Genomic DNA, 56,014 nt, shown 5'->3' with positions numbered 1-56,014 from the left:
CCGGGTATGCCCGGCGGCGCACGGTGGCGCTGTTCGCCGGTGCCGGATGGGCCTCTGAATAGATGCCGACCAGGGCGATGCCCTGGGCCGGGTCGCCCGATGGGCTGAAAACGAGGCACTGTTCGCCGATGCTTGGTGGGTCCCAGTCCTGACTGGCGCCGGCGCGCAGGGCGACCCAGGCCAGCCAGTTGGTGGTCAGGTTGCCTGCGGTGATTCGGCAGCGCGCGGCGGCGTGGTCTACCTCGGCGACGGTGCCGAGGCGGATCAGGTTTTCGAGGCGGCGGGCCAGTTCGGTGGATGTGTCCATGCCTGAATGCTGCCCACCGCGCGCGCGGGCCGCACGGGGCGGGCCATGTAGCGGCGCGGGTTACAGACCGGCGAGGTGATCCATGAGGCGGCTGGCGATCATGGCGCGGTCCTCGCTGGTGAAGCCGAGCAGCTCGCGCTGGGCATAGCGGACATCGGGGGCGTCCTTGGTTGCCCGATCGCGCAGGCCTTCCTGGTGCACGCGGGCGATGCGGCCGGCACGGCCGAGGAAGCCGACGGCGATGGATGCCGCGGTGGTTTGCAGCTTGAGGTAGCGGGCCTGGCGCAGCTTGGTGAACATCTTCGACTTGATGCGCCCGCGCTTGGCGCGCAGCTGCTGGCGTGGCTTGCGGGGTGCGAAGGGGGTGCCGTCCGGGTTGCGTTGCGCCGCTACGCGCTGCTGCTGACTGCGGCGCAGGTCGCGGCCGATGTCGGTGGCCAGCTTGCGGCGTTCGCCGGGGCTGAGCTTGGCAAGCAGGGGCCCGGCCCAGTTCTCCAGCGCGTCGAGGTTGTCAGTCATAGCGGCGCGGCGGGTGCGGGCTGGCGATATCGATGCCGATTCGCTCGACGCTGTCCCATTCCGCTACCAACTCGCCCTTGGCGTACAGCTCCCAGTGGCCGCCGGGTTCGTAGGGCTCAAGCACGGGCTCGGGCGGGTGCTCGAGGTTCAGCTTGCCGTCCTGCTGCTTGACGATGACGCGCTCGGTCAGCGGCAGGGTGATGGACAGGTCGACCTTGCTGTTGTCGATGACATCGGCTTCGAACTTGATCGCATCCTTGCCCGTATTGAGGTTCTCCAGCAGCTCGCGCTGGTTTACCAGCGCCCAGGCCAGCAGGGGGATGGCCACCGCATCCGGCGAGCCGGCGAATTCCAGCAGGATGATGTTGAGCGTGTAGCTGTATTCGAACGACAGGCCGGTGGCTGCGGTGCTGCGGATGCTGCCGTTATCGATGAACACGGCCATGCGGTCCGGGTTGTGGCGCAGCTCGGGGATGGCGGCGAGCAGATGCGCGCGCAGCGACTCGGGTTTGTTCATCGCTTGGCCGCCTGCTGCACCTGGTGCTGGTAGACCATGTCGACCTGGGCGGCGCACTCGGCCCAGGCGGCCTCTAGCACGTCGGCGTCGTCGAGCAGCTCGCCGTTATTGCTGGGCGCTGCTGCCGGCAGGCTGCAGGGCACGACTGCTGGACAGCCAGTCGCGATAACTTGCTGCTCCGATGAGGGCGGGGCGCCGGCGCAGGCTGCGAGCAGCAGCAGGCAGCTGCTGATCAGCCCAAAGGCGAAGCTCTTCGTTTTCACGTTTCAGTTCCTTGATCTGCAGCTGCCGATCGGTGAGGGATTGGCGCAGCAGCGCCTGAGTGTTGCGCAGCGAGGCCTGCGCCTGGCGCTCGGCGTCGAGGGTGCTGGTCAGCACGCTGATGGCGGCGTCCTTGCGGGCTGTTCGTTCCTGGGCGGCGCTGGTGGCGGCATCCGCCAGGGCCAGGCGCAGGTGCTGGGTGTAGAGCAGGCCCGCGAGGACGCCGAGCAGCGCCAGGCCGTATAGCCACTGGCGCAGGGTGCTCACCGGCGGTACCAGCCGGCGGCGTTCATGTCGGCTTCGCTCAGCTGCTCGAGGTTGCCGCACAGCACCACGGCCTTGAGACCTGGCACGGAGAGCTGCAGGGCCTCGGCGAGCTCGGCGGCAGTCACCTGCGCCATGTTCTCCGGGGCGAGGAAGATGTCACCGTCCTGCGGGGACAGTTTGCGGAGCTTGTCGATATCGATCATGCGGCCTCCGGGGTGCAGCAGGTGGCGTGGCGGCGGTAGGCCTCTTCGAGCTTGCTGTCGTAGAGGTTGCGGGCGTAGTTGGGGCCGTTGTAGCCACGGGCAAAGGCCGCCCATTTGCGGGCTTTCAGCGCTTTGAGCAGGGCGGGCTCTGCCTCGATGAACCGCACGAAGGCTTCGAACTGCTGGTTCTCGTCCTGGCTCATCAGCCGCACGAACTCGTCGACGCTGGCGTAGCCGAGCCGCAGGGCGTGGTAGCCCATGATCTGAAACGCGCCCCAGCTGGCCGATTCCGGCGCGCACTGGGCGTCGATCTGCCGGGCGCTGGCCAGCCGCTGGTGTTCGGCTGCGCCGCCGGCGTAACCGCCTGGCCGGGTGTTGACCAGGGCGGGGAACTGGGCGGCGAGGCGATCGGCACGCGCCTGCAGGGCGCTGGCGTCGTCGCTCGGTGCGCGGGGCAGCGCGAGGCGCTGGTACATGACGTGGCGTTCGAAAAGGATCTTCGGCCGGCCCGGGGACAGGAACCCTTCGCCCTGGCTTTCCACTTCGTTGACGGCGTAGATCGCGGCCAGCTCGACGCCGAGGCGGGTGGCGGCGGCGACCAGCGTGGCATTGTGCAGCAGCGTGGAGCAGTCGGCGCCGGCGAGGGTGGCCAGCGTTTTCGGGCCGGCGATGCCATCGGCCACCAGGCCGGTGCGCAGCTGGTAGGCGCGCACGGCGGTTTCGGTGGTGTCGCCGTAGTCACCGTCGACGAAGAGTCCGGCGCCGGCGCCGGCGCGGGCGTTGAGACGTTGCTGCAGCAGGCGAACTTCGGCGTTGCGGTCGCCGTGGCGAAGGGTCGTCATGCTTGGTCCACCTTGTTCTTGAAGAAGCGGATGGCGAGGGCACGGGTGCCTTCTACGCCGAGCAGCCCAATGACGCCGCCGAAGAAGGGGCCGGTGCTGGCGGGGATGCCGAGCAGGCTGAGCCCGTGGCATGCGCCGAGGGCCAGCAGGCCGCAGAGCGGTGCCTCGAGCACCACGCGGCGAATGTCGCCGCCGCCGTAGATGATGCGCAGCCCGGCGATGCCGAAGGCGATCAGGCCGGCGTAGAGGGCGGGCCAGTTTTCCTGCAGCCAGGCTGCGAAATAGGCCCAGGTGTCCGGTTTGTCAGGCATGCGCATGTGTCCGTTGTCCGCAGTTGAGGGTCAGTCCCATAGGTTCACCACTTCGGTCTGCTCGGCCTGGGGCGCGGCGTCGGGCAGGGTGACGAGGAGGCCGATCGGCAGCACGGGGCCGTAGTCGGCCAGGCCGGGGTTGGCCTCGAGCACGGCTTCGGTTACCGCGGCGGTGCGGCCGTATACCCGCCAGCAGAGGGCATCCACGGTTTCGCCCTGGACGGTGCGGACGCTGGCCATCAGATCAGTTCCACGGTGTTGCGCGGGGTGCCGAGCAGGCTGCGGATGGCGTAGCGGGCGTCGCGGCGGTATTCGTCGATAGTGGGGCTCAGGGCCTCGGCGTTGCGGTCACCCTGGCCGGTGCTGTCGAAGCTGCGGTAGCGCTCCGCCAGCTCGGCGCCAGCGGCGCAGTAGATGGCGCGCAGGTAGGTGGCCACCAGCTCGCTCTGGCCGTTGATCTGGCCCGCGGGAACATCCGCAAGGCGCTCATGGCCGGAGGCCAGGTGGCGGAACTTGAGGCTGCGCAGGTCGCGGTTGGTCTCGAGCATGGCGCCGACGATGGACATTTCCAGCCGGGCATCGCTGACGCTGGCGTCGATGCGCAGGGCGGCGCGGACGGTTTCGCTGTCGACGTCGGGCCAGAAGCCGTCGTTGGTCAGGGTGATGGCGGGGCTGGTACCGACTGCAACGAAGCCGCTCATGCTCAGGACTCGGAATAGGTCGGCGGTGGCCGGGGCGTCACAACGAGGAAGGAGAGGACCTGTCGATCAGCTCCGGGCCGCCGGGGTTGCCGGGGACGGCTCGGTCAGCTGGCTTGGCCAGCAATTTTTTTCAGCAGGGCTTCGGCCGTTTTCAGGTCCGTTTTCCCGCCGCAGTTGTCGTGCAGCTCGATCGCGCGCCTGAACAGGTCAATGCCTGCCTGCACCTGGTCGGGCTTGCCCGGGTTCTCGACGGTGAGACCTGCGACGGTTGCCCGGGCGGTGGCCAGCACCAGCTTGGCGCGGGCCTGGTCGGGCATGTCTTCGGCGTCGGTAGCCAGGGCGGTGCGGTGCAACAGCTCGAGGTCGAAGGCTTGGTCGGCGCGCATGGCCTTGAGAGCGCCTTCGGCGATCTCTTCGGCGATCAGGCAACCGGTGGTGCGCTCGAAGCGATCGGGCATGACCAGCTTGTGCTGCAACACGTAGCTGGCGATGTCGAGGGCGCCGGCGTAGTCGCCGGTGTCGATGCGCCAGACCATCACGGTGGTGACGACTTCGTCCTGGGCGCCCAAGCCTGCGGAGAGCACGCCCTCGATGTAGGGGGCGTATTCGGGGAGCAGCTGTTCCTTGAGCTTGATCTTGCCTTCGGTGGACTGGATGCCCGACAGGCGCAGCCGATCCTGGGTTAGCTTGGCGAGCTGCTGCTCGTAGGCGTTGAGCCCTTCCATGGTTTGGTCCGGACCAGCTACTGCCGCCGCCGCGAGGGCGGCGGTGACACGCTGGAAGTGGCGGCGGCAGGGGTTGGTCATGGTGGCCGGCCTCAGCTGATTTCGATGTTTTCGGCGAGGCCAGCGCAGCCCAGGTCCTCGAGGACATACGCTTCGTTCACCGATTCGTAGTTCTCGATGCGGTCGCGCTTGGCGTTGTCCGTCACGGTGCGGCGGCGGGTGCCTTCCTGCCAGTAGATCGACAGGTTGTCCAGGCGAGTGACCAGCAGGCCGTTGGCCGGGAAATAGGGCACACGCACTGCCGGCAGATTGCCGATGCGCTTCTGGCTGGTGACGACATCCGCCGCGAGCATCTCGGACGGGTCCTGGTTCTTGTTGATAATCGGGAAGTACTTGTCGGCCAGGATTTTCCGGCCGCAGACCACGACCAGCGCCGGGTCTTCCTGATACCAGGGCTCGAGCAGCTCGCTGACCATGGCGAATACCAGGGCGTCGATGTTCTCGAAATCCTTGCCGCTGCCGATGGCGATTTTGTTGCTGCCGTCGACGACTTCCTTCATCACGCGCGCGGCGTTTTCGTTGCGCATTTTCTGCAGCCAGCCGATGTTCACATCCTGCAGCAACGGGTTGGTGACCGGGTTGGAGGTGGCCGCGCGGCTGGTACCGTTCCAGCCGATCATGATGCGGTTGAGCGCCATCAGCTTGATGATCGCGTCGCGGATGCGGTTCTGGAAGTCGGGGAATTTTGCCCAGGCATCCAGCTTCGCGTACTTCAGATGGGTGTCGAAGTTGGTCTGGGTGCAGACGTAGCCGCGGTCATCGAGGCCGCTCGGGTCGCGGGTTTCGCGGTCCTTGGTGTCGGTGTCGGTGGTGCCGGCAATGGTGCCATTGACGCCGAGGCCGATTTTCTCGCCCATCTGGTCGCTGACGCCGTACATGTTGATCATGCTGAGGAATTCGCTGGATTCCTGAATGCGGGTTTCCAGGGTCTGAGCCACGGCGGGTGCGGCTGCGAACTTGGTGGTGACGTCGGGCACGCCGTGCAGCTGGGCGAGCTGCTGCAGGTAGGCGTTGAACAGGGCGCGGGTTTCGTTACGCATGAGTTTCTCCGGTGTTCCTTGGCTGGGCTTGGTCCGTGGGGAGGATCAGCAGTCGGTGACGAGGCGGCCGTCACCGCCCGTGGCCGGGGGCCGGGACGAAAACTGCGGCTTGCTTGGGTTGTTCGGTGCGGTGGTCGCCTCCAGCGTCTTCAGCAGATCGGCGAACTGGCGGGCCAACTCTTCGTGCTTGGTCTGCAGGGCGACGCGTGCTTCGCGCTCCGCGCTGAAGGCCTCGCCTTGATCGGACACGTGTTCGGCGACCGCCTCGAGGGCCTCGGTCACCTCGGCGAACGAGGCGGCGTCCTTGCCTTCCTTGTCCTTGCTCTTGCCGAGGGCCTCGAGCACGCGGGCGAACAGGCCGGTGACCTTGTTCGCTTCGTCCTCGATCTCCTCGAATTCCAGCGAGGCTTCGATGGCCTCGGAAAACAGGTTGTCCGGGTTGGATTTGCGGCCCTTGAGCGGGTTGGCGTCCGGGTGCTGGGCGCTGAAGGTAAGCATCTCGGTACCCAGGCTGGCGGGGCTGTCGGTCACGGCGATGCCATCCAGGTAAGCGCGGCCGCTGTCAGCGAACTCGGGCCGGATCTCGATGCTGGTGAAGATCTTCTGGCGCGCCTTGTTCATGGCGACCAGGTCAGGGGTGGGGTCGATCTGGGCGAACAGGGCCAGCTTCTTCACGCCGGCGATTTCGACTTCTTCGGTTTTCAGCGCTACGACGTCGCCGTAGGCGCGGAAGGGGCTGTCCGGCAGGGTGCTGCGGTAGTGCTCGAGCCAGACGCGGGCGGCGTAGGTGTCGGCGCTGTAGGTCTCGGCAGCATCGACCAGCCACTGGCGTTCGATCTGGCGGCCATCGGTGGTGGCGCCTTCAACGGCGACGCGGAAAAACTTGGAGCGAAACTTCTTGGCAGGGGTGTCGGTTTTGCCGGCCATGCGTTGATTCCTCGGTGCTGTGCTGATGGCGTTAGCGTTGAGGGCATGTTCGGCAGGCCGCTGCCGACGGGCAACGAGCCGGCTTTGTAGAGCGCAGAGCTACAGAGCCCCGCGCTACAGGTGTTCGCGCGCGTGACGGCAGCATCGCCGCCATGACCGATACCGTTGAAATCCCGATCCGCGATAGCCGCCGCCAGGCCAAATTTCTGTACTGGATGGGCTGGCGCATCATCGAAATCGCCGAATTCCTGGGCGAGAAGGACCGCACCGTCCACAGCTGGAAGGCGCGCGACGAGTGGGACCGCTCGGACAACGTGGAGCGGATCGGCGGGGCGCTGGAAGCGCGTCTGGTGCAGTTGATCCTCAAGGACGCGAAGACGGGTGGGGACTTCAAGGAAATCGACCTGTTGCACCGCCAGCTGGAGCGGCAGGCACGCATCCAGCGCTTCCAGGGCGGCGGTACGGAGGCGGAACTCAACCCGAAGCTGGATGCGCGCAACGCCGGGCCGAAGAAGAAGCCCAGCCGCAACGAGTTCAGCGAAGAGGAAATCGAGCAACTTACCCAGGCGTTCATCGATGGGTGTTTCGGCTACCAGCTCGACTGGCACCGGGCGGGAAACCAGCGCACCAGGGCGATCCTGAAGAGCCGGCAGATTGGCGCCACGTTTTACTTCGCCCGCGAGGCGCTGCTCGACGCCCTGGTCACCGGGCGCAACCAGATTTTCCTGTCGGCTTCGAAAAACCAGGCCCACATCTTCAAGGCGTACATCCAGGCGTTTGCCCGCGAGGTGTGCGGCGTAGAGCTGACGGGCGACCCGATCGTGCTGGCCAACGGCGCCGAGCTGCACTTCCTGGGCACCAACGCGCGCACCGCCCAGGGCTACCACGGCAATTTCTATTTCGACGAATTCTTCTGGACGTTCAAGTTCAACGAGCTGAACAAAGTCGCCTCGGGCATGGCGATGCAGAAGCAATACCGCCGGACCTACTTTTCGACGCCCTCGAGCATGGCCCATGAGGCCTACACGTTCTGGACCGGGGAGCGCTTCAACAAGGGCAAGCCCGCGGCCCAGCGGATAAGCGTCGACACCTCACATGGCGCGCTGCAGCAGGGGCGGTTGTGCGAGGACAAGATCTGGCGGCAGATCGTGACGATCCTCGACGCCGAGGAGCGCGGCTGCGATCTGTTCGACATCGATGAGCTGCGGCAGGAATACGCGGCTGATGCCTTCCAGAACCTGCTGATGTGCCAGTTCGTCGACGACGGCGCCTCTATCTTCCCGCTCCAGATGCTGCAGCCGTGCATGGTGGACAGCTGGGTGGTGTGGGGAGAGGACTACAAGCCGTTCGCCTCGCGCCCGCTTGGCGATCGCCAGGTGTGGGTGGGCTACGACCCAGCCGAAACCGGCGATACCGCTGGCCTGGTGGTGGTGGCGCCGCCGGCGGTGCCGGGCGGGAAATTCCGCGTGCTCGAGCGCCACCAGTTCCGCGGGATGGATTTCGCAGCCCAGGCCGAAATGATTCGCCAGATCACGCGGCGCTACTGGGTGACGTACATCGGCATCGACGTGACCGGCATGGGCTCGGGCGTGGCGCAGTTGGTACGGCAGTTTTTCCCCGGTCTGACGACGTTCAGCTACTCGCCGGAGGTGAAGACCCGTTTGGTGATGAAGGCGTGGGACGTGCTGCACAAGGGCCGGCTGGAGTTCGACGCAGGCTGGACCGACTTCGCCCAGGCGCTGATGGCTATCCGCAAGACGGTGACGGCCAGCGGCCGCCAATTCACCTACACCGCCGGGCGCACCGATAACACCGGCCACGCTGATCTGGCGTGGGCGCTCTTCCACGCATTGCACAACGAGCCGCTGGAGGGCCAGACCGGCTCGAACACCGGTTTCATGGAGACGTTCTGATGAGTAAGAAAAGCCGCGGCAACAGGCATGTGGCGAGCGTGCCACGGCAGGAATTCATCCCAGCTAGCGAGCCGGCAGGCGGTATCGAGTCGTTCAGCTTCGGCGACCCGACGCCAGTGCTGGATGGGCGGGAAATCCTCGATTACATCGAGTGCTGGGCCAATGGGAAGTGGTACGAACCGCCGCTGTCTCTGGACGGGCTGGCGAAGAGCGTGCGGGCTTCGGTGCACCTGCAATCGGGCATCCAGTTCAAGCGCAATCAGCTGGAGAAGATGTTCATCCCGCACCGGTTGCTGAGCCGCCAGGCGTTCGGGCAGTTGGCGATGGACTGGCTGTCGTTCGGCAACGCCTACCTGGAGAAGCGCGACAACATGCTGCGCCAGGCCATCGGCCTGCAGCCGTCGCTGGCGAAGTACATGCGGCGCGGTGTGGATCTCGACACTTACTTCATGATCCGCGGCTGGCGGCAGGAACACGAATTCGCCCGCGGGACGGTGTGCCAGCTGCGCGAGACTGATATCAACCAGGAAATCTACGGGTTGCCCGAGTGGCTGTCGGCCCTGCAGAGCGCGCTGCTGAACGAGTCGGCCACGCTGTTCCGGCGCAAGTACTACCAGAACGGGAGCCACGCCGGGTTCATCCTCTACATCACCGACAACGCGCACAACGAGGACGACATCAACAACCTGCGCACCGCGCTGAAGAACAGCAAGGGCCCGGGCAACTTCAAGAACATGCTGGTGTACGCACCAGGTGGGAAGAAGGACGGCATGCAGTTGATCCCGGTGAGCGAGGTGTCGGCGAAAGACGAGTTCAACAACATCAAGAACATCAGCCGCGACGATCTGCTGGCCGCGCAGCGCATCCCGTTGCAGTGCCTGGCGGTGGTGCCGCAGAACGCTGGCGGCTTCGGCTCGGCGAGGGAGGCGACCGAGGTGTGGATGGCGAACGAGCTGGAGCCGCTGCAGTACCGCTTCGAACCGATCAATGAGTGGCTGGGGGAGGAGGTGATTCGGTTCAAGGAGTTCGAGCCCTCTGCCGGCAGCTAGCGCCGATCAGCGTCATCAGCAAGCCGCCTTCCCGGGCGGCTTTTTTGTGCCCGCGAGGAAGGATTTCGGCCGGTCAGCAGCACGAAAAAACCCATTAGAGCATGCCATATCGGGGGCATTTCGTCCAGGGGGAAAGCGGCTGCGAGCCAGCAACGGCGGGGGTTTCAGGCCAGCGGCGCGCCGGCTGATCGGGTCGATGTGGGGGCAGGGCCCGAGGGAAGGGCGGCCGCCCGCGGGGGCGTCGCCGGGCGCAAGGCGGACCCCACGGCGCGCCGTCGTCCCCCCGCCACGCCTGCGGGCTAAATAGGTCGCTTTCACTGCGCCCCTGCGGATGCCTCTCTGCGGCCCATGGTGGGGGCTGGCTGTGACTGGGCAGCATCGGAAATCCCTGCGGAACCCTGCAAAGGTGCCCATCACATCTGAGCGAACAGGGGCCTTCCCCGTCGTTTTCCAGAGGTGGCATTTGAAACAGGTAATTTTGGTAAGAGAGGTCTGAAACTTGTCTGAATCCCGCGTGGCTCTAAGGGCTCCGCGATTACCTCGGAAGGTAATTTGAGGTAAGGGGAAAGGTAATTTTTCTATAAGTGTATGTTTATAAAGGGTTTTTAAAATGGTGATTCTTACAGTCGGAAAGGTAAGCACCTAACCAAGAAATTACTATTTTATTACCTTTAAGAAACACTTGTAACCTATTGATAAATAGGGATTATCCATATCAGGCCGGCGTATCCTTACCAAAATTACCCTTTCCCCAGCCCTCAACATGAAACGCGCAAATAGCCCTAGCAGTGACGTTTTGGACCTGTCTCGCGCCCGAACGTGGGAACGCTCTGGGAACAGATAAGAGCTGCCAGGTTGGCCTGCACCCGCGTGTTTACTGGGCTGCAGGGCCACGCTGAGGCGTTCTGAGAGTTCGAGTCTCTCCGTCCGCACCATGTAGTCAATCTGTTATCCAGGCGGAAAGTTCTGACGTGGCCTGAATGGTCGCGACTTCGGAGTGCTTCGGGAGCAGGAACAAAAAGGCAGCTCCGAAGTGGGCTGCCTTTTTTGTTTTCAGGATGGGCGTGGCGTTTTGATCTGTGCGTTGCGGCCGCCCCGCTTGATCGGCTGCCAGGTGACAAGGATCTGCGTACCCGTATTTCCGGCTTTAGGTGCTCCCTGGCTAAATGTGCAGGTGCAACGTAGTATCCAGCGAAAAACTATTGGTTTGCCAGTCTATAAAACTCCTTCGAGAGATTTATTTTCTTGAATTCATGCTTGGTTATTTGCTGCGTGGCAATCTTCTTCTCCAGCGTGACGATAAAGTCTTCCACTCCATCCACTTCGGCAGTTGGTAGGTCGGTATATTTGTAATCCCACCAGGAGAGGGTCAGTAGTCTATCTATAATCTCGCTAGGGAAACGATAGCGGATGACCTTGGCCGGGACGCCCGCTACGATCGCGTAGGGTGGAACATTCTTTGTCACCACGGCGTTGCTCGCGATAATGGCGCCGTGCCCTATTGTAATACCGCCCTTCAGTACAACGTCTCCTCCAATCCACACGTCATGACCTACCTTGGGTGAAGGTGCAAACATCCCATCGAAGGGGGTTATTTCATAGTTTCCTGCATAACCGTCCAGTGATTTTTCTGCGAAAACCTTGAGGTACGTAAGTGGGCTGGTGGTGAAGCGATCTATCGGATGCTGGGACCCCATAATCGTAATGCCGGATGCGAGGCTACAATATCGTCCGATTTGCATGTCGGCAGGAAGCTTGCTGTTGGCGTAGGAGTGCGCACCTATCGTGCAAAAGCTCCGGTTGGGCATCGACGAATTGTTTTCAGTGGTCACTTCGCAGGCAATTTTGATTTTTTGCCCTTTTTCCAGCAGCCACCAATTTCTTGCGCGGTAGACGCCTGTAAATTTTTGCGGATGGTTGAGGTAAATGCGTTCGGCGATACAAAAGGCTTCGTGCTGCTTCGTCCATCTAAAACTGAATGGGTACTCCATTACTACCGTTCTCGCTCGTTCGATTTATTCGATTGTATTCATGCTGATACAAAAGGCCAGTGCTACCAATCGCCGAATGTCCGATAAACATAGGGAAGCCTTCACCGAAGTGAAGGGTCGAGTTGGGTAGTAATGGATACGAGCGAGCGCTCTATAAGGCGAGTAGCAAGGACAAAGGCGGCATCGCATGCGCCGCCTTTGCCCGCTAAGGCATACAAAACAAGAGTTCGAGCTACTTCTTCACAATCGCCTTTTGTCCGGCGCTCGTAGCTGGGGCTTCGATGATCATTTTGTAGATGGAGTCCGCCTGACGCTGAATCGAGCAGTCGGAGTTTTCGTCGCCCGATATCGCGCGCGCCTTGCCTGGCTCGCATGCCTGATAGTTGCTAGGAGCCGTTACGGAACTCGAACTTGCCCACGTCTGGAGCGCGGCTTCGCGCGATCCGTCAGTGGTTGTTCTGGCCATGAAGGTGTAGCCGCCTACGGCAAGGGCGATCACCAGAAATGTCAGGTTTATCTTGAAGAATACGGTTTTGATGTCCAATTGCTTCTCCTGTCAGCGCCTAGGGCGTTTCGTTAAAAGGCAATTGCAGGTGCCGCGCAGCAGTGCGCGGCGAATGTCTGGACCTCGTTTAGCGCCGCGCGTTCCATGCCTACGCCGAGATCCGACGGAATGAGTTGTTGTGCGTACTGACGCTAACGAGCCAGCTCTGGTGACGTTTGCCGCGAGGAGTCGATCTCGTTCTGGGTGTGAGCTCCCGACAGTCCTGCGACAAGGGCCTGGACATCCGATCCGCGGATCAATGCGGCGTTTTCCTTCAGGGCCTCCGCAGGCAGGTGCCACCACTGAAGTGCCTCGAGGCGCTCGATGTCCTCGGGTTCGAAGCGGTACTTGATGACTTTGGCCGGGACTCCGCCAACGATCGCGTAGGGTGGAACATCCTTGGTCACTACCGCGCCAGCGGCAATGATGGCGCCATTGCCAATCTTGACGCCGTCGAAGACCACGACGTTGGCACCGATCCACACGTCATGGCCGACATAGGTCCGCTTGAGTTCCTCGAAGTAATCCTTGTCGGAAAAACTCACGCCGCATTGCTTGAGGGTCGAATAGAACACCGGATGGGTGCTCAGCATGTCGACCGGGTGCGAGCCCAGGCCGCCCAGCCGCGTGCCGGGGCCAATGCTGCAGAAGGAGCCGATATCAATGTTCACGGCCTTGCAGCCCGCCAGATAGGTGTAGCGCCCGATGGTGGCGTCGTAAACGGTCGAGCCGCCCCACAGGCTGATGTATTCGCCGAACACGACATCGCTGGTAGCGAAGGAGCTGATGCTGGCGGAAAACCCTTTCACAGTGCGCGCCAGTTTTCGTTTACGAAAAATCCACTTCACCCAATCCAGTGCATTCATTCCTACGCTCCTTTCGCGTGTTCGGGGTTTGCAGCCACTCTGTTGCGTCTGGCGTAGAGGAGTCCCCAACTGAGGCCGATCACGGCGGCGACCACCGAGGCGAGTAACACGCCGAGTTTGGCCGCGTTCAGCAGGTTTTCATTATCGAACGCCAGGTTGGCGATGAAGATTGACATAGTGAAGCCAATCCCTGCGAGCAAACCGACGACACACACGCCTGGCCAGGTGACGTGCGGTGGAAGGCGGCACCACCCCAGGCGGACGACCAATACGCTGGCGGCGATCACACCGATCGGCTTGCCCACCACCAGGGCGAGAAAAACGCCGAGCAGGACCGTTTGCGAGCCATCGATGTCAAGGTTGACGCCGCCCAGCGTCACGCCGGCGTTCGCCAGTGCGAACAGCGGCATCACGCCGAACGCGACCCAGGGGTGCAGGGCATTCTGTACGCGCGAAACCGGAGGCATCAGCTCCCGCTGCGCGCGCTTGAGGTGCTTGAGTCGGGGTGCCAGGACCTCGGACTGAGGCTTGGCGGCCTCCGCGTGTTTGCGCAGATCACCGACAACCTCCACCACGGAGTCGATCGGGCGCTCCCGGCCGCGGCGCGGCAACACCGGCGTCATCAGGCCCAGGACGACGCCTGCCAGCGTGGGATGGGCGCCGGTCTGCAGCAGCCCGGTCCACAGCACGACGCCGGGAACGACGTAGGCGAAGGCATTGCTGATGCCCATTCGCTGAAGGGCCAGGACCATCAGCACACCGACCGCGGCGATCAGCAGGCCGGTATAATCGAGTCCGGCGCCATAAAAGGCGGCGATGATCAGCACCGCCACGATATCGTCGATGATTGCCAGTGCGAGCAGCAGTACGCGAATGTTGCTGGGGATCGCTCGGCCCAGCAATGCCAACACCCCCATGGCGAAGGCGATGTCGGTGGCGGTGGGCACCGCCCAGCCTTTCACGTGCACGGGGTCGGAGTTGAAGAGTGCATAGATGACCGCCGGGACGGTCACGCCGCCGAGTGCTGCCGCGATGGGTAGCGATGCCAAGCGGAGGTTGGCGAGCGCACCTTCATGTATCTCACGGCGGATCTCTACCCCGACCACCAGGAAGAACACCGTCATGAGGCCATCGTTGATCCAGAAGTGCAGCGACTGCGAGATCGAGTAGCTGCCCACGCTGATCGACACCGGGGTGTGCCAAAGGGCGTGGTAGCTGTCCGAAGCGGAGCTGTTCGCCCAGATCAGCGCCACCGCGGCTGCCGTGAGAAGCACGATTCCGCTGACGGCTTCGACATGCATGAATCGCTCGATAGCGGAAAAGGCGCGTTCGGCGAGAAGTTGCGCGCGGGGGAGGGGCGAGGGGGAAGAGTGGGGTTTCACGGGCGAGTGCTCTCCGCGTGGCGGCCCGACCAGCGCTGATTGACCTGCACCGCGCGGAGCGCGCGGTAACACCCTGGGCCAATCATACACAGGTCGGCGAGGCGAAAAAGCGCTTGAATCGAGGCGCAGCCGAGGGCGCCAACTTAAGGGGGCTTAGTGGGAGGGCTCTTTGAGGAAGTGGCTGATCCGCTCGACGAAGGCGTCCATGGCGAACGGCTTGGTCAGCACTTGCATGCCCGGGTCCAGTTGTCCGCTCACAATGACGGCATTTTCGGCGTAGCCGGTGATAAACAGGACCTTGAGATCGGGGCGTTGCTGGCGTGCGGCATCGGCTACCTGCCGGCCATTAAGGCCGCCGGGAAGCCCTACATCGGTGATGAGCAGATCGATGGGCGCTCCGCTCTGGATCACCGCCAGCCCGGATGGCCCGTCTTCAGCTTCCAGTACGCAGTAACCCTGTTCCTGCAGAATCTCGACGATCAGCATCCGCAGGATCGGCTCATCGTCGATCACCAGGATGGCTTCGCTTTGCCGGGCCTGGGTGGGCCTGGCGTAGGCTGGCTCTTCGATCTTTTCCGGTTGGCCATGGTGGCGCGGGAGATAAAGGCACAGGGTGGTGCCTTGGCCGGGTTCCGAAACGATCCTCACCTGTCCACCGGATTGACGGGCGAAGCCATAAACCATCGAAAGCCCGAGGCCGGTTCCCTGGCCGGTCGGCTTGGTCGTGAAGAACGGATCGAAGGCGCGTTCGATAACCTCCGCCGCCATCCCGCTGCCGGTGTCGATCACGCAAAGCGACACGTACTCGCCTGGAGCCAGGCCGCGCTCGCCCGCCTCGCCGAGGTCCAAGGAATGGTTGTTCGTCTCGATGGTCAGCGTGCCGCCATCCGGCATCGCGTCGCGCGCGTTGATGCAGAAGTTGAGCAGCGAGTTTTCGAGCTGATTGGTGTCGGCGAATGCGGTCCAGAGCGTCTCGTTGCTGACTACTTCGACCTGGATTTTCGGCCCCATGGTGCGCCGGATCAGCTCTTCCATTCCGCTGACCAGTCCGTTGATGTCGGTCGGCCTGGGGTCCAGCGTCTGTCGCCGGGAAAACGCCAGCAGGCGATGGGTGAGGGCGGCGGCACGCTGGGTGGCGTTCTTTCCAGCGGCTATGTAGCGTCCGAGTTCGTCGATACGGCCCTGCTGGACACGGGTTTCGAGCATCTCCAGGCTCCCGGCGATCCCGCCGAGCAGGTTGTTGAAGTCATGCGCCAGCCCACCCGTGAGTTGCCCGACGGCTTCCATCTTCTGGCTATGGCGGAGCAGTTCCTCGGTGTGCTGGAGCGCCTGCGCCTGTAGCTTTTCCGCAGTGAAGTCGCGGCCGACCGCATTGATAAGCCCGTCGCCTGGAACGGCCGTCCAGTTGATCCAGCGATAGCTGCCATCACGATGGCGCAGGCGGCTCTCGAACCGTTTCATCGGCGTGCCCTCGCGCAGCGCTGCCACCGCGTTCTTCCAGTCGCCCAGATCGTCCCCGTGCACCAGGTCGAGCAGGTAATTGCCTACCAGCTGTTTCTCCTCCCAGCCGAGAAGGCTGCTCCAGGCGGGGTTAATCGAGGCGATGATGCCGTCGAGGCGCGCCACCAGGATCAGGTCCGTGGACAGCTGCCAGAGACGGTTACGATCGGCGGTGCGCAAGGCGATCTCGCTTTCCAGCGATGCGGCCAGGGAGTGCAGATCGCGCTCGACGACGAAGCGCTGGGTGGTTTCCACCACGGTATCGATAACGCCGACGATGGCGCCGTGTTCGTCCTGTACGGGGCTGTAGCAGAAGGTGAAGTAGGCGTGTTCGAGGTAGCCGTGCCGGTGGATTGGCGTCGGGTAGTCCTCGATGTAGGTCGCTTCGCCGCAGAGCGCGCGTTCTATGATCGGGCCTAGCGTGTCCCAGGCTTCGCTCCATATCTCGGCAAATGAGCGACCCAGGGGTTGCGGCTTGTCACCCAGGATCGGGCGGAACGCGTCGTTGTAGATAGCCGTGAGGGACTTGCCCCAGAGAAGGCACTTGGGGAACTTGGAGTTCAGCACCGTTTGCACGGTTACCCGCAGCGCGGCGGGCCACTCGCTGATCGGCCCCAGCGGCGTAGCGGCCCAATCGTGCGCACGTACCTCGTCGCCCATTTGCCCGCCGTCTTGGAGAAAGCAATGCTGGGAGGTGTGGTTTGGCATTGTGATGTTCCGTCAGGAGCGAGAGGTGGCGAAGCGCTGAGCTGGCCCAATGATATGCCGTCGCCGCGCCGCTGTGGTGACTGCGCCGCATCGCAGCGAAAAATTCGCTGCGGCAGTTCCTAATAGATGTGTCGTGAAATGCGGACGGGTGACTTCTGCCCTTCGAGCCACTAGAATGCATGCCCTTGATTCTGGGGTCGGAATGCCCGGCCATGTCTGTGCAACGAGGAATATCCATGCAAGTTTCTGTTGAAAGCACCTCCGCTCTGGAGCGCCGCATGACCATTGGCGTGCCTGCCGAGCGCATCGAGACCGAAGTCAACAAGCGTCTGCAGCAGACTGCCAGTCGTGCCAAGGTCGCCGGCTTCCGTCCCGGCAAGGTGCCGATGAGCGTCATCCGTCAGCGCTATGAATCGGCTGCACGGCAGGAAGCGCTGGGCGACCTGATCCAGTCGACTTTCTATGAGGCGATCGTCGAGCAGAAGCTGAACCCTGCCGGTGCGCCGGCCGTCGAGCCTAAAGTGTTCGAGAAGGGCAAGGATCTCGAGTACGTCGCCACCTTCGAAATCTTCCCGGAGTTCCAGGTCGCCAGCTTCGACAACGTCGAAATCGAGCGCCTGCAGGCCGACGTGGCGGACAGCGATGTCGACAACATGCTGGACATCCTGCGTAAGCAGAACACCAGCTTCGAGAACGTCGACCGCGCCGCCGAAAATGGCGATCAGCTGAACATCGACTTTGTTGGCAAGCTGGACGGCGAAGCCTTCGCTGGCGGCTCGGCAAAGGGCACCGCGCTGGTTCTCGGCTCCGGCCGTATGATCCCGGGTTTCGAAGACGCTCTGGTTGGCGTCAAGGCCGGTGAAGAACGCGTCATCACCCCGACCTTCCCGGCGGATTACCAGAACCTCGATCTCGCCGGTAAAACCGCCGAGTTCACCGTAACCGTAAACAGCGTCGCTGCGCCGAAGCTGCCTGAGCTGAACGATGCCTTCTTCGCCCTGTTCGGCATCAAGGAAGGCGGTCTGGAAGGCTTCCGTACCGAAGTTCGCAAGAACATGGAGCGTGAGCTGCGTCAGGCGATCAAGTCCAAGGTCAAGAATCAGGTCATGGAAGCGCTGCTCGCCAGCAATCCGGTCGAAGTGCCGAAAGCGCTGATCAGCAACGAAATCGATCGTCTGCGTGCGCAGGCCGTGCAGCAGTTCGGCAGCAACATCAAGGCCGATCAGCTGCCGGCTGAGCTCTTCGAAGAGCAAGCCAAACGTCGCGTCCTGTTGGGCCTGGTTGTTGCCGAAGTGGTCAAGCAGTTCGAGCTAAAGCCGGACGAAGCACGTGTTCGCGAGATGATCCAGGAGATGGCATCCGCCTATCAGGAGCCGGAGCAGGTCGTCTCCTGGTACTACAAGAACGACCAGCAACTGGGTGAAGTCCGCTCGGTTGTGCTGGAAGAACAAGTTGTAGATACTGTCCTGCAGAAGGCCAAGGTGACCGACAAGCAGGTCTCCTACGAAGAAGCTGTCAAGCCGGCGGAAGCACCGCAGGCCGCCTGATTCTCTCTTTCGTTCGAGTACACCATAAGCCAGCCGTCGAGCTGGCTTATGCGTTTTTGGATCTGACCCATTAGGAGCGATCGCAGGACATGTCCCGTAATCCATTCATGCAAATGCCTGAAATCCAAGCAGCCGGCGGCCTGGTGCCGATGGTCGTCGAACAGTCCGCTCGCGGCGAGCGCGCCTATGACATCTACTCTCGCCTCCTCAAGGAACGCATCATCTTCCTGGTAGGGCCTGTGGAAGACTACATGGCCAACCTAGTAGCTGCTCAGCTTCTGTTCCTCGAAGCGGAGAACCCGGACAAGGATATCCACCTGTACATCAACTCGCCGGGCGGCTCGGTCACTGCCGGTATGTCGATCTACGACACCATGCAGTTCATCAAGCCCGACGTCTCCACCATCTGCATCGGCCAGGCCTGCAGCATGGGTGCGTTTCTGCTCGCAGGCGGCGCCAAGGGCAAACGCTCCTGCCTGCCGAACTCGCGGATGATGATTCACCAGCCGCTTGGCGGTTTTCAGGGGCAGGCGTCGGACATCGACATCCATGCCAAGGAAATCCTCTCGATTCGTGCGCGCCTGAATGAATTGCTGGCGTTTCACACCGGCCAGGACATCGAAACGATCGAGCGTGACACCAACCGCGACAACTTCATGAACGCTGAGCGTGCCGCCGAATACGGTCTGGTGGATCAGGTTCTCGTCCAGCGCCAGATGGCGAGCTAAACGGCGCCGTCCGATACGGCCGGGCAATGTCCGGCCGTTCGCGGGCTTGAAAATGCCCGCAATTGCCTTCATCTTGTGTTTCAAGCCTACCCGGATTGGATTGATCGAATGACTGACACCCGCAATGGCGAGGACAACGGCAAACTGCTTTATTGCTCCTTCTGCGGCAAAAGCCAGCACGAAGTGCGCAAACTTATTGCCGGCCCCTCCGTGTTTATCTGCGACGAGTGCGTCGACCTGTGCAACGACATCATCCGCGAGGAGGTGCAGGAAGCACAGGCTGAAAGTAGTTCGCACAAGCTGCCGGCACCCAAGGAAATCAGCGGAATCCTGGATCAGTACGTGATCGGCCAGGAACGCGCCAAGAAGGTTCTCGCCGTAGCGGTTTACAACCATTACAAGCGCTTGAATCAGCGTGAAAAGAAAGACGATGTCGAACTCGGTAAGAGCAATATCCTGCTCATCGGGCCTACCGGCTCGGGTAAAACCCTCCTCGCCGAAACGCTCGCTCGTTTGCTCAATGTGCCATTCACCATCGCTGATGCTACGACCCTCACAGAGGCCGGCTACGTTGGCGAGGACGTAGAGAACATCATTCAGAAGCTGCTGCAGAAATGCGATTACGATGTCGAAAAGGCTCAGATGGGTATCGTCTACATCGATGAAATCGACAAGATTTCCCGCAAGTCTGATAACCCGTCGATTACCCGGGACGTGTCGGGCGAGGGTGTGCAGCAGGCGCTCCTTAAGCTGATCGAAGGAACCGTGGCTTCCGTACCTCCTCAGGGTGGCCGCAAGCATCCGCAGCAGGAGTTTCTACAGGTCGATACGCGTAACATCCTGTTCATCTGCGGTGGAGCATTCTCTGGTCTGGAGAAGGTCATCCACAACCGTTCAACCCGAGGAGGCATCGGCTTCAATGCCGAAGTTCGCAGCAAGGAGCTGGGCAAGCAGGTCGGCGAAGCGCTGCGTGGCGTCGAGCCCGATGATCTGGTTAAGTTCGGCTTGATTCCTGAGTTCGTGGGTCGTCTGCCGGTTATCGCGACGCTCGATGAGCTGGATGAGGCCGCGCTGGTTCAGATTCTTACCGAACCCAAGAACGCTCTGACGAAGCAATACGGCAAGCTGTTTGAAATGGAAGGCGTGGACCTCGAGTTCCGTCAGGACGCGCTCAAGGCCGTTGCTCACCGCGCGCTCGAGCGCAAAACCGGCGCTCGTGGATTGCGTTCCATCCTTGAGGGCGTGTTGCTCGATACCATGTACGAGATTCCGTCCCAGAGCGATGTCAGCAAGGTGGTCATCGACGAAAGCGTCATCGAGGGTACCTCCAAGCCGTTGCTCATTTATGAAAGCAGCGAGCCGCCAGCCAAGGCGGCGCCTGAGGCGTAACGAACGAAGGGGCCGATGGCCCCTTTGCTTTTTTCTGCTGGCTTGTTTTTTCATGCCCCTAGCCCCATCTTAAGTTTCAAGGGCTACTCATTTTATGGCCGCATGGCCGCCGTAGAGCGAAAATCATGAAGAAAACCATCGATTTGCCACTCCTGCCGCTGCGCGATGTCGTGGTTTATCCGCACATGGTGATTCCGCTGTTCGTAGGGCGCGATAAATCCATCGAGGCCCTGGAATCGGCGATGACGGGGGACAAGCAGATACTCCTGTTGGCACAAAAGAACCCGGCCGACGATGACCCTCGCGAAGACGCTCTGTACCGCGTCGGGACAGTTGCTACGGTCTTGCAGCTGCTGAAACTGCCGGACGGCACCGTCAAGGTCTTGGTCGAGGGCGAGCAGCGCGGCGTAATCGAACGATTCCATGAAGTAGATGACCACTATCGTGCCGACGTGGCGCTGATCGAAGAGCAGGAAGCGCCTGATCGTGAAGCGGAAGTGTTCACCCGCAGTTTGCTGAGTCAGTTCGAGCAATACGTTCAATTGGGCAAGAAAGTGCCTGCAGAAGTACTTTCATCGCTCAACAGCATCGATGAGCCGAGCCGCCTGGTCGACACCATGGCCGCGCATATGGCGTTGAAAATCGAACAGAAGCAGGAAATCCTCGAAATCACCGATCTCGCTCCGCGGATCGAGCATGTCTTGGCCTTGCTGGATGCAGAAATCGATCTGCTGCAGGTCGAAAAGCGTATTCGCGGGCGTGTGAAGAAGCAGATGGAGCGCAGCCAGCGCGAGTACTACCTGAATGAGCAGATGAAGGCCATTCAGAAGGAGCTCGGCGATATCGATGAAGGTCATAACGAAGTCGACGACCTGAAAAAGCGTATCGACGCTGCCGGGTTGCCGAAGGACGCGTTGGCCAAGGCCCAGGCAGAGCTGAACAAGCTCAAGCAAATGTCGCCCATGTCCGCCGAGGCGACGGTGGTGCGCTCGTACATCGACTGGCTGGTCAACGTGCCGTGGAAAGCTGAGAGCAAGGTTCGCCTCGATCTAGGCAAAGCCGAGGATATCCTCGACGCCGATCATTACGGCCTCGATGAAGTGAAAGAGCGCATCCTCGAGTACCTCGCGGTACAGAAGCGCGTGAAGAAACTCAAAGGCCCCGTGCTTTGCCTGGTAGGACCTCCGGGCGTCGGCAAGACGTCCTTGGCCGAGTCCATCGCCCGCGCGACCAACCGCAAGTTCGTTCGAATGGCGCTTGGCGGCGTACGCGACGAAGCAGAGATTCGCGGTCACCGGCGTACCTATATCGGATCGATGCCAGGGCGCCTGATTCAGAAAATGACCAAAGTGGGTGTCCGCAACCCGCTGTTCCTGCTCGATGAGATCGACAAGATGGGCAGCGATATGCGCGGCGACCCCGCTTCAGCATTGCTTGAGGTGCTGGATCCCGAGCAGAACCACAACTTCAACGACCATTATCTGGAAGTCGACTACGACCTTTCTGATGTGATGTTCCTGTGTACCGCCAACTCGATGAACATCCCCGCGCCGTTGCTGGACCGCATGGAAGTAATTCGTCTGCCGGGTTACACCGAAGATGAGAAGATCAACATCGCTCAGAAGTACCTCGCGCCGAAGCAGGTTCAGGCAAATGGCTTGAAGAAGACCGAGGTGGAATTCGATGAGGCCGCCCTGCGCGACATCATTCGTTATTACACGCGCGAAGCGGGGGTGCGTAGCTTGGAGCGGCAGATTGCCAAGGTTTGCCGGAAGGTGGTCAAGGAGCACGCGACGGAGAAGCGCGTCAAGGTCGCGATCGACGCGGAATCTCTTGAGCATTTCCTGGGCGTCCGCAAGTTCCGCTACGGCCTGGCCGAGCAGCAGGATCAGATCGGTCAGGTGACCGGGTTGGCTTGGACGCAGGTGGGCGGGGAGTTGCTGACCATCGAATCCGCCGTTGTTCCCGGCAAAGGTCAGCTCATCAAGACGGGCTCGCTGGGTGACGTCATGTTGGAGTCGATCACCGCCGCCCTGACGGTCGTTCGCAGCCGCGCGAAAAGCCTTGGTATCGCGCCCGACTTCCATGAAAAGCGCGATGTGCACATCCACATGCCCGAAGGTGCGACGCCGAAGGATGGTCCGAGTGCCGGTGTCGGCATGTGTACGGCGCTGGTTTCCGCGCTGACGCAGATCCCGGTCAGGGCGGATGTTGCCATGACGGGTGAAATCACCCTCCGAGGACAAGTGCTCGCAATCGGCGGGCTCAAGGAAAAACTGCTCGCCGCTCATCGCGGTGGAATCAAGACCGTCATCATCCCCGAAGAGAACGTTCGCGATCTGAAGGAAATTCCGGAGAACATTAAGCGAGACCTGCAGATTAAACCGGTCAAATGGATTGACGAGGTCCTGCAAATTGCGCTGCAATACGCGCCGGAGCCCTTGCCCGATGCGGCTCCCGAGCTGGTAGCGAAGGATGACAAGCGGGAGGCTGATCCCCAGGAGAGAATCAGTACTCACTAGCTGGACGCGTCCTTGACACTATTTTCTGGCCCTTGATATAAAGCGGCTCTTGTGTCGGCAGGCCCTTCAGCATCCGCTTCGCAAACACCTAATTACAGAAAACATACTCAATAGAAATAAGGGGACTTAAGTGAACAAGTCGGAACTGATCGATGCCATCGCCGCATCTGCTGATATCCCGAAAGCTGTCGCTGGCCGTGCGCTTGACGCGGTTATCGAATCCGTCACTGGCGCTCTGAAGGCTGGTGACTCCGTGGTACTGGTAGGCTTTGGTACCTTCGCAGTGAAAGAGCGCGCCGCTCGCACTGGCCGTAACCCGCAGACTGGCAACCCGATCAAAATCGACGCGGCCAAGATCCCTGGCTTCAAAGCAGGTAAAGCTCTGAAAGACGCCGTCAACTAAGCGTCTTCGGGCTTTGCCCTTCGGATCGGCATTGGCCTGATCCGGCTGCGGAGCGGTAGTTCAGTCGGTTAGAATACCGGCCTGTCACGCCGGGGGTCGCGGGTTCGAGTCCCGTCCGCTCCGCCATTTACGAGAAGGCGCATCCTCGGATGCGCCTTTCTTCTATCCGGATTCTACCCACGCTGCGCGGCCGTTTTTGTTATGGCTGTCTGGGGGACGCATGCTGCAGAACATCAGGGACAATTCACAAGGCTGGATTGCCAAGACCATCATCGGCGCCATCATCCTGCTCATGGCATTGACAGGTTTCGATGCCATTTTCAGAGCGACCGATCACAAGCAGGACGCTGCCAAAGTCAATGGTGATGAGATCGCCATTGCGGAATTGAATCAAGCCGTAGAAATGCAGCGCCGCCAATTGCTTCAGCAATTGGGCAAGGATTTCGATGCTTCCCAGCTCGATGACAAACTTCTAAGAGATTCTGCTCTCAAGTCCTTGATCGAGCGGAAATTGGTGCTGCAGGGCGCCAAGGATGCAGGTTTTGCCTTTTCACAGCCGGCAATCGACCAGTTGATCCTGCGTACCCCCGAATTCCAGAGCGAAGGCCAGTTCAGTAGCGAGCGCTTCGACCAGGTCATTCGGCAAATGGGCTACAGCCGTCTGCAGTTCCGTCAGATGCTCGAGCAAGAGATGCTCATCGGGCAACTGCGTGCAGGCATTGCCGGTAGCGGTTTCGTCACTGATCCCGAGGTGAACGCATTCGCTCGCCTCGAGAAGCAGACACGGGATTTCGCGACGCTGACCCTGCCGGCGGACGGTAGCGGTGTAACTGTCAGCCAGGACGATGTGAAGGCTTACTACGGCGCGCATGCCGCTCAGTTCATGAGTCCCGAGCAGGTCGTTCTCGAGTACGTGGAGTTGAAGAAGGAGGCATTCTTCGCTCAGGCACAAGTCAAGGAGGAGGATCTGCAAGCGCTCTACCAGAAGGAAATCGGTAGCCTGGCCGAGCAGCGCGAGGCTGGCCACATCCTCATCGAGGTAAATGACAAGCAGACCGAGGCGCAGGCAAAAGCCAAGATCGACGAAATCAAGGCTCGCATTGACGCGGGCGCCGACTTCGCAGCGCAGGCCAAGCAGTTTTCCGAAGACCCAGGCTCAGCCGCTGCTGGCGGCAATCTCGGGTTCGCAGGTCCAGGTGTCTACAACCCTGCATTCGAGAAAGCGCTGTATTCGCTCAAGAAAGGCCAGGTTTCCGAACCGGTTCGCACGGACTTCGGATGGCATCTGATCAAGCTTCTCGACGTCCAGGCTCCCGAAGTCCCCAGCTTCGCCAGCCTCAAGAGCAAGCTGGAGCATGATCTGAAATCCCAGGAAGTCGAGCAGCGTTTTGTCGATGTGAGCAAGCAGCTTGAGGACGCGTCGTTCGAAGCGTCGGATCTCGCCCAGCCTGCGCAGGAACTCGGCTTGAAAGTACAGACCAGCGCCCCGTTCGGGCGCGAGGGAGGCGAAGGTCTGGCGGCCAATCGGCAAGTGCTGCAGGCGGCGTTTAGCCCAGAGGTTCTGGAAGACGGTGCGAACAGCGGCGTGATCGAACTCGATCCCGAAACCAGTGTGGTGATCCGCGTGAAAGAACACCGGATGCCCGAGCAGCTCGCGATGGAGCAGGTTTCGTCTTCCATTCGTGAGCAGTTGTTGAAGGAGCGCGCTACCGAGGCGGCGAAAACCAAGGGCGAAGAGATGCTCGCCAGTCTGCGTGAAGGTAAGACCTCAGTGCAGCAGGCTGGCGCAGCCGGTACCTGGCAGCCCGTAGAAGCCGCTACACGAAACCAGGAAGGCGTCGACGCAGCGGTGCTCCAGGCGGTCTTCCGTATGCCGAAGCCGGCCGCTGGCACCGGCAAACCCGCTTACACCGGTGTGGTTCTGTCGAGCGGTAGTTACGTGCTGGTAAAACTCAGCGGGGTGAGCGAGCCGGAGCAGGAGCTTTCGAGCGAAGAGAAGGCGTCCTATAGCCGATTCCTCGCGTCGCGCAGCGGACAGCAGGATTTCGCCGCGTATCGCAAGAAGCTGGAAGCCGAGGCAAAGATCGAACGCTTCTGATCTCCGATTGAACGTTGAAGCAGCGGCAGATGCCCGCCTCGAAAGAGGCGGGCATTTTTCTTTTGAATAACGGGCGAGCTTTCGAACTTGGGTGCTTTTTCCCGGTCGGAAAGCGGGACGATGCTTTAACGCATACGCTGCTCCTTCGAACCATCCTGCAATTTGCAAGTCTTAAAGCGCAGGGTCATGCAATTTGCACGAGTTCGCCTATCCTGGGTATCGCTAACTCATTGTTTTTTTTGAATTTGTTCTTGCTGGCTGGTTGGCATGAAGGCTGCTCCCTAACGGGCGATAAAATAATCGCCTCAAGGACGTCCCATGCATCAAGCTCTGGAAACAATCGCCGCTTCATTTCCTGGTTACCAAACATCCGCTACAGCTCGTCCTGACGGCGGTTACCTCCTTGCGCTGAGGGGCGAGGATGGTTCCGAGATCAAGCGTGTCGTCAGTGCCGCTCAGATTACGACCCATGCTCGCATCGAGTGTCTGATCAGTACGATGCGCAGGGACATGGCGCTGCAGTTTGGTGAGGTTCCGCCGGTCGAGTCGCTACGGCGTCTGCGCGAGGCAGGTTTGCCCACCTATCACCATGCGTAATACGGGCGTCATGGAAGCCTAGCAAGTTTGGTTGCAGGAAAGATGGCAGACACTCACGGACGGCCTCAGGATGAGGCGAATGATGGAAGACATGGAAAATCCAGTCAGCCGTTGTAAGCCCGGAACGGCCTGATAGACTGGTCTCCGCACTTTTTCGTAATGCCCTTAAAGGACTCTCATGATCAAGAAATGCCTGTTTCCCGCTGCTGGTTATGGAACCCGTTTTCTCCCCGCTACCAAGGCCATGCCCAAGGAAATGCTGCCGGTGGTGAACAAGCCTTTGATCCAGTACGGCGTTGAGGAAGCGCTGGATGCAGGGCTTACACAAATTGCAATTGTGACGGGGCGCGGCAAGCGTTCGCTGGAAGACCACTTCGACATCAGCTACGAGCTGGAACACCAGATTCGCAACACCGACAAGGAAAAATACCTGGTCGGTATCCGTCGCCTGATCGATGAGTGCAATTTCTCCTACACCCGGCAGGTCGAGATGAAGGGCCTCGGTCACGCCATCCTCTGCGGCCGCCCGCTGATTGGCGACGAACCTTTCGCCGTGGTTCTGGCCGACGACCTCTGCTTCAACCTCGAGGGCGATGGCGTTCTGAAGCAGATGGTCAAGCTGTACAACCAGTTCCGCTGCTCGATCATCGCGATCCAGGAAGTGCCTCCGGAAGAAACGTCCAAGTATGGCGTGATCGCCGGCGAGCTGATCCGTGACGACATCTACCGCGTCAACAACATGGTCGAGAAGCCCAAGCCAGAAGACGCGCCTTCCAACCTGGCCATCATCGGTCGCTACATCCTGACGCCGGACATCTTCAAGCTCATCGAAGATACCGAGCCGGGCAAGGGCGGCGAGATCCAGATCACCGACGCGCTTCTCAAGCAGGCTCAGGACGGTTGCGTGCTGGCGTACAAGTTCAAAGGCAAGCGCTTCGACTGTGGTAGTGCCGAGGGTTACATCGACGCCACCAACTTCTGCTTCGAGAACCTCTACAAAACCGGTATGGCGTACTGACACGCTCTTACGCTGCGTTAGAAAAGCCGCCTCCGGGCGGCTTTTTCATGGACGCTGATCGGCATGCTTGCGGCGATAGTGTGTGAGCAGCAGGAGAGGGCGGTGGTGGACCTTTGCCGCCCGAAGGCACGCGCTAGGTTATGCTTCGCGCATTACGAGGAGAATCACATGGCCTACGACTTCGACTTCTTTGTCATCGGTGCCGGATCCGGCGGCGTTCGCGCGGCGCGTTTCGCTGCGGGGTTTGGTGCGCGCGTCGCGATCGCCGAGAGTCGATACCTGGGCGGAACTTGCGTGAACGTCGGCTGCGTACCGAAAAAGCTGCTGGCCTACAGTGCTCACTTCGAAGAGGAGTTTCACCAGGCGAGCGGCTTCGGCTGGTCGCACGGTGAAACGGACTTCGACTGGAATAAGCTCATCGCCAACAAGGATCGTGAAATCCTTCGCTTGAACAACATCTACCAAAAGCTGCTGGATGATTCAGGGGCCACGCTCTTCGAGGGGCACGCGCGCCTTGTCGATGCGCATACCGTCGATCTCGATGGGAGACGTTACACCGCCGAAACCATCCTGATCGCCACGGGCGGCTGGCCGGTCATTCCCGATGTGCCTGGGCGTGAGCTTGCGATCAGTTCGAACGAAGCGTTTTATCTTCCCGAGTTGCCCAAGCGCATGCTGGTGGTCGGTGGTGGATACATCGCGGTGGAGTTCGCGTCGATCTTCAACGGTCTCGGATGCAAGACATCGCTGCTTTATAGAGGTGATCTGTTCCTGCGCGGCTTTGACGGCTCGCTCCGTCAGCATCTGCGCGATGAGATGCTGAAGAAGGGCCTGGACCTGCAGTTCAACACCGACATCGCCCGCATCGACAAACAGGCCGATGGCAGCCTGCTGGCGACACTCAGGGATGGCCGTACCCTCGAAACCGATTGCGTTTTCTATGCCACCGGACGGCGGCCAATGCTGGATGACCTGGGGCTCGAGAACACGGCGGTCGAGCTGGATGAAAAGGGCTTCATAAAGGTCAACGAGGAATACCGCACCAGCGAGCCTTCGATTCTCGCCATTGGTGATGTAATCGGTCGCGTGCAGCTCACGCCGGTGGCGATCGCTGAAGGCATGGCGGTGGCGCGGCGCCTGTTTCGGCCGGAAGAGTATCGCCCCGTGGATTACTCGCAGATTCCTACCGCGGTCTTCAGCCTGCCGAACATCGGTACTGTCGGCATGACGGAAGAAGACGCGCGCAAGACGCACGATGTCCGTATTTACGAGGCGCGGTTCCGCCCCATGAAGTTGAGCCTCACCGACAGCCAGGAACGCACGTTGATGAAGCTGGTAGTGGATGCGGAAACCCACCGCGTTCTGGGTTGCCACATGATAGGGCCGGAAGCGGGGGAGATCGTCCAGGGGCTGGCAGTGGCTCTGAAAGCGGGCGCGACCAAACAGCATTTCGACGAAACCATCGGCATTCACCCAACCGCGGCGGAAGAGTTCGTCACCATGCGCACGCCGGTGAGAACCTGAGCCCGGACCATGCCGTCATTCTTCTATCTGTCGGACCTGTTCGGCGTAGCCGTATTCGCCATCACGGGAGCGCTGATGGCCGGACGAAAGTCCATGGACCTGTTCGGTGTCCTGGTGATCGCCATCATCACGGCAGTGGGCGGCGGTACGTTGCGGGACATGATCCTGGGCAACCATCCGGTCAGCTGGGTGCGCGACGACACCTACATACTGGTCGCGTCGCTGGCGGCCATTTGTACGGTGGTGTGGGTCCAGCTGACTCGTCCGATCCACGAGAACGGTTTGCTCATCGCCGACGCCTTTGGCCTCGCGGTGTTCACAGTCATCGGCACCGAGGTGGCGTTGGCTCATGAAACGTCCGCTAGCACGGCGGTGATCATGGGTGTGATGACCGGCGTTGCGGGCGGCGTGATGCGCGACGTGTTATGCAATGAGATTCCGCTGATTTTCCAGAAGGAGATCTACGCAACCGCATGCATCGTTGGATCGCTGACGTTTCTTGGCTTGCGCGCGATGGAGATGCCGCACTGGCTGGATACCGGGATAGCGATGGGAGTGGTGTTGGCGATACGTCTGGCGGCCATTCGCTGGCATCTGTCGTTGCCGAGTTTTCATTTGCTGGATCGACACATTCCATAGCAGCGCGGTGGAGTCGTTCTTACCAACCTCCTGTAATGCGTAATTTAACATAATATACATTATGGGCAACGTCAGCGCATGACGTAATCGATTGAGAAAAAGGTGGCCACGCACGCAACGACCACCAGCAGAACGAAAATCAACAGAACCCGTTCAATCACCACAGGAACTTCGCTTTCTCATACGGCACGACAGACACGCGAGCCTGAGACACCACAGGCTGACTAGAAACCGCCTGGAACTGCGCTGAGCCGCCAACAGACGCCGGCTCCTGCTGCTGCCGGAAACCACCACCGCCAACCTGCGCAGTGTTGCGATCAGGAACAGACGCATCGAAGTAGCCACCGGAAGCGACAGCTGCGCAGAACTCGAATTCAGAGGCGACCCGCGTGCCCTGTTGCGTGTAGCACTGACAGACCGAAACACGCCCCTCAATGTAGCCAACGGACATAGCCGAGCCCTGGCGCTCAACAAGGCGCGAATCGGAGCTGGTGACGCAATAGAGCTTCGGCGCGGCCTTGGGCTTGGTGAGGTCGTCATAGATCGGCGCAGTCGACGGCACGCCAGCAATTCGCGGCTTGCTCTGGGCGATGTAATCAGCCCTGGTCGTGGGCTTGGTGGCATCAGGAACAACGCTGGGCATGAACGATTTGGCTGCATCGGTAACGCTCTGCTGAAGCGATTTCGCGGGAGCGTCAGCAGTCGCCTCAACAGGCTTTGGCGCCCAAATTCGATCATAGGCACGCCAGCACAGCACCACGGCAACCAAGGCGGCAGCGCCAAACATCATGGCCTTTTTCGACGGTTTGAACTTGAAATGGTGGCCGGCCTTGGCGCTGGTGTAGACCCCGAAATAACGCCGATCAAGGGTGGGAAACGTGCGCGTGGCTTCCTTGTTGCTGGCGAGCTTTTCAACATCGTTGACGCAGCGTTCCATCTCATACCGAGACAGCTTGGACGAACCGAAAATACGCCAGTAGTGGATGTGCTTGTTGCACAGCCGGCGAACGTGCACGTCGATGAATCGAGGATCTTGAGTGATCAAGTGCACCTCATGGCCCTTCTTCCTCATGATCTCGAATTCAGAGGCGTAGCGCGGCACCTCTTTGCGAGGATCGCGAACCCCGAACCAACCCTGGGCTTCATCGACAACGATGATGGCGTTATCGGGCAGATCGAACCACAGGTGAGGATCGTCGAACTGATACCACTTCGCTTGCAGCTTGTCGGGCTGCAAATCCGTCACGTTATGGAAATAGACCGGCCGATCCTGCGCATAGGCGCTGGTGTCGACCTCTTTGATGGTGTTCAAGGTCTTGCCGTGGCCCATCAGGCCGGTACGAATGTAGAGCATGGTTACGCCTCAAGAACGCCGGTATTACCCAGGGATTTTTTGCGGCCGGAAATCTTGTCCATGCCAGCTAGAACGAAGCGCGTAGTGACAGCAGAGAGATAGATGCTGATGGCCACGTCGAACTTGGCGATGCCCAGGATGGCCTGCAGCGGGCCAGGTGCATTGCCGAGCTGGGAATGCACGTAGTTCTGAATTTCGCCCAGCGCATAGTTGATGCCGACGTAGGAAACAACGCCGATACCGATCATCTTGAGAACCATGCGAACCAACGGCCCAAGGACCTGAATCGCCACCAACACCAAGTAGAAAAAGTGCATCAGGCACCTCCAACAGAACGGCCGATATAGAGCGCAGCAGCCACACCGGCAGCAGCAACAATCAGCCAGGAAAGATCGGCAGCAACAGCGCAGACAGGCTCATAGCTGAGCCGGAACGTGTGGCCACCGTTGGAATTGAGGGAAATTTGAGACGGGGGCGGACAGGTCTTAGGAAGGAAACCTGAGGCGCCAGAAATGACGCTGGGAACCTCTACCTCGCGCTCATCAAGCTTGAATTTGTCGCCCTGGAGCAGGCCGTCGATATTGCTTTTCTGAGCCTCATAATCACCGGCCTCCTCCGCATTGCAGCGTTGCGCCTTCTCCTGGCGAAGAATGGCGCACTGGATGGCATCGCCAGTGCAGGCAAGGGCCGCTTCACATGCCTCACCAGCAACAGTGCTATCGCCCTCCTCGCCCTCTCCTTCGCCATCACCAGAACCGCCGCCACCGGAACCATCACCATCACCATCACCAGTACCGCCGCCACCGGTACCACCACCGTCAGAACCTCCACCAGTTCCACCGCCATCAGAACCGCCGCCGGTACCGCCACCATCAGAGCCACCACCTGTACCGCCTCCAGTACCACCGTCTTCACCGCCGCCATCACCGCCACCATCGCCATCACCTCCACCATCAGCGGGCGTCTTTACGCAGGTAGTACCCGACCAGGAATAACCGTCTGGACAGCCAGGGTCGTTCGGATCGGAGGGGGGAACATCAGGCGTCGTCGGTGGATTGAGAGCGCCACCAGTTTTACCCAGCGCAGCATCAGGCTCAGAACATGCCTCACCATTGCCCTTACCCGTGTAATTGCAAAAACCCCGTGAACTATCGCCGGGCAATGTGAAACAACTGCTGGCACTGGAATTAACAGTAAATCGACACTTGTTATAGCAAACAGAATCACCCATAGGCGGGTTAACAACATAGTTACGACCGCCAGAGTTAATAACAGGGCCATCGCCGGATGCAAATATTCCGGGATCACCAACCTCACAAGGCGGTGGAGGCGTTTCACACTCACCAGTTTCAGCGTTGTAGTTCTGGCCGGAAGGACAAGAGTCGCCAGATCGGGACACTACCCAAGCTCCGCGACCATCAGCTAAGCGACAGCCCCAGGTGCCATTTGACTGCTTTACAGCATGCATGAGGGTGCCTGAAGAACTGGCATTAGAACACGCATCAGACGGAGAAGAGCCAGTGCCCCAAACAGTGCCATTTAGAACAACGGTCCACCGGTAATCAGCCGCATTAGCAGCATGAGAAAAAAAAGCAACAACGAAGAGTGCGACGAAACATCTAAACCCTGCCAAAGAACAACGCAGCCAGCGCAATGAGAGTAACCGCGAGAACATATTCATTTGGCCCCATTCCCATGATGGTTCTCCAAAAAAAAGCCCGGACTAGCCGGGCGTTGTAAATGACAAACAGTTCCCAGAGGGGAACCGCCGATTTGCTCGGCGGCTCATGCTTCGCTCGCCTGAGCAAAAGTCGGCGGGAGGCTGTTGGTCAGACGGCTCGGCGCATGTACTTAAAGCCAGCTGCAACGACCAGGACGCCAATGGCGGCCCAACCGAGGGTGCCGACGTCCCCTTCAACTGCGGTGACTTTGGCGGCAGCAGCAGCAGCATCAGCCAGCGCAACGCCAGTGGTGGCAACCATCAGGCCGCCGACAACAGCCGCTTTGCGACCGAACTTTTGAACCATGTTGCGTACTTTCATGAGTGAAGCCTCAGAGTAGTTTTTTCATCACGAGGAAACAGAAAACGGCAGTGAACAATGAAATGGTCACGTCCTTGAGTTCTATAAATTCCTCATCGGAGATAGACGGAGCAACTTGCAACTCCGTCCGCATTTGCTCACCCGTGACAGTAATTGGCGTGCCAGAACAGAGAACTTCGCCCCCTACCCCAACGCTCCAACTTCCGTCACAGGCGAGAAAATTCATTTAGCTGGCAGCTCGAACAGGCGCAGCAACTTGGAAGTTGACTGGCTTGCCGTCGCCAGCCAGCCAGCGTTCGAGGCCAACGTTGCCGGCCTTCGACTTCCACGGTTTCGGGAAGAACGGAACAGCAACTTGTTTGCCAGCGTAGTTCTGATAAATCTTGTCGACACCGGCTTCGATATGACTCTTGCCGATACGGATGCCCGTCGTTACATCAACGATCTGGCCGTATTCGTCGCGGCCCTCGCTGACGACCAAGACATACGTCTCGACGATGCCGTTGTCTTTTTCTTTGGTCGAAATGCCTTTGCACAGGCCGAGTTTAATTTCCATGGAGTTTCCCCTTTGGTTAAAGGCCTGTGGCCCATTGAACGAAGTAAGTAATGCCGACGATTGCGGCGAGAAGTTGCCCAAGCAGACCAGTTACCAGGGCGCTACAAATAACCAGCTGGCCAAGCGAATAGACGGGCTTCATGTCAGCATCCAGAGCATTGCCTTGGAGAGGCCCCAAGCGATGCCAGCAAGAGCAGCCAGAAGGTGCCCAACGATCACGACCTGCCAGAAAACCCAGGAAAGGACGCGCATCAAGCAACCCTCGGCAGCTGATACCAGTCCGGACGCTGGGCCGCGAAATCGATCTGGAGGAAGCGCAGCAGCGGCACGACGTTGTTCGGGCCGTGGTCGCACTTGAGCTTCTGGAGGGCAGCCTTCGAGATGCCGCACGCCTGAATATCCGCAACGTGACGGTAAAAACTGGCGCGGCTCATCGACTCCATCGTCTCTTCCCAGCCGAACTCCCGGATGCTCCGGAACGTGCGGAACAGGTTCCGGGCATAGGCGTCGCTGGGCTTGCCCTGGATCGCGATGGCAGGCACGTCTACACCGGCCTCTACGCGGGGTTTTGTCATCCGGACTTTGCCCGGCTTGGTCCACTTCTCAAGCAGTGCTTTGAGCACCGATTCATCGTCAATGACTCGCATGGTCATGCCCTCAAAGGCCTTAAACAGTTCGCGCGTTACTTGCGCCCAGCACCACTCGATCAAGCACGTGCCGTGGTCGGACAGCCACCGTTGAACCCTTGCGAGATCGAACAGCCGGGACGGAATGCCGCGACGGTTCAGCCAGCGCTTGGAAACGGAAGCCTCTACACGAAGCAGGTTCTTCACCCACTCCAAAAGACGGGGGTCGCTCATCACCTTCACCGTGCGGTGCGCCGAGAGGTTCAGGCGGGATGCACGGTTGAGCATGTAAGCGAGCTGCTGCGGGGTGAGCGCCTTGCGCTCGATCGGCCGGATCGGCTCGCGGAGGTAGTGCAGGAAGGGCTTGCCCTTCCCTCTCGCCAGCGCCTTGGCTTCAGCGAGCGCGGCATGGAATTCATCGTTCTTCAGGTACAGCTTCAGCTTGCGGAGCCGCGAATCCTTGGCTCCGAAGTAGGCAGTAGTGGTGTAGTTGTCACCGCGTGCCTTAGTTTGGCCGTTGCTAACCCCAGCAATAGCAGCGATGGCTTGAAGCGCGGATCGCTCGTTTGGCATGCGGGCTGAGTAGGTGCAGTCAATGTCGTAAACCTCGGCCTCGGGGATATCGAGCATGTCAAACAGGTTGGGGTAAGCGACCTCCAGCCAACGGAGCATTTCGTAGGCGCCGTGCAGGATGTCTGTAGGGCCGAAGACGTTGTGACCCTGCAAGAGCTTGGCCGGGCTCGCCTTCATCTCGACGCCGGGCATGACCCGCTTTCCAAGCGACTCGTGAAACACCTTGAAGGCCATCGGGGTGAAGCCGGTGCTCAGCGATTCCCACTTGTGGCGCAGATCATCAGCCTGGAGATTCCCATCTTCATCGCGCTGAACCTGACCCGCCGAGAGCGGAACGCCCTTCTTCATCAGCAGATCAAGCTCGACCAAATGAATCGGTTCCTTGCGGCCGTCGACGCCCAGGAGGCGGACGTGCTCGCATTTGAACGGAACGAAGAGGTGGATTCGGTCAAGCACAGGAAACCTGTCAATACCCTAAATGTGTACGCGCAAGGTACGATAATTGTCTTATCAATTGCAAGACACAATTGTCGCATCCGTGGTCTATTTATCGGATATGTATAGGCGTACAGGAGATAGGGTGTATGACCGGTATAGGTGAAGCGGGAAGGACAACGATGAGCGTAGGCGAAAACATCCGGCAGAAGCGTGCAGCAATGGAGCTGTCGCAGCAGGCGCTCGCGGAGAAAATCGGGTCAACGGCGAAGACAATCGCGCGATGGGAGAGTGATGAGAACTACCCAGGCGGAGACGCCATAATCAACATGGCGCATGTTTTTGGGTGCTCGACAGACGAAATACTTCTCGAGCGTAGCGAGCGGGAAATTTCCCCAGAGATGCGCGCGCTGTTCAGGCGATTCGGAGACCTACCGGACGATCTGAAGCCGATGGCGAGAGGGATGATCGGTGCCATATTGGCAAGCATGGAAGAAGAAGCGGCGAGGAAGACCGCAGCTTGAAAAGTCCCACCATGAGACAAGAGTCCACCATTAGAGAAGGTGGACCCGGCTGCGCCGGCCCGCGCTGAAACTCCGAACCTGCCGGGACCTGACCAGTCGAGCTGCTGACGACGATGGGAGACTGCAAGCGCAGTCGCGCAGAGACGGCGGGAGCCACAAAAGCGGGTCGATCAGCATGCGGTAGACCTGATTCGCGGGACTGACAATCGAGATACGCAGACAAGCCCCTGGCGTGCCGCATAGGCCGCTGGGGGCTTTTTCGTTGGGCGGGAGATCGGCCGCTGCGCGGGTGCCGTCGCAGAAACAACGGTGATCGGCACCAGGGCGTGCCGGCGACTGATATGCCTGCGGCATGTCGGGGCTTAATTGTCGTAACGGTGACGGAAATAGCCGACGAGTGGTCGAATTATCGTAACGTCACGATTTACTATTTATCGTAACGTCACTATAATTACTCCAACAACAACGGAGTAGCACCCATGATCGACGCCCTGGACAACCAAACCCACCCCCTCCCCCTGGACGAGCAGCAGGCCAAGCGCAAGCGCGGGCGACCTGCTACCGGCAAAGCAATGACGCCGGCAGAACGGCAGGCGGCATACCGCGAGCGGGTGAAATCAAGACAAGGAGGAAGTATGTCTGGAAGGTGGATTCATATGTTTTGGGCGGACGCTGTTCGCCTTCGTGTCGAGCAAAAATCATTGGAGCGAATGGCTTACTACGGCCGGTGCGCCGGCGCTATCTATGCGCTTTATCAGGCTGAGGCGATTTCATTCGAGATCTATGAACGTCTAGATAATTTGATTCATTCCGCAATGCTTCATTCAGGCGAACCGTTTGTTGACAGTAGAAATGCCGGCCCGGTTATTCCGCGCTATATCGCGAGACAGCGTGAATGTGAGGACGCCTAACCTAAAGCTGCAAAATAGCCCGACAGGCGGCCTGTAGAGCAGCGAGGCGGGCGTCCAGGGCGGCGCCCTCCTCATCCAGCTGCGCAACGCATCGGCGCAGCTGGCGTAACTCACCGACCAGGCGCGGATAGTCCTCTAAAAGATGAAGTACAGCCTCGGAATCGCTCCGACCGGCTGCGTAGAGCTGCGCCTGTTTGATAAGCCGCGGTGGAATCGGAACTGGAATTTCGTCACCCATAATAGACGTTACATTAAATCGCACCGGGAAGGCTGCGCAATGGTCCCGGCACGATTAAACGTAACGTCACGCATTATGGGCAACGTCAGCGCATGACGTAATCGATTGAGAAAAAGGTGGCCACGCACGCAACGACCACCAGCAGAACGAAAATCAACAGAACCCGTTCAATCACCACAGGAACTTCGCTTTCTCATACGGCACGACAGACACGCGAGCCTGAGACACCACAGGCTGACTAGAAACCGCCTGGAACTGCGCTGAGCCGCCAACAGACGCCGGCTCCTGCTGCTGCCGGAAACCACCACCGCCAACCTGCGCAGTGTTGCGATCAGGAACAGACGCATCGAAGTAGCCACCGGAAGCGACAGCTGCGCAGAACTCGAATTCAGAGGCGACCCGCGTGCCCTGTTGCGTGTAGCACTGACAGACCGAAACACGCCCCTCAATGTAGCCAACGGACATAGCCGAGCCCTGGCGCTCAACAAGGCGCGAATCGGAGCTGGTGACGCAATAGAGCTTCGGCGCGGCCTTGGGCTTGGTGAGGTCGTCATAGATCGGCGCAGTCGACGGCACGCCAGCAATTCGCGGCTTGCTCTGGGCGATGTAATCAGCCCTGGTCGTGGGCTTGGTGGCATCAGGAACAACGCTGGGCATGAACGATTTGGCTGCATCGGTAACGCTCTGCTGAAGCGATTTCGCGGGAGCGTCAGCAGTCGCCTCAACAGGCTTTGGCGCCCAAATTCGATCATAGGCACGCCAGCACAGCACCACGGCAACCAAGGCGGCAGCGCCAAACATCATGGCCTTTTTCGACGGTTTGAACTTGAAATGGTGGCCGGCCTTGGCGCTGGTGTAGACCCCGAAATAACGCCGATCAAGGGTGGGAAACGTGCGCGTGGCTTCCTTGTTGCTGGCGAGCTTTTCAACATCGTTGACGCAGCGTTCCATCTCATACCGAGACAGCTTGGACGAACCGAAAATACGCCAGTAGTGGATGTGCTTGTTGCACAGCCGGCGAACGTGCACGTCGATGAATCGAGGATCTTGAGTGATCAAGTGCACCTCATGGCCCTTCTTCCTCATGATCTCGAATTCAGAGGCGTAGCGCGGCACCTCTTTGCGAGGATCGCGAACCCCGAACCAACCCTGGGCTTCATCGACAACGATGATGGCGTTATCGGGCAGATCGAACCACAGGTGAGGATCGTCGAACTGATACCACTTCGCTTGCAGCTTGTCGGGCTGCAAATCCGTCACGTTATGGAAATAGACCGGCCGATCCTGCGCATAGGCGCTGGTGTCGACCTCTTTGATGGTGTTCAAGGTCTTGCCGTGGCCCATCAGGCCGGTACGAATGTAGAGCATGGTTACGCCTCAAGAACGCCGGTATTACCCAGGGATTTTTTGCGGCCGGAAATCTTGTCCATGCCAGCTAGAACGAAGCGCGTAGTGACAGCAGAGAGATAGATGCTGATGGCCACGTCGAACTTGGCGATGCCCAGGATGGCCTGCAGCGGGCCAGGTGCATTGCCGAGCTGGGAATGCACGTAGTTCTGAATTTCGCCCAGCGCATAGTTGATGCCGACGTAGGAAACAACGCCGATACCGATCATCTTGAGAACCATGCGAACCAACGGCCCAAGGACCTGAATCGCCACCAACACCAAGTAGAAAAAGTGCATCAGGCACCTCCAACAGAACGGCCGATATAGAGCGCAGCAGCCACACCGGCAGCAGCAACAATCAGCCAGGAAAGATCGGCAGCAACAGCGCAGACAGGCTCATAGCTGAGCCGGAACGTGTGGCCACCGTTGGAATTGAGGGAAATTTGAGACGGGGGCGGACAGGTCTTAGGAAGGAAACCTGAGGCGCCAGAAATGACGCTGGGAACCTCTACCTCGCGCTCATCAAGCTTGAATTTGTCGCCCTGGAGCAGGCCGTCGATATTGCTTTTCTGAGCCTCATAATCACCGGCCTCCTCCGCATTGCAGCGTTGCGCCTTCTCCTGGCGAAGAATGGCGCACTGGATGGCATCGCCAGTGCAGGCAAGGGCCGCTTCACATGCCTCACCAGCAACAGTGCTATCGCCCTCCTCGCCCTCTCCTTCGCCATCACCAGAACCGCCGCCACCGGAACCATCACCATCACCATCACCAGTACCGCCGCCACCGGTACCACCACCGTCAGAACCTCCACCAGTTCCACCGCCATCAGAACCGCCGCCGGTACCGCCACCATCAGAGCCACCACCTGTACCGCCTCCAGTACCACCGTCTTCACCGCCGCCATCACCGCCACCATCGCCATCACCTCCACCATCAGCGGGCGTCTTTACGCAGGTAGTACCCGACCAGGAATAACCGTCTGGACAGCCAGGGTCGTTCGGATCGGAGGGGGGAACATCAGGCGTCGTCGGTGGATTGAGAGCGCCACCAGTTTTACCCAGCGCAGCATCAGGCTCAGAACATGCCTCACCATTGCCCTTACCCGTGTAATTGCAAAAACCCCGTGAACTATCGCCGGGCAATGTGAAACAACTGCTGGCACTGGAATTAACAGTAAATCGACACTTGTTATAGCAAACAGAATCACCCATAGGCGGGTTAACAACATAGTTACGACCGCCAGAGTTAATAACAGGGCCATCGCCGGATGCAAATATTCCGGGATCACCAACCTCACAAGGCGGTGGAGGCGTTTCACACTCACCAGTTTCAGCGTTGTAGTTCTGGCCGGAAGGACAAGAGTCGCCAGATCGGGACACTACCCAAGCTCCGCGACCATCAGCTAAGCGACAGCCCCAGGTGCCATTTGACTGCTTTACAGCATGCATGAGGGTGCCTGAAGAACTGGCATTAGAACACGCATCAGACGGAGAAGAGCCAGTGCCCCAAACAGTGCCATTTAGAACAACGGTCCACCGGTAATCAGCCGCATTAGCAGCATGAGAAAAAAAAGCAACAACGAAGAGTGCGACGAAACATCTAAACCCTGCCAAAGAACAACGCAGCCAGCGCAATGAGAGTAACCGCGAGAACATATTCATTTGGCCCCATTCCCATGATGGTTCTCCAAAAAAAAGCCCGGACTAGCCGGGCGTTGTAAATGACAAACAGTTCCCAGAGGGGAACCGCCGATTTGCTCGGCGGCTCATGCTTCGCTCGCCTGAGCAAAAGTCGGCGGGAGGCTGTTGGTCAGACGGCTCGGCGCATGTACTTAAAGCCAGCTGCAACGACCAGGACGCCAATGGCGGCCCAACCGAGGGTGCCGACGTCCCCTTCAACTGCGGTGACTTTGGCGGCAGCAGCAGCAGCATCAGCCAGCGCAACGCCAGTGGTGGCAACCATCAGGCCGCCGACAACAGCCGCTTTGCGACCGAACTTTTGAACCATGTTGCGTACTTTCATGAGTGAAGCCTCAGAGTAGTTTTTTCATCACGAGGAAACAGAAAACGGCAGTGAACAATGAAATGGTCACGTCCTTGAGTTCTATAAATTCCTCATCGGAGATAGACGGAGCAACTTGCAACTCCGTCCGCATTTGCTCACCCGTGACAGTAATTGGCGTGCCAGAACAGAGAACTTCGCCCCCTACCCCAACGCTCCAACTTCCGTCACAGGCGAGAAAATTCATTTAGCTGGCAGCTCGAACAGGCGCAGCAACTTGGAAGTTGACTGGCTTGCCGTCGCCAGCCAGCCAGCGTTCGAGGCCAACGTTGCCGGCCTTCGACTTCCACGGTTTCGGGAAGAACGGAACAGCAACTTGTTTGCCAGCGTAGTTCTGATAAATCTTGTCGACACCGGCTTCGATATGACTCTTGCCGATACGGATGCCCGTCGTTACATCAACGATCTGGCCGTATTCGTCGCGGCCCTCGCTGACGACCAAGACATACGTCTCGACGATGCCGTTGTCTTTTTCTTTGGTCGAAATGCCTTTGCACAGGCCGAGTTTAATTTCCATGGAGTTTCCCCTTTGGTTAAAGGCCTGTGGCCCATTGAACGAAGTAAGTAATGCCGACGATTGCGGCGAGAAGTTGCCCAAGCAGACCAGTTACCAGGGCGCTACAAATAACCAGCTGGCCAAGCGAATAGACGGGCTTCATGTCAGCATCCAGAGCATTGCCTTGGAGAGGCCCCAAGCGATGCCAGCAAGAGCAGCCAGAAGGTGCCCAACGATCACGACCTGCCAGAAAACCCAGGAAAGGACGCGCATCAAGCAACCCTCGGCAGCTGATACCAGTCCGGACGCTGGGCCGCGAAATCGATCTGGAGGAAGCGCAGCAGCGGCACGACGTTGTTCGGGCCGTGGTCGCACTTGAGCTTCTGGAGGGCAGCCTTCGAGATGCCGCACGCCTGAATATCCGCAACGTGACGGTAAAAACTGGCGCGGCTCATCGACTCCATCGTCTCTTCCCAGCCGAACTCCCGGATGCTCCGGAACGTGCGGAACAGGTTCCGGGCATAGGCGTCGCTGGGCTTGCCCTGGATCGCGATGGCAGGCACGTCTACACCGGCCTCTACGCGGGGTTTTGTCATCCGGACTTTGCCCGGCTTGGTCCACTTCTCAAGCAGTGCTTTGAGCACCGATTCATCGTCAATGACTCGCATGGTCATGCCCTCAAAGGCCTTAAACAGTTCGCGCGTTACTTGCGCCCAGCACCACTCGATCAAGCACGTGCCGTGGTCGGACAGCCACCGTTGAACCCTTGCGAGATCGAACAGCCGGGACGGAATGCCGCGACGGTTCAGCCAGCGCTTGGAAACGGAAGCCTCTACACGAAGCAGGTTCTTCACCCACTCCAAAAGACGGGGGTCGCTCATCACCTTCACCGTGCGGTGCGCCGAGAGGTTCAGGCGGGATGCACGGTTGAGCATGTAAGCGAGCTGCTGCGGGGTGAGCGCCTTGCGCTCGATCGGCCGGATCGGCTCGCGGAGGTAGTGCAGGAAGGGCTTGCCCTTCCCTCTCGCCAGCGCCTTGGCTTCAGCGAGCGCGGCATGGAATTCATCGTTCTTCAGGTACAGCTTCAGCTTGCGGAGCCGCGAATCCTTGGCTCCGAAGTAGGCAGTAGTGGTGTAGTTGTCACCGCGTGCCTTAGTTTGGCCGTTGCTAACCCCAGCAATAGCAGCGATGGCTTGAAGCGCGGATCGCTCGTTTGGCATGCGGGCTGAGTAGGTGCAGTCAATGTCGTAAACCTCGGCCTCGGGGATATCGAGCATGTCAAACAGGTTGGGGTAAGCGACCTCCAGCCAACGGAGCATTTCGTAGGCGCCGTGCAGGATGTCTGTAGGGCCGAAGACGTTGTGACCCTGCAAGAGCTTGGCCGGGCTCGCCTTCATCTCGACGCCGGGCATGACCCGCTTTCCAAGCGACTCGTGAAACACCTTGAAGGCCATCGGGGTGAAGCCGGTGCTCAGCGATTCCCACTTGTGGCGCAGATCATCAGCCTGGAGATTCCCATCTTCATCGCGCTGAACCTGACCCGCCGAGAGCGGAACGCCCTTCTTCATCAGCAGATCAAGCTCGACCAAATGAATCGGTTCCTTGCGGCCGTCGACGCCCAGGAGGCGGACGTGCTCGCATTTGAACGGAACGAAGAGGTGGATTCGGTCAAGCACAGGAAACCTGTCAATACCCTAAATGTGTACGCGCAAGGTACGATAATTGTCTTATCAATTGCAAGACACAATTGTCGCATCCGTGGTCTATTTATCGGATATGTATAGGCGTACAGGAGATAGGGTGTATGACCGGTATAGGTGAAGCGGGAAGGACAACGATGAGCGTAGGCGAAAACATCCGGCAGAAGCGTGCAGCAATGGAGCTGTCGCAGCAGGCGCTCGCGGAGAAAATCGGGTCAACGGCGAAGACAATCGCGCGATGGGAGAGTGATGAGAACTACCCAGGCGGAGACGCCATAATCAACATGGCGCATGTTTTTGGGTGCTCGACAGACGAAATACTTCTCGAGCGTAGCGAGCGGGAAATTTCCCCAGAGATGCGCGCGCTGTTCAGGCGATTCGGAGACCTACCGGACGATCTGAAGCCGATGGCGAGAGGGATGATCGGTGCCATATTGGCAAGCATGGAAGAAGAAGCGGCGAGGAAGACCGCAGCTTGAAAAGTCCCACCATGAGACAAGAGTCCACCATTAGAGAAGGTGGACCCGGCTGCGCCGGCCCGCGCTGAAACTCCGAACCTGCCGGGACCTGACCAGTCGAGCTGCTGACGACGATGGGAGACTGCAAGCGCAGTCGCGCAGAGACGGCGGGAGCCACAAAAGCGGGTCGATCAGCATGCGGTAGACCTGATTCGCGGGACTGACAATCGAGATACGCAGACAAGCCCCTGGCGTGCCGCATAGGCCGCTGGGGGCTTTTTCGTTGGGCGGGAGATCGGCCGCTGCGCGGGTGCCGTCGCAGAAACAACGGTGATCGGCACCAGGGCGTGCCGGCGACTGATATGCCTGCGGCATGTCGGGGCTTAATTGTCGTAACGGTGACGGAAATAGCCGACGAGTGGTCGAATTATCGTAACGTCACGATTTACTATTTATCGTAACGTCACTATAATTACTCCAACAACAACGGAGTAGCACCCATGATCGACGCCCTGGACAACCAAACCCACCCCCTCCCCCTGGACGAGCAGCAGGCCAAGCGCAAGCGCGGGCGACCTGCTACCGGCAAAGCAATGACGCCGGCAGAACGGCAGGCGGCATACCGCGAGCGGGTGAAATCAAGACAAGGAGGAAGTATGTCTGGAAGGTGGATTCATATGTTTTGGGCGGACGCTGTTCGCCTTCGTGTCGAGCAAAAATCATTGGAGCGAATGGCTTACTACGGCCGGTGCGCCGGCGCTATCTATGCGCTTTATCAGGCTGAGGCGATTTCATTCGAGATCTATGAACGTCTAGATAATTTGATTCATTCCGCAATGCTTCATTCAGGCGAACCGTTTGTTGACAGTAGAAATGCCGGCCCGGTTATTCCGCGCTATATCGCGAGACAGCGTGAATGTGAGGACGCCTAACCTAAAGCTGCAAAATAGCCCGACAGGCGGCCTGTAGAGCAGCGAGGCGGGCGTCCAGGGCGGCGCCCTCCTCATCCAGCTGCGCAACGCATCGGCGCAGCTGGCGTAACTCACCGACCAGGCGCGGATAGTCCTCTAAAAGATGAAGTACAGCCTCGGAATCGCTCCGACCGGCTGCGTAGAGCTGCGCCTGTTTGATAAGCCGCGGTGGAATCGGAACTGGAATTTCGTCACCCATAATAGACGTTACATTAAATCGCACCGGGAAGGCTGCGCAATGGTCCCGGCACGATTAAACGTAACGTCACGCATTATGGGAAATTATAGGTTCTGTCACTGGGGCAATGCTCTCATGGCTTCTAGGCTCAGGTGCCAGGTTCCAATCTCTGTCAATGACGGTCCAAAACCTCCGCCACCTTGATGCATCTGAAACACGCTTTCCCGTTAACGGATGCCCGGCGCTGTTTCATCCAATAGCACGTCAGCGACTCTCGCCGAGTCGCTCTAGCGCCAGATGTGATGACCGTATCAGCCCTGTCTCAACCGCAGCGGATCCACCAGGCCTGCGACGATCGCCATTCCAACCAGATCAGCAAGACGCTCCGCCCGCATGCGTTTCATCACGCGGGAACGATAGAGATCGACGGTTTTCACGCTGATGTTCAACTGCTCAGCGATTTCGCGGTTGGTGTGGCCCTTGACCAGAGGCAGCACCACATCGCGCTCCCTCGGCGTCAGCCTGGCCAGGCGCTCCTGGACGTCCTCCTGATCACTGCTGCCCGAGGTTTGCCGCTCCGAGCGGCTCAGCGCCACTTGCACACTGTCGAGCAGAAGCTGCTCGTTGTACGGCTTTTCGATGAAATCCCGCGCGCCGGCCTTAAATGCGCGCACCACGATGGGCACATCGGCGTGGCCGCTGACGAAGATGATGGGCAGATCCAGGCCCCGCGCGCGCATCTCTTCCTGGACATTCAAGCCACCCATGCCAGGCATGCGCACGTCCAGGAGCACGCAGGCGTTGAGCGTCGCGTCGCAGGCTGCGAGGAAATCGCGGCCACTGGTGAACGGAATGGCACGCAGCCCTACGGACTCGAACAGCCAGACCGTCGAATCGAGCATGCCCTGATCGTCGTCCACCACATACACCACTTGCTGGGTGGCAGTCGTCATTGAATCGTTCCTCTTGTTGTTATCGGCATCGTATGCGCCTCACGGTAACGGCAGTCTGCAGCGCATCAGCAAGCCGCCAGTCGCCGCACGTTGCCCCTCCAGGGCGCCGCCAAAGCCCTCGATTATGCTGCGACTCATCGACAGCCCGAGCCCGAGTCCGTCCGGTTTGCTGGTGTAGAACGGTGTGAATACCCGCTCAAGTTCCGCGTCGTCGAGCCCAGGTCCTTCGTCAAGAACATCCACTTCCAGTCCGGAACCGGTCGCCAGTCGAGCCGACAGGACAATGCGTGACGCCTCTCCTGGCTGGGCCTCGCGGTTGGCGTCGATGGCATTGCGCAGGAGATTGATCAGCACCTGCTCGAGCAATACGCGGTCGGCATACACCGGCGGCAGATTGTCCGGCAACCGCTCCTCGATCACCACCTGCCAGGCGTTCGCCTCCCAGGCGCACAGGCGAACGGCCTCGCGTGTCACTTCGCAAAGGTCCAGCGCCTGCATGCGCCGCTGCCCCTTGCGCAGGAAGCCGCGCAGTCGCTTGATGACCTCGGAGGCATGATTGGCGTGCTCGTTGATGCGCTCCAGTCCCTGCGAAACGCGCACGACTGCCTGCGGGTTCTCCTCGATCGATTGCAGGTAGCGCTGGCTGGCGCTGGCGTAGTTGACCACGGCGGCCAAGGGCTGGTTTATCTCGTGGGCGATGCCGGAGGCGAGTTCGCCCAGGGTGACCAGCCGCGCCGTGTGCGCCAGCTCGTCCTGGTGGCGACGCTGCTGTGCCTCACGCAGCTCGCGCTCGGTCATATCGCGAGCCACTAGCGAGTAATAGCGCTCTCCACCCGCGGCCCGATGCGCCAGCAATACGAGAGAGACGGGTACTGACGCCCCTCCCAGCGGCGGATGCAACCGTGAGTCGGCGCTCCACACACCCGCCCGCCCCGCTCTCTCGCGGCCCGCCTGTAAGCGGTTCAGGTCATCGGCGGCAAACAGCACCGACAGCGCCGGCATGGACTGCCCCTCGTCCAGCTTCAGCAGCTCGCGGGCAGCGGGGTTGAGGTAGGTGATCCGCTCGTCTGCGTCGATGAACAGCACGGGGTCCGTGTTGGCCTCCACTACCTCCGCCAGCCGCCGCTTGTTCTCCTCGGCCTGGACGCGTGCGGTGATATCCCGCGATACGCTGACCACCTCGACCACAGCGCCCGTGTACGTCTCGCGGATAGCGCGGCTGGCTGTTTCGAACCAAAGGTAATGACCATCGCTATGGCGTATGCGATACGTCATCGTGTGGTAGCCATCGGTCTCCAGCGCATCCTTCGCCCGCTGAATCAGCGATGCAAGATCCTGCGCGTGGAACAGGCCTTGGGCGAGTTGGCCGCGCAGGGTTTCGGGCCAGTAGCCCAGCAACGTCCATGACGCGGGCGAGGCATCCAGAAAACGGCCATCCGGGGTGTGCCGGGAGATCAGGTCTGTGGTGTTCTCCGTGATCAGCCGGTACAGCCGACGTGCCTTCGTCGCCTCGCGTTCGGCGAGCACCTGTTCGGTGGCCTCCCGGCAGCGGGCCAGCACACGCGACGCCTGCGGATCGGGAATGAAGGTCCAAATCAGAATGCGCCCATCGTACTCGGCTTCCACATGCTCGATGGCGCGGCCCTGTTCGAGGCACGCGCGCACCAGCGAAGCGTGGTTGACCGGCAGGAAGCGCACGACCGAGCCGGGAGGCTGATCGGCCAGCAGCGCCAGTAACGCGGCATTCAACTCCAGGGGATCGCCGGCAGCATCCAGCAGCAGGGTCGGCTGGGGGTCGTAACCGAGCAATGGCGAGGCGCGCATCAGGTCGCCGGAGATCGCCAGCAGCGTCGAGAGCAATTCATGCACCCAGCCGAGCCAATCCAGGCTGACGCCTTCCCGCACTTCCACCAGGAGCAACCCGGGTCGGCCGGGCTCCAAAGCAAGATCGAAGACCTGTCCGTGGCTGATCGCGGCCCTGCGCAACCTCCCGGAAAACCAGCAATCCAGCCCGCGAACCTGCTCCAGATCCAGGCGGCCATGGTCTTCCAGGCTGGCAAGAAGCGCCTGATCGCTGGCGAGCAAGGGGTCACCCTGCCCCGGCGGCAGATGCTGGCCGCTGCCTTCATGGCCATAGATGCCGACGCTCTCCAGCCAGCTCAGGTAATAGGCCTGTCGCACCTCGGGGCAGCCGCGCAGGGCCCGACACACGGCGTCGGCGCGGGCGGAGAGCGGAACGCCTTCGCGCTGCAGGCGCAGCCATGTGTGCAGGCGGACCGGGTTCTGACTCATCGGAATTCCCATAAGAAAACGGCGATAGCATATCTCCATACGACCAACTTTCGCCGAACAACCAACTGGATAATCTGTTTGGTATAGTTAAAGTACTATACGACGCAGGTAGTAGTTCCATATTCGGTGTGGGTCGTATATAAAATCACCGCATGATCTGCCGCCCGAACAAAACAGGCGAGCAGGCACCTAGAGCTAACAATCAGCCACCGGATGCCCAGCATGTCGATCTTCGAACAGGGTCTTGCCCCTGCAGCCGTGAACCATATCGCCCTCTCGCCGCTCAGCTTCATCGAGCGCACCGCCAGCGTCTATCCAACCTACCCGGCCGTCATCCATGGATCGATACGTCGTACATGGGCGGAGACCTATGCACGCTGCCGGCGTCTGGCCTCCGCGCTGGCCGGGCGCGGCATCGGCAAGGACGACACCGTGGCGGTGATGCTGCCCAATATTCCGCAGATGCTTGAGGTGCACTTCGGAGTGCCCATGATCGGCGCGGTGCTCAATCCCCTCAACGTGCGCCTGGATGCCGAAGCCATCGCCTTCATGCTGCAGCATGGCGAAGCCAAGGTGGTCATTGCCGACCGTGAGTTCTTCGATGTGATCCATTCGGCCATCGGCATGCTCGATCACCCGCCGCTGGTAATCGATGTCGATGATCCTGAGTACGGCGAAGGTCAGCCGGTGAGCAACCTGGACTACGAAGCCTTTCTTGCCGAGGGCGATCCCGAGTTCGCCTGGCAGTGGCCGGACGACGAATGGCAGGCGATCAGCCTCAACTACACCTCCGGCACCACCGGCAATCCCAAGGGGGTGGTCTACCACCATCGAGGCGCGTACCTGAATGCCCTGGGCAACCAGATGACCTGGGCGATGGGCAATCATCCGGTCTACCTGTGGACGCTGCCGATGTTCCACTGCAATGGCTGGTGCTACCCGTGGACCGTCACGGCCCTCGCCGGGGTACACGTGTTCCTGCGCCGGGTCGACCCGCAGAAGATCCTTACCCTGATCCGCGACGAGCAGGTCACGCACATGTGCGGTGCGCCCATCGTACTGAATGCCCTGGTCAACATGCCGGCCGAAGCCAAGGCCGCCATTGATCACCCCGTCGAGGCGATGGTCGCCGGCGCCGCGCCGCCGGCAAAAGTGATAGGTGCCGTCGAAGAGATGGGCATCCGCGTCACCCACGTCTACGGGCTGACCGAGGTCTACGGCCCGGTGACCCTGTGCGCCTGGCACGCCGAGTGGGACGCGCTGCCGCTGGACCAGCGCGCGGAGATCAAGGCCCGCCAGGGGGTTCGCTACCCTACCCTCGAAGGCGTCATGGTCGGCGACCCGAAAACCCTCGAACCCACCCCGCGCGATGGTCAGACCATCGGCGAGGTCTTCATGCGCGGCAACACCGTGATGAAGGGCTACCTGAAGAACCCTAGCGCCACGGCGGAAGCCTTCGAGGGGGGCTGGTTCCACACCGGCGACCTCGCGGTATGCCATCCCGATGGCTACGTGGAGATCAAGGATCGCCTAAAGGACATCATCATCTCCGGGGGCGAAAACATCTCCACTATCGAGCTCGAAGGGGTCCTCTACCGTCACCCCGCCGTCCTGGAAGCCGCCGTGGTGGCGCGTCCGGACGAGAAATGGGGAGAAACGCCGTGTGCGTTCATCACCCTCAAGGCGGACCACCAGGCCGTTCGCGACAGCGACATCATCGGGTTCTGCCGGGATCACCTCGCCAGCTTCAAGGTGCCGCGCACCGTGGTGTTCATCAACCTGCCGAAGACGTCGACCGGGAAAATCCAGAAGTACCTCCTGCGCGACATGGCCAAGGCGCTGTAGCCGAAACACATCCTCCAGGCGACACAAGGCGACGGCCCTCGGCCCGTCGCCAAGGTGCCCTGCACCCCGAAAACGGGGGCCGGGCCTCGACAACAACAAAAACAAGGAGCCACACCGATGACCCATGCTGAGTTGTCCCACGCGCAGCGTTGCGACCGCATCCGAGCCAACCCGAAGTTCCAGCGCCTGGTGCGCAGCCGCTCGCGCCTGGCGTGGTCGCTTAGCGCCGCCGTACTGGGCACCTACTACCTGTTCATGCTGGTCGTGGCTTTCCAGCCCGCGCTGTTGCACGCGCCTCTCGGCGAAGGCCATCAACTCACGGTGGGCATCCCGGTGGCGGCAGCGGTCATCGTGCTTTCCTGGCTGTGCACCGGCTGGTACGTGTACCGCGCCAATACACGCTTCGACGCCCTTGGCGCCGATCTGCTGGCGGAGCTGAAATGATGCGCCTGCGCACGCTCGGCACCGCGTGCCTGGCCTTGGCCCCGCTTGGGGTTCTGGCCGCCCCTTTCGTGGCGGAGAAGCAGCCCGTCAACCTGCACGCCATCGCCATGTTCTTCGTCTTCGTGATGGGGACGCTGGCGATCACCTGGTGGGCCGCCCGGCAGACCAAATCCACCTCCGACTTCTACACCGCCGGCGGCGGCATCAGCGGTTTTCAGAACGGTCTGGCGATCGCCGGCGACTACATGTCGGCCGCCACGCTGCTGGGGCTGTCCAGCCTGGTCTTCGCCAAGGGCTACGACGGCTTCGTCTATACGGTGGCGTTCTTCGTCGGCTGGCCGATCATCACCTTCCTGATGGCGGAGCGCCTGCGCAACCTTGGGCGCTATACCTTCGCCGACATCGTGTCCTACCGCCTGGATCAGACGCAGATCCGCACATTCGCCGCGTTCGGTTCGCTGACCGTGGTGTGCTGCTATCTGGTCGTCCAGATGGTCGGCGCGGGCCAGTTGATCAAGCTGCTGTTCGGCCTCGACTACACCACGGCCGTGATGGTGGTGGGTGTCCTGATGCTGGTCTACGTGATCTTCGGCGGCATGATCGCCACCACCTGGGTGCAGATCATCAAGGCCGTCCTGCTGCTCGCGGGCGGCACCACCCTCGCCCTGCTCGCCCTGGCCGAATTCAGCTTCAGCCTGGAGACCCTGGCGAGCCGCGCTGTCGCGAGCCATGCCATCGGCTGGAGCATCATGGGGCCGGGCTCGATGCTGGCCGACCCGATCAATGCGGCATCGCTGTCGCTTGGCCTGGTTTTCGGCATCGCCGGGCTTCCGCACATCCTGATGCGCTTCTTCACCGTGCCGAATGCGCGGGAAGCCCGCAAATCGGTGTTCTATGCCACCGGCTTCATCGGCTTCTTCTTCCTGGTGGTCATGGTGCTGGGCTACAGCGCCATAGTCATCGTCGGTACCGACCCGCAGTTCTTCGTCGATGGCAACGTCAAAGGCGCGTTGATTGGCGGCGGCAACATGGTGGCGATGCACCTGGCCAAGGCGGTAGGCGGCAACCTGTTCCTCGGTTTCCTGTCGGCCGTCGCGTTCGCCACCATCCTGGCCGTGGTTTCCGGCCTGGCGCTGGCCGGCGCTTCGGCCATCTCCCATGACCTCTACGCCACGGTGCTGAAGAAAGGCACCGCCAGCCAGAAGGAGGAGATGCGCGTCACCCGCATCGCTACCGTCGGGCTGGGCCTCGTCGCCATTGGCCTGGGCATCCTTTTCGAGAAACAGAACGTCGCCTTCCTGGTGGGGCTGACGTTCGGCATCGCCGCATCGACCAACTTCCCCGTGCTGATCATGGCCATGTACTGGCGGAACCTGACCACCCGCGGCGCCCTGGCCGGTGGTTTCGCAGGCCTCGCCACGGCGCTGGTGCTGGTGATCCTGTCGCCCGCCGTTTGGGTTTCCGTGCTGGGCCACGCGCAAGCCATTTATCCCTACGACCACCCTGCTCTGTTCTCCATGCCGTTGGCCTTCCTGGTCATCGTGGTGGTCTCGCGGCTGGATCGAAGCGTACGCGCACAACGCGAGCGGGCGGCCTTCGACGACCAGTTCGTCAGGGCTCAAACCGGGCTGGGGGCCGCTGCCGCGTCCAGTCATTGAACTCAAGGTCTCCAGTCGACGGCGGCGAGGTCTGCCGTCGATCCTAAAGGCCGCTGCTCGCGGTGGTCTCTTTTTATTCTTACGCGCCGACCCTGCACGGCGCCCCGAACGAGGTGATCGATGCCCGAATACAACGCTCCCCTGCGCGACCTGCGCTTCGTCCTCCATGAGGTGTTCGATGCGCCGGGTCTATGGGCTCGCCTGCCGGCGCTGGCGGAAACCGTCGACGCCGCAACCGCCGATGCGATCCTGGAGGAAGCGGCAAAGGTCACGGGTGGGCTGATCGCCCCGCTCAACCGCAGCGGCGACGAGGAAGGAGCGCAGTGGGCAAACGGCGCGGTCAGCACGCCGCGGGGATTCAGGCAGGCATACGCCACTTACATCGAAGGCGGCTGGGTAGGGCTGTCCGGCAACCCGCAGTACGGCGGAATGGGCATGCCCAAGATGCTCGCGGTGCAGTTCGAGGAAATGCTCTATGCCGCAGGCTCCAGTTTCGCCCTGTACTCCGCGCTGAGTTCCGGGGCCTGCCTGGCGATCGACGCCCACGCCAGCGAAACGCTGAAACGCACCTACCTCTCCCCGATGTACGAAGGCCGCTGGGCGGGGTCAATGTGTCTCACGGAGGCTCACGCCGGCACCGATCTGGGCATCATCCGCACCCGCGCCGAACCACAGGCCGACGGCAGCTACGCGATCAGCGGAAGCAAGATATTCATCACCGGCGGCGAGCAGGACCTGACCGAGAACATCATCCACCTGGTACTGGCCAAGCTGCCGGACGCGCCGGCCGGGCCCAAGGGGATTTCGTTGTTCCTGGTGCCCAAGATCAAGGTCGGCGCCAACGGTTCGCTGGGCGAGCGCAACGCGGTGAGCTGCGGTTCCATCGAGCACAAGATGGGAATCAAGGCGTCGGCCACCTGCGTGATGAATTTCGATGGCGCCGAAGGCTACCTGATCGGCGAGGAGAACAAGGGCCTCGCAGCGATGTTCACCATGATGAACTACGAGCGCCTGTCCATCGGCATCCAGGGCATCGGCTGTGCCGAGGCGTCCTACCAGAACGCCGTGGCCTATGCCCGCGAGCGCACCCAGAGCCGTGCTCCGGGCGGCCCCCAGGCCAGGGACAAGGCCGCCGACCCGATCATCGTGCACCCGGACGTGCGCCGCATGCTGCTGACCATGAAAGCCATGACCGAGGGTGGGCGCGCTTTCGCCAGCTACGTCGGCCAGCAGCTCGACCTGAGCAAGTTCAGCGAAGACCCCGCAGAGAAACAGGCGGCCGATAACCTGGTCGCCCTCCTCACCCCAATAGCCAAGGCCTTCTTTACCGACGCCGGTCTGGAAAGCACGGTGCACGGCCAGCAGGTGTTCGGTGGCCACGGCTACATCCGCGAATGGGGCCAGGAGCAACTGGTGCGCGACGTTCGCATCGCACAGATCTACGAAGGCACCAATGGCATCCAGGCTCTGGACCTGCTCGGACGCAAGGTGGTGGTCAACGGTGGCGCCGCCCTGCGCCAGTTCACCGGCGAGATCCGTGCGTTCGCCGCGACGGACGTGCCTCATCGTGAAGCGCTGCTTGACGCCGTGCAGCGTCTGGAGAGCACCACCGACTGGCTGCTGCAACGGGCCAGCGAGAACCCCAACGAAGTCGGCGCCGCCTCCGTGGAGTTCCTGCATCTGTTCGGCTATGTCGCCTATGCCTGGCTCTGGTCGCGCATGGCTCGGGTGGCGGCGAGCAAGCTCGACGAGGACGAGGCGTTCTACGGTGCCAAGCGGGCAACCGCGGACTTCTACTTCAGCCGCCTGCTACCGCGCATCCTCGGCCTGGAGGCGAGCATTCGCGCCGGCAGCGATCCGTTGTTCGGCCTGACGGCAGAGCAGTTCTGAACGCCGGTCCCTGATGATCGGGCGACACGCGGACCGCCTTCGGCGCCGCTTTTCTTTCGCGACTCCGTCCCCTCGGGCGGATCGCAACACGGGAGTTTCCATGCGTGATGTTGTGATCGTTGCCGCCACCCGCACGGCCATTGGTGCGTTCCAGGGAAGCCTGAGCACGGTTTCCGCCGTTGAACTCGGCGCCACGGTGGTCCGCCATCTGCTTTCGCAAACCGCCCTGGACGGTGCCTTGGTCGACGAGGTGATCCTCGGCCAAGTACTCAGCGCCGGTGCCGGGCAGAACACCGCGCGGCAGACCGCGCTCAAGGCCGGCCTGCCGCATACCGTGCCGGCGATGACCCTGAACAAGGTCTGCGGCTCTGGCCTGAAAGCGGTGCAACTCGGCTACCAGGCCATTGCCTGCGGCGATGCCGAGGTGATCATCGCCGGCGGGCAGGAGAACATGAGCCTGGCGCCCTACGTCATTCCGCAGGTCCGGACCGGATTGCGCATGGGCCACAAGGCGGTCATCGATACGATGATCCAAGATGGCCTGTGGGACGCCTTCAACGACTACCACATGGGGATGACCGCCGAGAACCTGGCCGAGCAGTACGGTATCGGCCGTGATGAGCAGGACGCCTTCGCCGCGACCTCGCAGCAGCGCGCCAGCGCCGCCATCGAAGGGGGCCGCTTCGAGGCGGAAATCGTTCCGGTACGCGTGCCGCAGTCCAAAGGCGAGCCGATCCTCTTCGCCCGTGACGAGCAGGTGCGCACCGGCACGACGCTGGCCGGGCTAGGCAAATTGTCGGCGGTGTTCAAGGCCGATGGCACGGTCACGGCGGGTAATGCCTCCGCCCTGAACGACGGCGCCGCCGCCGTGCTGTTGATGAGCGCGGAAAAGGCCGCGGCCCTGAACCTGCCGGTGATGGCGCGCATCGTCGCGGCCGCCGGCGCGGGTGTCGATCCGGCGATCATGGGCATCGGCCCGGTGTTCGCCATCTGCAAGGTGCTGGAGAAGGCCGACTGGCAGATGGAGGACGTTGATCTCATAGAGGCCAACGAAGCCTTCGCTGCCCAGGCCCTCGCCGTCGGCCGCGAGCTGCACTGGGACAGCGCCAAGGTGAATGTAAACGGCGGCGCCATCGCGCTGGGCCATCCCATCGGCGCTTCCGGCTGCCGCATTCTCGTCACTCTGCTGCACGAAATGCAGCGCCGTGACGTCCGCAGGGGGCTGGCCACGCTCTGTATCGGCGGCGGCCAGGGCATCGCCCTCGCCGTGCAGCGCGATTGAAAGGCTGCATCGACGGGCCGCCTGACGTCGCTGCAAATGTCCACCCGAGGCCCAGGCCAGGTGTCAGCAGGGCGCCGTTTCCAGTGAAACCGCCCTGCCCGTTCGCCTCAGTGGGACGACGAAACGCCCAGCGCCTCGGGCGAACCCGCGTTCTGCTTGGCACCTGGCTCGGCGACGCCCACCTTCACTTCCGGCAGGCAGCCACCGACGAACTCGACGCGCCGCACCGGGAAGGCGAACTCCACCTCCATGTCCCGGAGGCCCTGCAGCAGCGCCAGGTTTATCTCCTGCTGGATGTCCATGTACTGGTTGTAGTCGGAAGACTGCACGATGTAGACGACCTCGAAGGTCAGCTTGCTCTCCTCGAACGCGAGGAAATGCGCCCGGTCGAAGCGCGCTTTTTCCAGTCCGTCGATGATGCGTTTCACCAGGGCACTCACTTCCCGGACTTTTTCCGCCGGCGTCGCGTAGCTGATCCCGAAGCTGAATACGATGCGGCGGGTGTCCATGCGCTTGTAGTTGTGAAGCGTCTGCCGGAGCAGATCGGCGTTGGCACAGACGACCTGCTCGCCGCTCAGGCTGCGGATACGCGTGGTCTTCAGGCCGATATGCTCGATGGAGCCGGCGACATCGCCGAAGACGACGAAATCGCCGATCTCGAAGGGTTTGTCGATGCCGATGGAGAGCGACGCGAAAAGGTCGCCCAGCATCGTCTGCACGGCCAGCGCGATGGCGATGCCGCCGACCCCGAGGCTGGCGACCAGCGCGGTGATATCGACGCCGAGGTTGGCCAGGATCGACAGCAGCATGACCGACCAGACCACCACCAGGATCATGATCGAGAGGATCGTCATGGTCACCGGGTTGTGCCGGCCTGCGCGGTCGCTGACCAGGTCGCGCGACCAGAGCCGCACGCCGACGTCCACCCACAGCGCGGTTTGCAGCGCCAGCACCACGAACCAGCTATGCGAGAGCGCCGACTGCCAGTTGCTCGGCAGCTCGACGAGTTTGAGTGCTAGGAGAAAGGAGAACGCAAAAAGCAGGAATCGGCTGGTCCGGGCGGCGATTTGCCAGCCAAAGCGGTAGATGGGTTTTCCCTGGGTTTCTGCCAGGCCCCGCAGGCGTTTCTCGATGATCCCGAAGAGCGTACGCAAGACCAAATAGCAGATCAGCGTTCCCGCGGTCACGATGCCGACGCTGATCCACAGCGCCGTGTTCAGCCACATGCTCAAATCGAACATCTTTCCTCCCGTTCTTCAGCCCTGGCCAGCGATCGAGCGGCGCGCCTGGGCAAATGGAAAAGTCCGCCTGAGCGGACAATTGCGTCATTCAAAGGTGATGTGCAGCGGCGTCGGTCCGGCGCCAGTAGCGCCATGGCCCTCGCCTGACGTATCAGGTGCGCCGCGTCCGGCGGTATCAGGCGGACATCGGCCTGCTCGGGGAGCGCTTCGGTGCGGCGGTAAGGGGAGATTCGCTCGTGCCGACAGCGCCACGCGGCCGATGAGGGAACTCGGGATATGCGGACTGGACGGTGGCGCTCTGCGTGCGATAGGTGTCGTCGCCAGGCATGTAGGTCTCCGTTGTTTGAAACGTCTCGGGCCTCGGACCCGTCATGAAGGGAGTCCCCTATTGGAGTCTAAGTTCCGCTGAATTCCCGAGAGGTCGTCGCCCCGGACGCGCGCCGGGAAACTCATGCTGGAGACGCCGAGGATCTGCGCTGGAACTTGGCCAGCCATGAAAGGGCATTGGGCGCGCCGGCATTCTTCCCTTGAACGTTCGAAGTGATAACGAAGTTTGGACATCTCTAACACGTCTTAACTTACTTGGGGCATCGGATGGATGTCGTTCCTGTTCAACGTCGTGTGCACCAGTTTTCGATTGCTCATTGTTCTGGTCTATAAGCGCAACGCCTGTTCCAGGCGCCGCCCTCCCGTTTCAGGGCATTCAGCGTCTTGAAACTCGGGCCCTTGGAGTAGTTGAGAACGTTCGAAAAGGTTCAAAGAAAAAGGCGTGTTTGCCGCTAAATAAGAAAGAACTCTGC

53 protein-coding genes, 1 tRNA gene and 1 pseudogene (1 of these 55 running past the window's edge) are annotated in these 56,014 nt (G+C 60.7%); 22 read left to right on the top strand and 33 right to left on the bottom strand.

The window, feature by feature from the left end:
- From QMX85_RS02000 to QMX85_RS01940, 13 genes and pseudogenes are all read right to left on the bottom strand, one after another.
- Positions 1–307: the 5' portion of a phage baseplate assembly protein V gene (locus QMX85_RS02000; protein ID WP_282338499.1), read on the bottom strand. Its footprint begins 230 nt before the window's first position; 307 of the gene's 537 nt are visible here — the first part of the coding sequence; it begins with the start codon at positions 305–307; the stop codon falls past the left edge of the window.
- Positions 308–367: 60 nt separating this feature from the next.
- Positions 368–826, bottom strand: coding sequence for a phage virion morphogenesis protein (locus tag QMX85_RS01995; RefSeq protein ID WP_282338498.1), 459 nt, complete (start codon positions 824–826; stop codon positions 368–370).
- Positions 819–1,343 carry a phage tail protein gene (locus tag QMX85_RS01990; RefSeq protein WP_282338497.1) on the bottom strand — a complete coding sequence of 175 codons (525 nt, stop codon included), beginning with the start codon at positions 1,341–1,343 and terminating at the stop codon, positions 819–821. The genes QMX85_RS01995 and QMX85_RS01990 overlap by 8 nt, the downstream gene beginning before the upstream one ends.
- Positions 1,340–1,606, bottom strand: a complete 267-nt coding sequence (gene lysC, locus QMX85_RS01985) for an Rz1-like lysis system protein LysC (RefSeq protein ID WP_348775224.1) — start codon at positions 1,604–1,606, stop codon at positions 1,340–1,342. The genes QMX85_RS01990 and lysC overlap by 4 nt, the downstream gene beginning before the upstream one ends.
- Positions 1,527–1,871 (bottom strand): annotated as a pseudogene (locus QMX85_RS01980) (LysB family phage lysis regulatory protein); the annotation flags it as partial. The pseudogene QMX85_RS01980 and the gene lysC, both read right to left, overlap by 80 nt.
- Entirely contained in the window at positions 1,868–2,074 is a 207-nt protein-coding gene (locus tag QMX85_RS01975; RefSeq protein ID WP_282338495.1) for a hypothetical protein, read from the bottom strand. The gene QMX85_RS01975 and the pseudogene QMX85_RS01980, both read right to left, overlap by 4 nt.
- Positions 2,071–2,916 (bottom strand): N-acetylmuramidase family protein, encoded by an 846-nt coding sequence (locus tag QMX85_RS01970; protein ID WP_282338494.1) that lies wholly within the window; start codon positions 2,914–2,916, stop codon positions 2,071–2,073. The genes QMX85_RS01975 and QMX85_RS01970 overlap by 4 nt, the downstream gene beginning before the upstream one ends.
- Entirely contained in the window at positions 2,913–3,227 is a 315-nt protein-coding gene (locus tag QMX85_RS01965; RefSeq protein WP_282338493.1) for a phage holin, lambda family, read from the bottom strand. Before QMX85_RS01965 ends, QMX85_RS01970 begins: the two co-directional genes overlap by 4 nt.
- A gap of 30 nt (positions 3,228–3,257) precedes the next feature.
- Positions 3,258–3,467, bottom strand: a complete 210-nt coding sequence (locus tag QMX85_RS01960) for a tail protein X (protein WP_282338492.1) — start codon at positions 3,465–3,467, stop codon at positions 3,258–3,260.
- Positions 3,467–3,928, bottom strand: a complete 462-nt coding sequence (locus tag QMX85_RS01955; protein ID WP_282338491.1) for a head completion/stabilization protein — start codon at positions 3,926–3,928, stop codon at positions 3,467–3,469. Before QMX85_RS01955 ends, QMX85_RS01960 begins: the two co-directional genes overlap by 1 nt.
- Before the next feature lie 104 nt (positions 3,929–4,032).
- Positions 4,033–4,734, bottom strand: a complete 702-nt coding sequence (locus tag QMX85_RS01950; protein WP_282338490.1) for a terminase endonuclease subunit — start codon at positions 4,732–4,734, stop codon at positions 4,033–4,035.
- A gap of 11 nt (positions 4,735–4,745) precedes the next feature.
- Positions 4,746–5,753, bottom strand: coding sequence for a phage major capsid protein, P2 family (locus QMX85_RS01945; protein ID WP_282338489.1), 1,008 nt, complete (start codon positions 5,751–5,753; stop codon positions 4,746–4,748).
- A 45-nt stretch (positions 5,754–5,798) separates the two neighbouring features.
- Positions 5,799–6,680, bottom strand: coding sequence for a GPO family capsid scaffolding protein (locus QMX85_RS01940; protein WP_282338488.1), 882 nt, complete (start codon positions 6,678–6,680; stop codon positions 5,799–5,801).
- A gap of 152 nt (positions 6,681–6,832) precedes the next feature.
- Between QMX85_RS01940 and QMX85_RS01935 the strand changes: the two genes are divergently transcribed.
- Positions 6,833–8,593, top strand: a complete 1,761-nt coding sequence (locus QMX85_RS01935) for a terminase ATPase subunit family protein (RefSeq protein WP_282338487.1) — start codon at positions 6,833–6,835, stop codon at positions 8,591–8,593.
- A complete protein-coding gene (locus QMX85_RS01930) occupies positions 8,593–9,642 on the top strand; it encodes a phage portal protein (RefSeq protein ID WP_282338486.1) in 1,050 nt (349 codons plus the stop codon). The genes QMX85_RS01935 and QMX85_RS01930 overlap by 1 nt, the downstream gene beginning before the upstream one ends.
- Positions 9,643–10,841: 1,199 nt before the next feature.
- Here QMX85_RS01930 and QMX85_RS01925 read toward each other — a convergent pair.
- The 5 genes from QMX85_RS01925 to QMX85_RS01905 all read right to left on the bottom strand — a co-directional run bounded on the left by QMX85_RS01925 (position 10,842) and on the right by QMX85_RS01905 (position 16,633).
- Complete coding sequence (locus tag QMX85_RS01925; RefSeq protein ID WP_282338484.1) at positions 10,842–11,633, bottom strand: CatB-related O-acetyltransferase; 792 nt, start codon at positions 11,631–11,633, stop codon at positions 10,842–10,844.
- Positions 11,634–11,865: 232 nt separating this feature from the next.
- A complete protein-coding gene (locus QMX85_RS01920; RefSeq protein ID WP_282338483.1) occupies positions 11,866–12,177 on the bottom strand; it encodes a hypothetical protein in 312 nt (103 codons plus the stop codon).
- Between the two features lie 152 nt (positions 12,178–12,329).
- Positions 12,330–13,043 (bottom strand): CatB-related O-acetyltransferase, encoded by a 714-nt coding sequence (locus tag QMX85_RS01915; protein ID WP_282338482.1) that lies wholly within the window; start codon positions 13,041–13,043, stop codon positions 12,330–12,332.
- Between the two features lie 2 nt (positions 13,044–13,045).
- Entirely contained in the window at positions 13,046–14,344 is a 1,299-nt protein-coding gene (gene nhaA, locus QMX85_RS01910; protein WP_282338481.1) for a Na+/H+ antiporter NhaA, read from the bottom strand.
- A gap of 234 nt (positions 14,345–14,578) precedes the next feature.
- A complete protein-coding gene (locus QMX85_RS01905) occupies positions 14,579–16,633 on the bottom strand; it encodes an ATP-binding protein (protein WP_282338479.1) in 2,055 nt (684 codons plus the stop codon).
- A 236-nt stretch (positions 16,634–16,869) separates the two neighbouring features.
- Between QMX85_RS01905 and tig the strand changes: the two genes are divergently transcribed.
- The 11 genes from tig (at position 16,870) to QMX85_RS01850 (ending at position 29,098) form a co-directional block, all read left to right on the top strand.
- Positions 16,870–18,180 carry a trigger factor gene (tig, locus tag QMX85_RS01900; protein ID WP_273233462.1) on the top strand — a complete coding sequence of 437 codons (1,311 nt, stop codon included), beginning with the start codon at positions 16,870–16,872 and terminating at the stop codon, positions 18,178–18,180.
- Between the two features lie 89 nt (positions 18,181–18,269).
- On the top strand, positions 18,270–18,908 hold the full coding sequence (clpP, locus tag QMX85_RS01895) for an ATP-dependent Clp endopeptidase proteolytic subunit ClpP (protein WP_090230678.1): 639 nt from the start codon (positions 18,270–18,272) through the stop codon (positions 18,906–18,908).
- Between the two features lie 108 nt (positions 18,909–19,016).
- Entirely contained in the window at positions 19,017–20,297 is a 1,281-nt protein-coding gene (clpX, locus tag QMX85_RS01890) for an ATP-dependent Clp protease ATP-binding subunit ClpX (protein ID WP_090230681.1), read from the top strand.
- Between the two features lie 125 nt (positions 20,298–20,422).
- Complete coding sequence (gene lon / locus QMX85_RS01885; RefSeq protein ID WP_282338478.1) at positions 20,423–22,819, top strand: endopeptidase La; 2,397 nt, start codon at positions 20,423–20,425, stop codon at positions 22,817–22,819.
- Positions 22,820–22,949: 130 nt separating this feature from the next.
- A complete protein-coding gene (locus QMX85_RS01880; protein WP_090230685.1) occupies positions 22,950–23,222 on the top strand; it encodes an HU family DNA-binding protein in 273 nt (90 codons plus the stop codon).
- A gap of 49 nt (positions 23,223–23,271) precedes the next feature.
- A tRNA-Asp gene (locus QMX85_RS01875) sits at positions 23,272–23,348 on the top strand.
- Between the two features lie 94 nt (positions 23,349–23,442).
- On the top strand, positions 23,443–25,320 hold the full coding sequence (locus QMX85_RS01870; protein ID WP_282338477.1) for a SurA N-terminal domain-containing protein: 1,878 nt from the start codon (positions 23,443–23,445) through the stop codon (positions 25,318–25,320).
- A 318-nt stretch (positions 25,321–25,638) separates the two neighbouring features.
- On the top strand, positions 25,639–25,917 hold the full coding sequence (locus tag QMX85_RS01865) for a DUF3509 domain-containing protein (RefSeq protein ID WP_273233472.1): 279 nt from the start codon (positions 25,639–25,641) through the stop codon (positions 25,915–25,917).
- Positions 25,918–26,095: 178 nt separating this feature from the next.
- Positions 26,096–26,935, top strand: coding sequence for a UTP--glucose-1-phosphate uridylyltransferase GalU (galU, locus tag QMX85_RS01860; RefSeq protein ID WP_090230693.1), 840 nt, complete (start codon positions 26,096–26,098; stop codon positions 26,933–26,935).
- Between the two features lie 168 nt (positions 26,936–27,103).
- Positions 27,104–28,459, top strand: a complete 1,356-nt coding sequence (gene gorA, locus QMX85_RS01855; protein WP_282338475.1) for a glutathione-disulfide reductase — start codon at positions 27,104–27,106, stop codon at positions 28,457–28,459.
- 9 nt (positions 28,460–28,468) lie between these two features.
- Positions 28,469–29,098: a trimeric intracellular cation channel family protein gene (locus tag QMX85_RS01850; RefSeq protein ID WP_282338474.1), complete on the top strand. Its 630-nt coding sequence runs from the start codon at positions 28,469–28,471 to the stop codon at positions 29,096–29,098.
- A gap of 157 nt (positions 29,099–29,255) precedes the next feature.
- Here QMX85_RS01850 and QMX85_RS01845 read toward each other — a convergent pair whose 3' ends face one another.
- From QMX85_RS01845 to QMX85_RS01820, 6 genes are all read right to left on the bottom strand, one after another.
- Positions 29,256–30,452, bottom strand: coding sequence for a zonular occludens toxin domain-containing protein (locus tag QMX85_RS01845; RefSeq protein ID WP_282338473.1), 1,197 nt, complete (start codon positions 30,450–30,452; stop codon positions 29,256–29,258).
- A 2-nt stretch (positions 30,453–30,454) separates the two neighbouring features.
- Positions 30,455–30,769 carry a DUF2523 domain-containing protein gene (locus QMX85_RS01840; protein WP_282338472.1) on the bottom strand — a complete coding sequence of 105 codons (315 nt, stop codon included), beginning with the start codon at positions 30,767–30,769 and terminating at the stop codon, positions 30,455–30,457.
- A complete protein-coding gene (locus QMX85_RS01835) occupies positions 30,769–32,133 on the bottom strand; it encodes a virulence factor TspB C-terminal domain-related protein (RefSeq protein ID WP_282338470.1) in 1,365 nt (454 codons plus the stop codon). Before QMX85_RS01835 ends, QMX85_RS01840 begins: the two co-directional genes overlap by 1 nt.
- 148 nt (positions 32,134–32,281) lie before the next feature.
- Positions 32,282–32,494, bottom strand: coding sequence for a major capsid protein (locus QMX85_RS01830; RefSeq protein ID WP_282338468.1), 213 nt, complete (start codon positions 32,492–32,494; stop codon positions 32,282–32,284).
- A gap of 226 nt (positions 32,495–32,720) precedes the next feature.
- Complete coding sequence (locus tag QMX85_RS01825; protein ID WP_282338467.1) at positions 32,721–33,050, bottom strand: DNA-binding protein; 330 nt, start codon at positions 33,048–33,050, stop codon at positions 32,721–32,723.
- Positions 33,051–33,301: 251 nt separating this feature from the next.
- Positions 33,302–34,705, bottom strand: a complete 1,404-nt coding sequence (locus tag QMX85_RS01820; protein WP_282338466.1) for a phage/plasmid replication protein, II/X family — start codon at positions 34,703–34,705, stop codon at positions 33,302–33,304.
- Positions 34,706–34,866: 161 nt separating this feature from the next.
- On the opposite strand from QMX85_RS01820, the gene QMX85_RS01815 reads away from it, so the two are divergent.
- Both QMX85_RS01815 and QMX85_RS01810 read left to right on the top strand, forming a co-directional pair.
- Complete coding sequence (locus tag QMX85_RS01815; RefSeq protein ID WP_282338465.1) at positions 34,867–35,208, top strand: helix-turn-helix transcriptional regulator; 342 nt, start codon at positions 34,867–34,869, stop codon at positions 35,206–35,208.
- Between the two features lie 479 nt (positions 35,209–35,687).
- Positions 35,688–36,119 carry a hypothetical protein gene (locus QMX85_RS01810; RefSeq protein ID WP_282338464.1) on the top strand — a complete coding sequence of 144 codons (432 nt, stop codon included), beginning with the start codon at positions 35,688–35,690 and terminating at the stop codon, positions 36,117–36,119.
- A gap of 409 nt (positions 36,120–36,528) precedes the next feature.
- Here the strand turns inward: QMX85_RS01810 and QMX85_RS01805 are convergent, their stop codons facing one another.
- The 6 genes from QMX85_RS01805 to QMX85_RS01780 all read right to left on the bottom strand — a co-directional run bounded on the left by QMX85_RS01805 (position 36,529) and on the right by QMX85_RS01780 (position 41,978).
- Entirely contained in the window at positions 36,529–37,725 is a 1,197-nt protein-coding gene (locus QMX85_RS01805; protein ID WP_282338473.1) for a zonular occludens toxin domain-containing protein, read from the bottom strand.
- Between the two features lie 2 nt (positions 37,726–37,727).
- Positions 37,728–38,042, bottom strand: coding sequence for a DUF2523 domain-containing protein (locus tag QMX85_RS01800; RefSeq protein ID WP_282338472.1), 315 nt, complete (start codon positions 38,040–38,042; stop codon positions 37,728–37,730).
- Complete coding sequence (locus QMX85_RS01795; protein ID WP_282338470.1) at positions 38,042–39,406, bottom strand: virulence factor TspB C-terminal domain-related protein; 1,365 nt, start codon at positions 39,404–39,406, stop codon at positions 38,042–38,044. The genes QMX85_RS01800 and QMX85_RS01795 overlap by 1 nt, the downstream gene beginning before the upstream one ends.
- Positions 39,407–39,554: 148 nt before the next feature.
- Positions 39,555–39,767 carry a major capsid protein gene (locus QMX85_RS01790; RefSeq protein WP_282338468.1) on the bottom strand — a complete coding sequence of 71 codons (213 nt, stop codon included), beginning with the start codon at positions 39,765–39,767 and terminating at the stop codon, positions 39,555–39,557.
- A 226-nt stretch (positions 39,768–39,993) separates the two neighbouring features.
- Positions 39,994–40,323: a DNA-binding protein gene (locus tag QMX85_RS01785; protein ID WP_282338467.1), complete on the bottom strand. Its 330-nt coding sequence runs from the start codon at positions 40,321–40,323 to the stop codon at positions 39,994–39,996.
- A gap of 251 nt (positions 40,324–40,574) precedes the next feature.
- Complete coding sequence (locus tag QMX85_RS01780) at positions 40,575–41,978, bottom strand: phage/plasmid replication protein, II/X family (RefSeq protein ID WP_282338466.1); 1,404 nt, start codon at positions 41,976–41,978, stop codon at positions 40,575–40,577.
- Between the two features lie 161 nt (positions 41,979–42,139).
- Here QMX85_RS01780 and QMX85_RS01775 point away from each other — a divergent pair, with 161 nt between their 5' ends.
- Together QMX85_RS01775 and QMX85_RS01770 are read left to right on the top strand one after the other, a co-directional pair.
- Entirely contained in the window at positions 42,140–42,481 is a 342-nt protein-coding gene (locus QMX85_RS01775) for a helix-turn-helix transcriptional regulator (RefSeq protein ID WP_282338465.1), read from the top strand.
- Between the two features lie 479 nt (positions 42,482–42,960).
- On the top strand, positions 42,961–43,392 hold the full coding sequence (locus tag QMX85_RS01770) for a hypothetical protein (RefSeq protein ID WP_282338464.1): 432 nt from the start codon (positions 42,961–42,963) through the stop codon (positions 43,390–43,392).
- A gap of 528 nt (positions 43,393–43,920) precedes the next feature.
- Here QMX85_RS01770 and QMX85_RS01765 read toward each other — a convergent pair.
- Both QMX85_RS01765 and QMX85_RS01760 read right to left on the bottom strand, forming a co-directional pair.
- Positions 43,921–44,562 carry a response regulator gene (locus QMX85_RS01765; RefSeq protein WP_282338463.1) on the bottom strand — a complete coding sequence of 214 codons (642 nt, stop codon included), beginning with the start codon at positions 44,560–44,562 and terminating at the stop codon, positions 43,921–43,923.
- 39 nt (positions 44,563–44,601) lie between these two features.
- Positions 44,602–46,854 carry a PAS domain S-box protein gene (locus QMX85_RS01760; RefSeq protein ID WP_282338462.1) on the bottom strand — a complete coding sequence of 751 codons (2,253 nt, stop codon included), beginning with the start codon at positions 46,852–46,854 and terminating at the stop codon, positions 44,602–44,604.
- A 222-nt stretch (positions 46,855–47,076) separates the two neighbouring features.
- Between QMX85_RS01760 and QMX85_RS01755 the strand changes: the two genes are divergently transcribed.
- The 5 genes from QMX85_RS01755 (at position 47,077) to QMX85_RS01735 (ending at position 53,973) form a co-directional block, all read left to right on the top strand.
- Positions 47,077–48,699 (top strand): acyl-CoA synthetase, encoded by a 1,623-nt coding sequence (locus QMX85_RS01755; RefSeq protein ID WP_090230706.1) that lies wholly within the window; start codon positions 47,077–47,079, stop codon positions 48,697–48,699.
- 117 nt (positions 48,700–48,816) lie between these two features.
- Positions 48,817–49,143 (top strand): DUF485 domain-containing protein, encoded by a 327-nt coding sequence (locus QMX85_RS01750; protein ID WP_282338461.1) that lies wholly within the window; start codon positions 48,817–48,819, stop codon positions 49,141–49,143.
- Positions 49,143–50,801 (top strand): cation acetate symporter, encoded by a 1,659-nt coding sequence (locus QMX85_RS01745; RefSeq protein ID WP_282338582.1) that lies wholly within the window; start codon positions 49,143–49,145, stop codon positions 50,799–50,801. The genes QMX85_RS01750 and QMX85_RS01745 overlap by 1 nt, the downstream gene beginning before the upstream one ends.
- 120 nt (positions 50,802–50,921) lie before the next feature.
- A complete protein-coding gene (locus tag QMX85_RS01740; protein WP_282338460.1) occupies positions 50,922–52,691 on the top strand; it encodes an acyl-CoA dehydrogenase C-terminal domain-containing protein in 1,770 nt (589 codons plus the stop codon).
- 100 nt (positions 52,692–52,791) lie between these two features.
- The gene (locus tag QMX85_RS01735; protein WP_282338459.1) at positions 52,792–53,973 is read left to right on the top strand and encodes an acetyl-CoA C-acetyltransferase; all 1,182 of its coding nucleotides are present in this window, start codon (positions 52,792–52,794) and stop codon (positions 53,971–53,973) included.
- 107 nt (positions 53,974–54,080) lie between these two features.
- Here QMX85_RS01735 and QMX85_RS01730 read toward each other — a convergent pair whose 3' ends face one another.
- A complete protein-coding gene (locus QMX85_RS01730) occupies positions 54,081–55,214 on the bottom strand; it encodes a mechanosensitive ion channel family protein (protein ID WP_282338458.1) in 1,134 nt (377 codons plus the stop codon).
- Between the last annotated feature and the right edge of the window lie 800 nt (positions 55,215–56,014).

Source organism: Pseudomonas sp. PS02288 (genome assembly GCF_029959715.1).
GTDB lineage: Bacteria > Pseudomonadota > Gammaproteobacteria > Pseudomonadales > Pseudomonadaceae > Pseudomonas_O > Pseudomonas_O kuykendallii.
This window is presented reverse-complemented; position numbering and strand designations above follow the sequence as displayed.

What these genes read in the sequence shown, in the direction of transcription:
- QMX85_RS01800 (WP_282338472.1), bottom strand. Translation starts at nt 38,042, where the DNA reads ATGCACTTTTTCTACTTGGTGTTGGTGGCGATTCAGGTCCTTGGGCCG.
- QMX85_RS01870 (WP_282338477.1), top strand. Translation starts at nt 23,443, where the DNA reads ATGCTGCAGAACATCAGGGACAATTCACAAGGCTGGATTGCCAAGACC.
- QMX85_RS01745 (WP_282338582.1), top strand. Translation starts at nt 49,143, where the DNA reads ATGCGCCTGCGCACGCTCGGCACCGCGTGCCTGGCCTTGGCCCCGCTT.
- QMX85_RS01975 (WP_282338495.1), bottom strand. Translation starts at nt 2,074, where the DNA reads ATGATCGATATCGACAAGCTCCGCAAACTGTCCCCGCAGGACGGTGAC.
- QMX85_RS01915 (WP_282338482.1), bottom strand. Translation starts at nt 13,043, where the DNA reads ATGAATGCACTGGATTGGGTGAAGTGGATTTTTCGTAAACGAAAACTG.
- tig (WP_273233462.1), top strand. Translation starts at nt 16,870, where the DNA reads ATGCAAGTTTCTGTTGAAAGCACCTCCGCTCTGGAGCGCCGCATGACC.
- clpX (WP_090230681.1), top strand. Translation starts at nt 19,017, where the DNA reads ATGACTGACACCCGCAATGGCGAGGACAACGGCAAACTGCTTTATTGC.
- QMX85_RS01835 (WP_282338470.1), bottom strand. Translation starts at nt 32,133, where the DNA reads ATGAATATGTTCTCGCGGTTACTCTCATTGCGCTGGCTGCGTTGTTCT.
- QMX85_RS01775 (WP_282338465.1), top strand. Translation starts at nt 42,140, where the DNA reads ATGAGCGTAGGCGAAAACATCCGGCAGAAGCGTGCAGCAATGGAGCTG.
- QMX85_RS01830 (WP_282338468.1), bottom strand. Translation starts at nt 32,494, where the DNA reads ATGAAAGTACGCAACATGGTTCAAAAGTTCGGTCGCAAAGCGGCTGTT.
- QMX85_RS01865 (WP_273233472.1), top strand. Translation starts at nt 25,639, where the DNA reads ATGCATCAAGCTCTGGAAACAATCGCCGCTTCATTTCCTGGTTACCAA.
- nhaA (WP_282338481.1), bottom strand. Translation starts at nt 14,344, where the DNA reads ATGCATGTCGAAGCCGTCAGCGGAATCGTGCTTCTCACGGCAGCCGCG.
- QMX85_RS01940 (WP_282338488.1), bottom strand. Translation starts at nt 6,680, where the DNA reads ATGGCCGGCAAAACCGACACCCCTGCCAAGAAGTTTCGCTCCAAGTTT.
- QMX85_RS01815 (WP_282338465.1), top strand. Translation starts at nt 34,867, where the DNA reads ATGAGCGTAGGCGAAAACATCCGGCAGAAGCGTGCAGCAATGGAGCTG.
- QMX85_RS01730 (WP_282338458.1), bottom strand. Translation starts at nt 55,214, where the DNA reads ATGTTCGATTTGAGCATGTGGCTGAACACGGCGCTGTGGATCAGCGTC.
- QMX85_RS01790 (WP_282338468.1), bottom strand. Translation starts at nt 39,767, where the DNA reads ATGAAAGTACGCAACATGGTTCAAAAGTTCGGTCGCAAAGCGGCTGTT.
- QMX85_RS01765 (WP_282338463.1), bottom strand. Translation starts at nt 44,562, where the DNA reads ATGACGACTGCCACCCAGCAAGTGGTGTATGTGGTGGACGACGATCAG.
- QMX85_RS01930 (WP_282338486.1), top strand. Translation starts at nt 8,593, where the DNA reads ATGAGTAAGAAAAGCCGCGGCAACAGGCATGTGGCGAGCGTGCCACGG.
- QMX85_RS01905 (WP_282338479.1), bottom strand. Translation starts at nt 16,633, where the DNA reads ATGCCAAACCACACCTCCCAGCATTGCTTTCTCCAAGACGGCGGGCAA.
- QMX85_RS01760 (WP_282338462.1), bottom strand. Translation starts at nt 46,854, where the DNA reads ATGAGTCAGAACCCGGTCCGCCTGCACACATGGCTGCGCCTGCAGCGC.
- QMX85_RS01785 (WP_282338467.1), bottom strand. Translation starts at nt 40,323, where the DNA reads ATGGAAATTAAACTCGGCCTGTGCAAAGGCATTTCGACCAAAGAAAAA.
- QMX85_RS01965 (WP_282338493.1), bottom strand. Translation starts at nt 3,227, where the DNA reads ATGCCTGACAAACCGGACACCTGGGCCTATTTCGCAGCCTGGCTGCAG.
- QMX85_RS01735 (WP_282338459.1), top strand. Translation starts at nt 52,792, where the DNA reads ATGCGTGATGTTGTGATCGTTGCCGCCACCCGCACGGCCATTGGTGCG.
- QMX85_RS01995 (WP_282338498.1), bottom strand. Translation starts at nt 826, where the DNA reads ATGACTGACAACCTCGACGCGCTGGAGAACTGGGCCGGGCCCCTGCTT.
- QMX85_RS01740 (WP_282338460.1), top strand. Translation starts at nt 50,922, where the DNA reads ATGCCCGAATACAACGCTCCCCTGCGCGACCTGCGCTTCGTCCTCCAT.
- QMX85_RS01795 (WP_282338470.1), bottom strand. Translation starts at nt 39,406, where the DNA reads ATGAATATGTTCTCGCGGTTACTCTCATTGCGCTGGCTGCGTTGTTCT.
- QMX85_RS01955 (WP_282338491.1), bottom strand. Translation starts at nt 3,928, where the DNA reads ATGAGCGGCTTCGTTGCAGTCGGTACCAGCCCCGCCATCACCCTGACC.
- QMX85_RS01805 (WP_282338473.1), bottom strand. Translation starts at nt 37,725, where the DNA reads ATGCTCTACATTCGTACCGGCCTGATGGGCCACGGCAAGACCTTGAAC.
- galU (WP_090230693.1), top strand. Translation starts at nt 26,096, where the DNA reads ATGATCAAGAAATGCCTGTTTCCCGCTGCTGGTTATGGAACCCGTTTT.
- QMX85_RS01960 (WP_282338492.1), bottom strand. Translation starts at nt 3,467, where the DNA reads ATGGCCAGCGTCCGCACCGTCCAGGGCGAAACCGTGGATGCCCTCTGC.
- QMX85_RS01850 (WP_282338474.1), top strand. Translation starts at nt 28,469, where the DNA reads ATGCCGTCATTCTTCTATCTGTCGGACCTGTTCGGCGTAGCCGTATTC.
- QMX85_RS01755 (WP_090230706.1), top strand. Translation starts at nt 47,077, where the DNA reads ATGTCGATCTTCGAACAGGGTCTTGCCCCTGCAGCCGTGAACCATATC.
- QMX85_RS01770 (WP_282338464.1), top strand. Translation starts at nt 42,961, where the DNA reads ATGATCGACGCCCTGGACAACCAAACCCACCCCCTCCCCCTGGACGAG.
- QMX85_RS01935 (WP_282338487.1), top strand. Translation starts at nt 6,833, where the DNA reads ATGACCGATACCGTTGAAATCCCGATCCGCGATAGCCGCCGCCAGGCC.
- QMX85_RS01825 (WP_282338467.1), bottom strand. Translation starts at nt 33,050, where the DNA reads ATGGAAATTAAACTCGGCCTGTGCAAAGGCATTTCGACCAAAGAAAAA.
- clpP (WP_090230678.1), top strand. Translation starts at nt 18,270, where the DNA reads ATGTCCCGTAATCCATTCATGCAAATGCCTGAAATCCAAGCAGCCGGC.
- QMX85_RS01845 (WP_282338473.1), bottom strand. Translation starts at nt 30,452, where the DNA reads ATGCTCTACATTCGTACCGGCCTGATGGGCCACGGCAAGACCTTGAAC.
- lon (WP_282338478.1), top strand. Translation starts at nt 20,423, where the DNA reads ATGAAGAAAACCATCGATTTGCCACTCCTGCCGCTGCGCGATGTCGTG.
- QMX85_RS01750 (WP_282338461.1), top strand. Translation starts at nt 48,817, where the DNA reads ATGACCCATGCTGAGTTGTCCCACGCGCAGCGTTGCGACCGCATCCGA.
- QMX85_RS01990 (WP_282338497.1), bottom strand. Translation starts at nt 1,343, where the DNA reads ATGAACAAACCCGAGTCGCTGCGCGCGCATCTGCTCGCCGCCATCCCC.
- QMX85_RS01950 (WP_282338490.1), bottom strand. Translation starts at nt 4,734, where the DNA reads ATGACCAACCCCTGCCGCCGCCACTTCCAGCGTGTCACCGCCGCCCTC.
- gorA (WP_282338475.1), top strand. Translation starts at nt 27,104, where the DNA reads ATGGCCTACGACTTCGACTTCTTTGTCATCGGTGCCGGATCCGGCGGC.
- QMX85_RS01810 (WP_282338464.1), top strand. Translation starts at nt 35,688, where the DNA reads ATGATCGACGCCCTGGACAACCAAACCCACCCCCTCCCCCTGGACGAG.
- QMX85_RS01840 (WP_282338472.1), bottom strand. Translation starts at nt 30,769, where the DNA reads ATGCACTTTTTCTACTTGGTGTTGGTGGCGATTCAGGTCCTTGGGCCG.
- QMX85_RS01970 (WP_282338494.1), bottom strand. Translation starts at nt 2,916, where the DNA reads ATGACGACCCTTCGCCACGGCGACCGCAACGCCGAAGTTCGCCTGCTG.
- QMX85_RS01925 (WP_282338484.1), bottom strand. Translation starts at nt 11,633, where the DNA reads ATGGAGTACCCATTCAGTTTTAGATGGACGAAGCAGCACGAAGCCTTT.
- QMX85_RS01945 (WP_282338489.1), bottom strand. Translation starts at nt 5,753, where the DNA reads ATGCGTAACGAAACCCGCGCCCTGTTCAACGCCTACCTGCAGCAGCTC.